The 56,687-nt window shown below is 61.6% G+C and carries 51 protein-coding genes and 4 tRNA genes (2 of these 55 only partly in view); 17 read left to right on the top strand and 38 right to left on the bottom strand.

Going from position 1 to position 56,687, the window contains the following annotated elements:
• Together ACSSVH_RS17620 and rdgC are read right to left on the bottom strand one after the other, a co-directional pair.
• Positions 1-652 carry the 5' portion of a bile acid:sodium symporter family protein gene (locus tag ACSSVH_RS17620; protein ID WP_170042667.1) on the bottom strand. It extends 305 nt beyond the left edge of the window, so only the first 652 of its 957 coding nucleotides appear in the window; it begins with the start codon at positions 650-652; its stop codon lies off the left edge, out of view.
• A 155-nt stretch (positions 653-807) separates the two neighbouring features.
• Positions 808-1,728, bottom strand: coding sequence for a recombination-associated protein RdgC (gene rdgC / locus ACSSVH_RS17615; protein ID WP_492633554.1), 921 nt, complete (start codon positions 1,726-1,728; stop codon positions 808-810).
• A gap of 159 nt (positions 1,729-1,887) precedes the next feature.
• Between rdgC and ACSSVH_RS17610 the strand changes: the two genes are divergently transcribed.
• Positions 1,888-1,963, top strand: a tRNA-Val gene (locus tag ACSSVH_RS17610).
• 19 nt (positions 1,964-1,982) lie between these two features.
• Positions 1,983-2,059, top strand: a tRNA-Asp gene (locus ACSSVH_RS17605).
• Positions 2,060-2,209: 150 nt separating this feature from the next.
• On the opposite strand, the gene ACSSVH_RS17600 is transcribed toward ACSSVH_RS17605, so the two are convergent.
• The 3 genes from ACSSVH_RS17600 to ACSSVH_RS17590 all read right to left on the bottom strand — a co-directional run bounded on the left by ACSSVH_RS17600 (position 2,210) and on the right by ACSSVH_RS17590 (position 6,236).
• Positions 2,210-4,648 carry a TonB-dependent siderophore receptor gene (locus ACSSVH_RS17600; RefSeq protein WP_492633553.1) on the bottom strand — a complete coding sequence of 813 codons (2,439 nt, stop codon included), beginning with the start codon at positions 4,646-4,648 and terminating at the stop codon, positions 2,210-2,212.
• Between the two features lie 78 nt (positions 4,649-4,726).
• Positions 4,727-5,710, bottom strand: coding sequence for a FecR family protein (locus tag ACSSVH_RS17595; protein WP_432754440.1), 984 nt, complete (start codon positions 5,708-5,710; stop codon positions 4,727-4,729).
• Between the two features lie 7 nt (positions 5,711-5,717).
• Positions 5,718-6,236 (bottom strand): sigma-70 family RNA polymerase sigma factor, encoded by a 519-nt coding sequence (locus ACSSVH_RS17590; RefSeq protein WP_170042669.1) that lies wholly within the window; start codon positions 6,234-6,236, stop codon positions 5,718-5,720.
• 200 nt (positions 6,237-6,436) lie between these two features.
• On the opposite strand from ACSSVH_RS17590, the gene ACSSVH_RS17585 reads away from it, so the two are divergent.
• Positions 6,437-6,512, top strand: a tRNA-Val gene (locus tag ACSSVH_RS17585).
• 18 nt (positions 6,513-6,530) lie between these two features.
• Positions 6,531-6,607, top strand: a tRNA-Asp gene (locus ACSSVH_RS17580).
• A gap of 87 nt (positions 6,608-6,694) precedes the next feature.
• Here the strand turns inward: ACSSVH_RS17580 and ACSSVH_RS17575 are convergent.
• From ACSSVH_RS17575 to kdpF, 6 genes are all read right to left on the bottom strand, one after another.
• Positions 6,695-7,387, bottom strand: coding sequence for a response regulator (locus ACSSVH_RS17575; protein WP_169957394.1), 693 nt, complete (start codon positions 7,385-7,387; stop codon positions 6,695-6,697).
• Positions 7,384-10,035, bottom strand: a complete 2,652-nt coding sequence (locus tag ACSSVH_RS17570) for a DUF4118 domain-containing protein (RefSeq protein WP_492633552.1) — start codon at positions 10,033-10,035, stop codon at positions 7,384-7,386. The genes ACSSVH_RS17575 and ACSSVH_RS17570 overlap by 4 nt, the downstream gene beginning before the upstream one ends.
• A 192-nt stretch (positions 10,036-10,227) precedes the next feature.
• Positions 10,228-12,297, bottom strand: a complete 2,070-nt coding sequence (kdpB, locus tag ACSSVH_RS17565) for a potassium-transporting ATPase subunit KdpB (RefSeq protein WP_492633551.1) — start codon at positions 12,295-12,297, stop codon at positions 10,228-10,230.
• Between the two features lie 12 nt (positions 12,298-12,309).
• The gene (gene kdpC / locus ACSSVH_RS17560) at positions 12,310-12,963 is read right to left on the bottom strand and encodes a K(+)-transporting ATPase subunit C (RefSeq protein WP_169957211.1); all 654 of its coding nucleotides are present in this window, start codon (positions 12,961-12,963) and stop codon (positions 12,310-12,312) included.
• A gap of 10 nt (positions 12,964-12,973) precedes the next feature.
• Entirely contained in the window at positions 12,974-14,680 is a 1,707-nt protein-coding gene (gene kdpA / locus ACSSVH_RS17555) for a potassium-transporting ATPase subunit KdpA (RefSeq protein WP_492633550.1), read from the bottom strand.
• A 107-nt stretch (positions 14,681-14,787) separates the two neighbouring features.
• A complete protein-coding gene (gene kdpF, locus ACSSVH_RS17550; protein WP_074851717.1) occupies positions 14,788-14,886 on the bottom strand; it encodes a K(+)-transporting ATPase subunit F in 99 nt (32 codons plus the stop codon).
• A gap of 638 nt (positions 14,887-15,524) precedes the next feature.
• On the opposite strand from kdpF, the gene ACSSVH_RS17545 reads away from it, so the two are divergent.
• From ACSSVH_RS17545 to ACSSVH_RS17535, 3 genes are read left to right on the top strand one after another with little or no spacing between them, the layout of a single operon-like run.
• Complete coding sequence (locus ACSSVH_RS17545) at positions 15,525-17,108, top strand: BCCT family transporter (protein ID WP_492633549.1); 1,584 nt, start codon at positions 15,525-15,527, stop codon at positions 17,106-17,108.
• A gap of 27 nt (positions 17,109-17,135) precedes the next feature.
• Positions 17,136-19,145 carry a CocE/NonD family hydrolase gene (locus tag ACSSVH_RS17540; protein WP_492633548.1) on the top strand — a complete coding sequence of 670 codons (2,010 nt, stop codon included), beginning with the start codon at positions 17,136-17,138 and terminating at the stop codon, positions 19,143-19,145.
• A 50-nt stretch (positions 19,146-19,195) separates the two neighbouring features.
• On the top strand, positions 19,196-20,164 hold the full coding sequence (locus tag ACSSVH_RS17535) for a LysR substrate-binding domain-containing protein (RefSeq protein WP_169957204.1): 969 nt from the start codon (positions 19,196-19,198) through the stop codon (positions 20,162-20,164).
• Positions 20,165-20,228: 64 nt separating this feature from the next.
• Here the strand turns inward: ACSSVH_RS17535 and ACSSVH_RS17530 are convergent, their stop codons facing one another.
• A complete protein-coding gene (locus tag ACSSVH_RS17530; RefSeq protein WP_492633547.1) occupies positions 20,229-21,362 on the bottom strand; it encodes a catalase family protein in 1,134 nt (377 codons plus the stop codon).
• Between the two features lie 29 nt (positions 21,363-21,391).
• Positions 21,392-23,200 carry a di-heme-cytochrome C peroxidase gene (locus ACSSVH_RS17525; protein WP_492633546.1) on the bottom strand — a complete coding sequence of 603 codons (1,809 nt, stop codon included), beginning with the start codon at positions 23,198-23,200 and terminating at the stop codon, positions 21,392-21,394.
• 258 nt (positions 23,201-23,458) lie between these two features.
• Between ACSSVH_RS17525 and bamJ the strand changes: the two genes are divergently transcribed.
• The 5 genes from bamJ to ACSSVH_RS17500 all read left to right on the top strand — a co-directional run bounded on the left by bamJ (position 23,459) and on the right by ACSSVH_RS17500 (position 26,161).
• Complete coding sequence (bamJ, locus tag ACSSVH_RS17520) at positions 23,459-24,187, top strand: BamJ family beta-barrel-assembly machinery protein (protein ID WP_029292800.1); 729 nt, start codon at positions 23,459-23,461, stop codon at positions 24,185-24,187.
• 327 nt (positions 24,188-24,514) lie between these two features.
• A complete protein-coding gene (locus ACSSVH_RS17515; protein WP_169957200.1) occupies positions 24,515-24,970 on the top strand; it encodes a YkvA family protein in 456 nt (151 codons plus the stop codon).
• Between the two features lie 97 nt (positions 24,971-25,067).
• Positions 25,068-25,406, top strand: coding sequence for a helix-turn-helix domain-containing protein (locus ACSSVH_RS17510; protein ID WP_169957198.1), 339 nt, complete (start codon positions 25,068-25,070; stop codon positions 25,404-25,406).
• Entirely contained in the window at positions 25,403-25,774 is a 372-nt protein-coding gene (locus tag ACSSVH_RS17505; protein ID WP_057440671.1) for a hypothetical protein, read from the top strand. The genes ACSSVH_RS17510 and ACSSVH_RS17505 overlap by 4 nt, the downstream gene beginning before the upstream one ends.
• On the top strand, positions 25,775-26,161 hold the full coding sequence (locus ACSSVH_RS17500; RefSeq protein WP_169957197.1) for an SEL1-like repeat protein: 387 nt from the start codon (positions 25,775-25,777) through the stop codon (positions 26,159-26,161).
• 17 nt (positions 26,162-26,178) lie between these two features.
• Here the strand turns inward: ACSSVH_RS17500 and ACSSVH_RS17495 are convergent, their stop codons facing one another.
• Complete coding sequence (locus ACSSVH_RS17495; RefSeq protein WP_169957195.1) at positions 26,179-27,936, bottom strand: bifunctional diguanylate cyclase/phosphodiesterase; 1,758 nt, start codon at positions 27,934-27,936, stop codon at positions 26,179-26,181.
• 117 nt (positions 27,937-28,053) lie between these two features.
• The gene (locus tag ACSSVH_RS17490) at positions 28,054-30,135 is read right to left on the bottom strand and encodes a carboxy terminal-processing peptidase (RefSeq protein ID WP_432754432.1); all 2,082 of its coding nucleotides are present in this window, start codon (positions 30,133-30,135) and stop codon (positions 28,054-28,056) included.
• A gap of 138 nt (positions 30,136-30,273) precedes the next feature.
• On the opposite strand from ACSSVH_RS17490, the gene ACSSVH_RS17485 reads away from it, so the two are divergent.
• The gene (locus tag ACSSVH_RS17485; protein ID WP_170057010.1) at positions 30,274-31,236 is read left to right on the top strand and encodes a zinc-binding dehydrogenase; all 963 of its coding nucleotides are present in this window, start codon (positions 30,274-30,276) and stop codon (positions 31,234-31,236) included.
• A gap of 162 nt (positions 31,237-31,398) precedes the next feature.
• Here ACSSVH_RS17485 and ACSSVH_RS17480 read toward each other — a convergent pair whose 3' ends face one another.
• From ACSSVH_RS17480 to ACSSVH_RS17455, 6 genes are all read right to left on the bottom strand, one after another.
• Positions 31,399-32,052, bottom strand: a complete 654-nt coding sequence (locus ACSSVH_RS17480) for an HAD family hydrolase (RefSeq protein WP_169952853.1) — start codon at positions 32,050-32,052, stop codon at positions 31,399-31,401.
• Positions 32,053-32,083: 31 nt separating this feature from the next.
• Positions 32,084-33,073, bottom strand: coding sequence for an ABC transporter ATP-binding protein (locus ACSSVH_RS17475; RefSeq protein ID WP_169952851.1), 990 nt, complete (start codon positions 33,071-33,073; stop codon positions 32,084-32,086).
• Positions 33,070-33,870, bottom strand: coding sequence for an ABC transporter permease (locus ACSSVH_RS17470; protein WP_029292823.1), 801 nt, complete (start codon positions 33,868-33,870; stop codon positions 33,070-33,072). Before ACSSVH_RS17470 ends, ACSSVH_RS17475 begins: the two co-directional genes overlap by 4 nt.
• The gene (locus tag ACSSVH_RS17465) at positions 33,857-34,702 is read right to left on the bottom strand and encodes an ABC transporter permease (RefSeq protein WP_057959030.1); all 846 of its coding nucleotides are present in this window, start codon (positions 34,700-34,702) and stop codon (positions 33,857-33,859) included. The genes ACSSVH_RS17470 and ACSSVH_RS17465 overlap by 14 nt, the downstream gene beginning before the upstream one ends.
• The gene (locus ACSSVH_RS17460; protein ID WP_492633545.1) at positions 34,699-35,505 is read right to left on the bottom strand and encodes an alkaline phosphatase family protein; all 807 of its coding nucleotides are present in this window, start codon (positions 35,503-35,505) and stop codon (positions 34,699-34,701) included. The genes ACSSVH_RS17465 and ACSSVH_RS17460 overlap by 4 nt, the downstream gene beginning before the upstream one ends.
• A gap of 151 nt (positions 35,506-35,656) precedes the next feature.
• Entirely contained in the window at positions 35,657-36,724 is a 1,068-nt protein-coding gene (locus tag ACSSVH_RS17455; RefSeq protein ID WP_169952845.1) for an ABC transporter substrate-binding protein, read from the bottom strand.
• A gap of 349 nt (positions 36,725-37,073) precedes the next feature.
• Here ACSSVH_RS17455 and ACSSVH_RS17450 point away from each other — a divergent pair, with 349 nt between their 5' ends.
• On the top strand, positions 37,074-37,787 hold the full coding sequence (locus ACSSVH_RS17450; protein WP_492633544.1) for a UTRA domain-containing protein: 714 nt from the start codon (positions 37,074-37,076) through the stop codon (positions 37,785-37,787).
• Here ACSSVH_RS17450 and ACSSVH_RS17445 read toward each other — a convergent pair.
• From ACSSVH_RS17445 to minC, 7 genes are all read right to left on the bottom strand, one after another.
• Positions 37,763-39,940 (bottom strand): mechanosensitive ion channel family protein, encoded by a 2,178-nt coding sequence (locus ACSSVH_RS17445; protein ID WP_492633543.1) that lies wholly within the window; start codon positions 39,938-39,940, stop codon positions 37,763-37,765. The two genes, ACSSVH_RS17450 and ACSSVH_RS17445, sit on opposite strands and share 25 nt — an antisense overlap.
• Before the next feature lie 72 nt (positions 39,941-40,012).
• Entirely contained in the window at positions 40,013-40,189 is a 177-nt protein-coding gene (locus ACSSVH_RS17440) for a hypothetical protein (protein ID WP_166647837.1), read from the bottom strand.
• Positions 40,190-40,482: 293 nt separating this feature from the next.
• Positions 40,483-41,772 carry a M18 family aminopeptidase gene (locus ACSSVH_RS17435; RefSeq protein WP_029300406.1) on the bottom strand — a complete coding sequence of 430 codons (1,290 nt, stop codon included), beginning with the start codon at positions 41,770-41,772 and terminating at the stop codon, positions 40,483-40,485.
• Between the two features lie 171 nt (positions 41,773-41,943).
• The gene (locus tag ACSSVH_RS17430; protein WP_169952839.1) at positions 41,944-42,579 is read right to left on the bottom strand and encodes an RluA family pseudouridine synthase; all 636 of its coding nucleotides are present in this window, start codon (positions 42,577-42,579) and stop codon (positions 41,944-41,946) included.
• Positions 42,580-42,675: 96 nt separating this feature from the next.
• Entirely contained in the window at positions 42,676-42,930 is a 255-nt protein-coding gene (minE, locus tag ACSSVH_RS17425; protein WP_169952837.1) for a cell division topological specificity factor MinE, read from the bottom strand.
• A 3-nt stretch (positions 42,931-42,933) separates the two neighbouring features.
• Positions 42,934-43,746 (bottom strand): septum site-determining protein MinD, encoded by an 813-nt coding sequence (gene minD, locus ACSSVH_RS17420; protein WP_169952835.1) that lies wholly within the window; start codon positions 43,744-43,746, stop codon positions 42,934-42,936.
• Between the two features lie 201 nt (positions 43,747-43,947).
• Complete coding sequence (gene minC / locus ACSSVH_RS17415; RefSeq protein WP_038447253.1) at positions 43,948-44,685, bottom strand: septum site-determining protein MinC; 738 nt, start codon at positions 44,683-44,685, stop codon at positions 43,948-43,950.
• A 117-nt stretch (positions 44,686-44,802) separates the two neighbouring features.
• On the opposite strand from minC, the gene ACSSVH_RS17410 reads away from it, so the two are divergent.
• Positions 44,803-45,735, top strand: a complete 933-nt coding sequence (locus ACSSVH_RS17410; protein WP_169952832.1) for a lipid A biosynthesis lauroyl acyltransferase — start codon at positions 44,803-44,805, stop codon at positions 45,733-45,735.
• A gap of 36 nt (positions 45,736-45,771) precedes the next feature.
• Positions 45,772-46,926: a patatin-like phospholipase family protein gene (locus tag ACSSVH_RS17405; RefSeq protein WP_492633542.1), complete on the top strand. Its 1,155-nt coding sequence runs from the start codon at positions 45,772-45,774 to the stop codon at positions 46,924-46,926.
• 109 nt (positions 46,927-47,035) lie between these two features.
• Here the strand turns inward: ACSSVH_RS17405 and ACSSVH_RS17400 are convergent, their stop codons facing one another.
• The 8 genes from ACSSVH_RS17400 to puuE all read right to left on the bottom strand — a co-directional run bounded on the left by ACSSVH_RS17400 (position 47,036) and on the right by puuE (position 54,276).
• Positions 47,036-47,821, bottom strand: a complete 786-nt coding sequence (locus ACSSVH_RS17400; protein WP_169952827.1) for an outer membrane protein OmpK — start codon at positions 47,819-47,821, stop codon at positions 47,036-47,038.
• Positions 47,822-47,844: 23 nt separating this feature from the next.
• Entirely contained in the window at positions 47,845-48,213 is a 369-nt protein-coding gene (locus ACSSVH_RS17395; protein WP_169952826.1) for a hypothetical protein, read from the bottom strand.
• 31 nt (positions 48,214-48,244) lie between these two features.
• The gene (locus ACSSVH_RS17390) at positions 48,245-49,588 is read right to left on the bottom strand and encodes a nucleobase:cation symporter-2 family protein (protein WP_169952825.1); all 1,344 of its coding nucleotides are present in this window, start codon (positions 49,586-49,588) and stop codon (positions 48,245-48,247) included.
• Between the two features lie 198 nt (positions 49,589-49,786).
• Positions 49,787-51,085 carry a urate hydroxylase PuuD gene (locus tag ACSSVH_RS17385; RefSeq protein ID WP_169952824.1) on the bottom strand — a complete coding sequence of 433 codons (1,299 nt, stop codon included), beginning with the start codon at positions 51,083-51,085 and terminating at the stop codon, positions 49,787-49,789.
• A 51-nt stretch (positions 51,086-51,136) separates the two neighbouring features.
• Positions 51,137-51,640 (bottom strand): ureidoglycolate lyase, encoded by a 504-nt coding sequence (locus tag ACSSVH_RS17380; protein WP_099168728.1) that lies wholly within the window; start codon positions 51,638-51,640, stop codon positions 51,137-51,139.
• 120 nt (positions 51,641-51,760) lie between these two features.
• A complete protein-coding gene (alc, locus tag ACSSVH_RS17375) occupies positions 51,761-52,756 on the bottom strand; it encodes an allantoicase (RefSeq protein ID WP_170042683.1) in 996 nt (331 codons plus the stop codon).
• Between the two features lie 81 nt (positions 52,757-52,837).
• Positions 52,838-53,353 (bottom strand): 2-oxo-4-hydroxy-4-carboxy-5-ureidoimidazoline decarboxylase, encoded by a 516-nt coding sequence (uraD, locus tag ACSSVH_RS17370; protein WP_169952822.1) that lies wholly within the window; start codon positions 53,351-53,353, stop codon positions 52,838-52,840.
• A complete protein-coding gene (gene puuE, locus ACSSVH_RS17365) occupies positions 53,350-54,276 on the bottom strand; it encodes an allantoinase PuuE (protein WP_169952820.1) in 927 nt (308 codons plus the stop codon). The genes uraD and puuE overlap by 4 nt, the downstream gene beginning before the upstream one ends.
• A gap of 407 nt (positions 54,277-54,683) precedes the next feature.
• On the opposite strand from puuE, the gene uraH reads away from it, so the two are divergent.
• The gene (gene uraH, locus ACSSVH_RS17360) at positions 54,684-55,037 is read left to right on the top strand and encodes a hydroxyisourate hydrolase (RefSeq protein ID WP_057440709.1); all 354 of its coding nucleotides are present in this window, start codon (positions 54,684-54,686) and stop codon (positions 55,035-55,037) included.
• Between the two features lie 156 nt (positions 55,038-55,193).
• Here uraH and ACSSVH_RS17355 read toward each other — a convergent pair whose 3' ends face one another.
• Both ACSSVH_RS17355 and ACSSVH_RS17350 read right to left on the bottom strand, forming a co-directional pair.
• Positions 55,194-55,820, bottom strand: a complete 627-nt coding sequence (locus ACSSVH_RS17355) for a LysE family translocator (protein WP_169952818.1) — start codon at positions 55,818-55,820, stop codon at positions 55,194-55,196.
• 63 nt (positions 55,821-55,883) lie between these two features.
• On the bottom strand, positions 55,884-56,687 hold the 3' portion of the coding sequence (locus ACSSVH_RS17350) for an NCS2 family permease (protein ID WP_187699240.1). 528 nt of this gene lie beyond the right edge of the window; 804 of the gene's 1,332 nt are visible here — the last part of the coding sequence; its start codon lies off the right edge, out of view — the gene reads right to left on this strand; it ends in the stop codon at positions 55,884-55,886.

Genomic DNA, 56,687 nt, shown 5'->3' with positions numbered 1-56,687 from the left:
TCTTCGCCTGGCTCGCTGCGACCACGGCCGCGACGATAATCACGATGCTGACCACCGACACCAGTGGCAGCACATCAACGGCATGCCGCACCCGATCACCCAGCAGGCGTTGTGCCAATACCCCAAGCACGATGGGCAGCAGTACCACTTGCAGGATCGACCAGAACAGCTCCATGAACGACACCGGTAGCCACGCCGAAGCCAGCAGCCAGATCAGCGCCGGGGTGAGCAGCGGGGCGAGGAGGGTGGTGACGGCGGCGATGGCCACCGACAGCGCCAGGTCACCCCGGGCCAGCCAAGTCATGACGTTGGACGAGGTACCGCTTGGGCAGCAGCCGACCAGGATCACGCCGACGGCGATCTCCGGTGGCAGTTGGAAGGCCTGGCACAGCAACCAGGCCACCCCGGGCATGATCACAAAGTGCGCGACCACACCCAGGGCCACGCGCCACGGATGGCGTGCGACCTCGGCGAAATCTTCAAGTTTGAGGGTCAGGCCCATGCCGAACATCACCAGGCCCAGCAGCGGCACGATGGCGCTTTTCAGGCCGATAAACCAGCTGGGCTGCAGGAACGCGACTACGGCAAAAATCAGCACCCAGTAGGCGAAGGTATTGCCGACGAAGCGGCTCAAGGCGGCGAGTGCGCGCATGGTGATGTCCTTATTATTAGAGTGCTGGAACTGGCAACCCCATCAACCGTAGGAGCTGGCTTGCCAGCGATAGCGGTATGTCAGTCAGTGACTCACTCTGTAACTGATACACCGCCATCGCAGGCAAGCCAGCTCCTACATTGAACGTGCCTGTTTTAGATGCCTTGCGGGGTCTCTTCGCCGCCCAATGCTTCCACCAGTGCCGGCAGGAAGTCGCCGAAGGTCAGCATCATCAGGGTAAAGCTTGCATCCAGTTGGCCCAGGGCCTCGTCGCCGCCATCCTGTTCGGCCTGGTCTTGCAGCAGGTCCTCGAACTTCAGGCGCTTGACGGTCATTTTGTCGTCGAGCATGAACGACAGTTTGTCCTGCCAGGCCAGGGACAGTTGGGTCACGACCTTGCCGGTGGTCAGGTGCAGCTGGATTTCTTCACCGGTCAGGTCCTGGCGCTTGCAGCGCACGATGCCGCCGTCTTCGTGGGTGTCGCGCAGTTCGCATTCGTCGAGCACGAAGAAGTCAGCGGCCGGCTTCTGGGTGGTGACCCAGTCGGTCATGATTGCGGTTGGCGCGGCTTTTACGGTCAGCGGGCGTACTGGCAGGGTGCCGATCACTTCACGCAGGGTCGACAGCAGGTCTTCGGCACGCTTGGGGCTGGCCGAGTTGACCAGGATCAGGCCCTGTTTCGGTGCGATGGCAGCAAAGGTCGACGAACGACGGATAAAGGCGCGGGGCAGGAAGGCCTGGATGATTTCATCCTTGATCTGGTCCCGTTCCTTTTTATAGACCTTGCGCATTTGCTCGGCTTCGATCTCTTCGACCTTTTCCTTGACCGCGTCACGCACCACGCTGCCGGGCAGGATACGTTCTTCCTTGCGCGCAGCGATCAGCAGGAAGTCACCGCTGACGTGCACCAGGGGCGCGTCTTCGCCTTTACCAAAAGGCGCGACGAAACCGTAAGTGGTCAACTCCTGGCTTGCACAAGGGCGCGCCGGTTTGGTGGCCATTGCAGCTTCCAACGCCTCGGCATCAACAGGCAGATCTTGGGTCAGGCGATAGATAAGCAGGTTCTTGAACCACATGGGGTGAGTCTCTCCTTTATACAAAGTGGGGCATTATTCTCTTGATAAGGCCTGAGGCCAACCCTGCCTAAGCCATTGGAAGGGCTGAAAAAAAAGATTTAAGAAAGTGCTTGCCAGACTTATGGTCGCTCCGTAGAATGCGCGCCACACCGAAACGAAGGGTGATTAGCTCAGCTGGGAGAGCATCTGCCTTACAAGCAGAGGGTCGGCGGTTCGATCCCGTCATCACCCACCATTCGCTTCATGTGTTACGCGCAGCGGTAGTTCAGTCGGTTAGAATACCGGCCTGTCACGCCGGGGGTCGCGGGTTCGAGTCCCGTCCGCTGCGCCATATTCGGTAACCTGGAACACTGAACGCCAGGTCACCACAGAAAGCCCGCTCATCGAGCGGGCTTTTTGCTGTCTGGGGTTTGCGAAAATCCCCGCTCATAAAAACGCCCCCGATCATTTCCGATGACCGGGGGCGTTTTTTATGGGGCGCTTAGAAATCCCAGCGCGTAGTGACCATGAAGTTACGTGGTTCACCGTAGGCTGCCGAGTTATAGAAGCCGATGTTGGTGTAGTAGGACTTGTCGAAGATGTTGTTGACGTTCAGTGTCGCCGACAGATTTTTGGTGACCTGGTAACGGGTCATCAGGTCCACCAGCCAGTAGGCTTGCTGGGAAAACTCCTCATACCCGTTATGCGGGGTGTTGTAGATATCCTGCCAACCCACGCTCTGCCAGCGCACGCCGCCGCCGACGGTCAACTTGTCGAGGTCGCCCTTGAGTTTGTAGGTGGTGTACAGCTTGACCTGGTCTTCAGGCTCGAACGTGGAGATCTTCACGTCCTTGTCATCGCGCACGATCTTGTGGGTGTAGCCGGCCTGGAGCTGCCAGCCGGGGGCGATCTCGCCGGACATCTCCACTTCGTAGCCCTTGGTCACGGCCTTGCTGCTCTTATAGGCATAGTTGGATGGGATCGGCGTCTGGTTGTTGTAGGCGTCATCCGACAGCGCGCGATTGGATTCATGGATTTCAAAGTACGCCGCGCTGGCGTTCACCCGGCCATCGAGGAAGTCGGCTTTCACGCCCAATTCCCAGTTCTGGCCTTCATCGGGCTCAAGCAGCTTGTTATCCCGGTCGCGGTTGTAGTTTTCCTGGGGCATGAAAATATCGGTGTAGCTGGCGTACACCGAGTAGGTGTCGTTCAAGTCATACACAGCGCCGACATACGGCACGAATCGCCCGGACTCGCGATAGTTGGGGTTATAGCCCGTGACCTGGTAGTTGACCACTCGCCCACCCAGCAACAGCTTGAGGTCATCGGCCAGGTTCAGGCGAGTGGTCACATAGGCGCCAGTCTGGCGCACGGTGTCGTCGGTCAGGGATTGGGCATTGCCCCAGTCCGGGATGGCGGCGTGGCCGTGCCAGTTATTGAAGTCGACGATGTTTGGGCTGAGGTTCCAATAGCCTTTGCCTTTCCATTCGGAGGCGCTGATGGAGCCGCCCAGCACCAGTTCATGCTCGCGCCCGCCCAGGCTGAACGGGCCACTCACGTACAGGTCGGCGGAATCGCTGACTGTTTCCCCGGTGTACTTGCCTGAGGTGAGTTGTGCGGTGCCGTCCGGCTGCGGCTGGTCGCCCTGGATCGAACCCATCAGCGCGTGGTAACCGTTGATCTTGTGGTCCAGTTGCAACTTGGTCACCCAGCCGTTGCCCAGGTCATGCTCGAGCATGGCGAACACGGTGCGGGTGTATTGCTCCCAACTGCTCCAGTCGGCGGCGTTGTTGAACGAGCGCTTGACCTTGTTGCGCTCGCCCTTGGAGTTGATCAGCGGGAAGCTGCCTGACCAGGAAGAGCCCTTGGGCAACGTATCCTGGTAATCGCCGCCGACGGTCAGCAGGGTGTCCGGCGACAGGTCGAATTCCATGATGCCGTAGTACGTCGGGCTCTTGCGCGAGTAGTGATCCATGAACGATTGCTTGTCCTGGTAGGCCGCGACCGCCCGGCCACGCACATTACCGCTCTCGGTCAGCGGGCCGCTGACGTCCAGTTCGCTGCGGTAGTTGTCCCAGGAACCGGCGCCGAGGGTGGCATGCCCCTTGAAATCGGCGGTGGGCTTCTTGCGCACCAGGTTGATCGTCGCGCCCAGGGAGCCGGCGCCGGTGAGCAGGCCGGTGGCGCCCTTGAGTACTTCGACGCGGTCGTAGATCGCCATGTCGCTCAGGGTGTTGCCCGCCGAATAGGCAACGTTGCGCGCCGTCGAAGGAATGCCGTCGTACTGGAAGTTATTGATCGAAAAACCACGGGCGTAGTAGTTGCTGCGCTCGCTGTCGAAGGCCGACACGGTGATGCCCGGGGTATGGCGCATCACATCGTCGACGTTGTTCAGGCCGAAGTCGTCCATGTGCTGGCGCGTAACGACGCTGACGGACTGCGGGGTTTCCTTGGGCGTCAGCACCAGGCGCGTGGCGGTGGCGATGCTGCCGGGGGTGTAGGACCCGCTGTCTTCGGTGACGTTACCCAACTGGTTGCCGGTGACCTGGGTCGGGCCCAGTTCCATGCTGCCGTTGCTGGCAGTCGGCGCGGGTTGCAGCGCATACACCTGGTCGCCCTTTACCGCGACGTAGCCGCTGCCCTGCAGCAGCCGGTCGAAACCGTCCTGGATCCCGTAGCTGCCTTGCAGGCCCGGGCCATCGAGGCCTTGCAGCTCGCGGGACTGGAACACAATCGCCACGCCGGCCTGCTGGGCAAAGCGGTTGAGCGAGCTGCCCAGGGGCCCGGCAGGAATGTTGTACACCTGGGCGGCGGTGCTGGCCGTATCCGCCTGGGCCAGGTTGATGTGCAGGGCGCCAACGGTGGCGGCGAGCACGGCCAGGGAAAACGGTGCACTTCTCAGCAGGCCAAAGCGCCCACGCGGGTAGGAAGGGGTGTGCATGGTGAAGGCAATCCTTTAGGTGTCGAATTACCTTGCTTGACGGGCAACTGCACAAAAACCGGAAGCAAATGCGAATAATTATTTATTGGCGGTGTTGGCCGGGTTCACCACGACCAGCCAGGGGGTATAGGTTTGCACGGTTATCGGCAGAGTTTGCGCCAGCAGTTGCAGGGCGTGGTCGCTGTCATCCAGGGGGATCACGGCCGACACGCGCAGGTTTTGCAGGGCGGCGCGATCAAACTGCAGGCGGCCGGACCGATGCCGGGAGATTTCATCCAGCACCTCGGGCAATGGCCGGTTTTCCACCACCAGTTGATGGCGGCGCCAGGCTTCGTTGATGCTGGATGGGTCGATGCTGCCGGTCAGGCGTACGCTGTCGGCATTGATCAGGGCCTGGGAGCCGGCGGCGACTTCCAGGGTCTGCCGGGCATCGGCGCTGTGGGCGGCCACGCGGGATTCGAGCATGCTCAGCACGGTGCTGTCGCCTTCGCGCTTGACCACAAACCGCGTGCCCAGTGCGCGCATGCTGCCTTGGGCGGTCTGCACGATAAACGGCCGCGCCTGATCGTGGGCTACCTCCACCAGGATCTCGCCTTGCAGCAGTTCGATGCGCCGCTGCGTGGCGTCGAAATGCAGGTTGGCCGCGCTGATGCCATTGAGGCTCAGTGCCGAGCCGTCCGCCAGGCGCAGGGTCTGCCACTGGCCGGGGCCGTTGCGCACATCGGCCATCCAGCGCTGCGGATACGGGCTGACCAACAGCGCCGCCGCAGGCACTGCCAGGCTGCACAGCAGCAACAGGGTGCGCACGGTGCGTTTGCTGCGGCGCGATTGCTGGGTGGCGAACGCCGCATTCAGCGCCGCCCGTGCCGGTGCCTTTTTCCCGCGCAGGGCCTGCATCCGCGAAATCACCGCCTCCATGCGTGCGGCAGCGGCGGCGTAGTGCGGGCCTTGTTGCTTCCAGCACTCGAATGCCAGGCGCTGCGCTTCGCTCAGCTCACCTTCATGCAGGCGCAGCATCCACTCGGCGGCTTGTTCTTCGATCTGTTGGCGGGCGTCGGGCATAGGTGGCTCAGGTGTCCATACTGTGGCCGCAATGCACCAGGGCCAGGATCAGGTATTTGCGCACGGTGCGTTCCGAGAGCTTGAGTTGCCGGGCGATCTGCTGCTGAGTCAGTTCTTCGAGGTAATACAGCACAAACGCCTGGCGCGAATACTCATGCATGCCTTCAAGGATAAACGCGATCTGTTCCAGGGCTTCCAGGGTGGTGTGGATCTGCTCCGGCGACTGGAAACCTTCGAGCGCGTCCACCGTCAGGGCCAACTCTTGCAGATAGGCTTGCTCAATCTGTTTGCGCCGGGCCTGGTCGATAATCAGCCGCCGCGCGGTAGTGCTCAAGTAGGCCCGGGGTTCGCGGATCGTCGCCACCGATTCACGGGTATTGAGGATACGTGCGAACGTGTCCTGTGCCAGGTCGGCGGCATTCTGCCGGCAGCCCAGCTTGCGCCGCAGCCAGGTGAGCAGCCAGCCATGGTGCTCGCTGTAGAGCTGGGTTATTTCCCGTTGGAATGGCGGTTCACCCACAGACATAGGCGTGGCTCAGGTGTTATTGAGAATGGTTTCTAATTGTGGCTCCGGGGCAGGGTAAACGCAATAGACTCGCGTTTACCCGCTAAAAGCGCAGGTTTGCGGGCTGTTGGCTGCCGGCGAAAAGATATTTCAAATAAATTGCATTTAAATCAACACATTGCGGATTTTTCGTATATGATGCGCCCCGCACCGAACGTAAAGGGTGATTAGCTCAGCTGGGAGAGCATCTGCCTTACAAGCAGAGGGTCGGCGGTTCGATCCCGTCATCACCCACCATTACGTCCAATGCTACGCGCAGCGGTAGTTCAGTCGGTTAGAATACCGGCCTGTCACGCCGGGGGTCGCGGGTTCGAGTCCCGTCCGCTGCGCCATATTTGGTTACCTGGAATGCTGAACGCCAGGTCACCCCGCAAAGCCCGCTCAATGAGCGGGCTTTTTTGTGCCCGGGATTTGCGGTTCTACAACCCCACCAACCGGTAGCCCACCTGCAGTTCGGTAATGAAGTACTGCGGCTGCGCCGGATCCACCTCCAGCTTTTGCCGCAGATGCGCCATATGCACCCGCAGATAGTGGGCGCGGTCGACGTAATCCAGGCCCCACACTTCCAGCAGCAGTTGCCGGTGCGTCAGTACGCGGTTCTGGCCGCGAACCATGGCGCAGAGCAGGCGGTACTCGATGGGCGTCAAGTGCACCGGTTGGCCTGAGCGCCACACTTGGTGGGTCGCCAGGTCCACTGCAATCTCGCCAAACGCCACCTTGCTGGTGGCTACCACCGTGCCGGTGTGCCCGTGCCGGCGCAGTTGGGCGCGGATACGCGCGAGCAACTCGGGCACGCCAAACGGCTTGGTCAGGTAGTCATCGGCGCCCGCGTCCAGGGCGGCGACTTTTTCTTCTTCACGGTCACGCGCCGACAGCACCAGGATCGGCACCGCCAGCCAGCCGCGCAGTTCGCTGATCAGTTGCTTGCCATCGCTGTCCGGCAAGCCAAGGTCGACAATCACCAGGTCCGGCTGACGGCTGGCGGCATGAATCAGCCCACGTTTGACGCTGTCGGCCTCGAACACCTGAAAGCCTTCGTCTTGCAGGGCAATGCGCACAAAGCGGCGGATATTGGCCTCGTCTTCAACAATCAGAATGCGTGCAGTGCTCATAAGGGTTCCATGGCAGGCGGGGTGCCTGCGGGTAGCGTGATGGTGAAATGCATGCCGCCCGTGCGGCCGGGGTTGGCCTGGATGCGCCCGCCGTGGGCCTCGACGATGCGCTTGACCAGCGCCAGGCCCAGGCCGATGCCGGCCACCGACGATTCCTGCTGGCCGCGCGTGAAGGGCTCGAACAGATTGGCCGGTGCGCGACCGGGGCCGGTGTCGCTGACCTCAAGCACAATCTGCTCGCCGGCCTGGCTGGCGGCCACGCTGATGGTGGTACCCGGCGGGGTGTACTTGGCGGCGTTGTCCAGCAGGTTGACCAGCACCCGCTCGATCAGCAGCCCATCGACTTCCACCAGCGGCAACTGTGCGTCGAGCGTGGTGTGTACGCGGTGGTGCGCCAGTGGTTCGCGCAATTGGCGCAGGGCGCTGCCGACGATTTCTTCCAGGGAGTGCCATTGGCGGTTCAGGCGCACACCGCGTTCTTGCAGGCGCGCCATGTCCAACAGGTTTTCGATCAGGCGCTGCATGGACGTGGCCTGTTCGTGAATGCCATGCAGCAGCTCGTTCAGTGGCCCCGACGGGGCGTGGGGCAGGGCGGTCTCGGCGGCGCCGATCAGGGTGGTCAGCGGCGTGCGCAGGTCATGGGAGATTGCCGCGAGCAGGGTGTTGCGCATTTTCTCGCCTTCCATCTGCACCAGGGTGCTTTGTGCCACTTCAACGAAATGCACGCGCTCCAGGGCAATCGCCAGTTGGCTCATGCAGGCTTCCAGCAGGCGGCGTTCTTGCGGGTCGTTCAAGCGATCGCGTTGGGCCAGTTCCAGCACCAGCACGCCGCGCACGCGCATCGGCGCCTTGAGTGGCCAGTAACAGCCCTTGGCCGCCGACAAAGTGTCGGTGCCGTGGCCAGCGGGGTGGCCGTGGTCGTATGCCCATTGCGCGATGCTGTCGTCGATCGGCAGCCCAGCGGCGCTAACGCTGTGGACGCCATCGGCGGCGTCGGGCAGGGCCAGGCCGACCCGTGCTTCGAAGACGCCACTGAAGGTGCGCAGCGCGACTTCACTGATTTGCTCCACCGTCAGCGCCGCCGACAGGTCGCGGGCCAGGCGCGCCAGGGAGGTCGCGCGGCGTTCCCGTGCGGCGGCGGTGCGCGCTTCGTGGCGCAGGCGCGCGGTGAGTTGGCCGGTGATCAGGGCGATGCCGAGCATCAAGGCAAAGGTGAAGAAGTACTGGGTGTCGTTGACCGTGAATGAGTAGCGTGGCTGGACGAAAAAGAAGTCAAAACACAGCACCGCGAGCATCGCGGCCCACACGCCGGGGCCGCGTCCAAAGCGCAGCGCTACCAGCACCACCGTGAGCAAAAACAGCATGACCACGTTGGCCAGGTCGAACACTTGCAACAGCAGTGCGGCCACGGCGCTGGCGGCGAAACAGGCCAGGCTGGCCCAGAGATAGGCCAATCGCGTACCGGGCAATGTTGCTGTTTTTTCGGGCACGGCAGGCGTGCCCGGCAGCAGGCCGTGGGCCATCACGATCTGGTCGATTTGCGGGTGGTGGCGGCTGATCCGATCGCTGACCGACTGATGCCAGAACTGCCACCGGCGGCGCGGATGATGGCCGAGTACCAGGCGATTGGCGTTGTGCTCACGGGCACAGGCCACCAGCGCTTCGGCGACGTCCATGCCCGGCAGCGTGGCGGTGTCCGCGCCGAACTCTTCGGCCAGGGCCAGGGTTTTCATCGCGCTCGAGTAGCGCCTGGCGCCGCGCCCCTGGGCCGAGGCCACGTGCACGACAATCCAGTCGGCCTCCAGTTTTTGCGCCAGGCGCGCCGCTTCACGCACCAGGCGCTCATCGCCGGCGTCCCCGGCTATGCCGACCAACAGCCGTTCGCGGGCCGGCCACAGGGTCTTGATCGACTGTTCGCGGCGGTACACGCGCATCTGTGTGTCGACCCGGTCGGCCGTGCGCCGCAGGGCCAGCTCGCGCAGCGCCAACAGGTTGCCCTTGCGGAAAAAATGCTCAGACGCGCGCGCCGCCGCCGGGCCCAGGTACACCTTGCCGTCCTTGAGGCGTTGCAGCAGATCGTCGGGCGGCAGGTCGATCACCACCACTTCGTGGGCGTTATCGAACACATGGTCGGGCACCGTTTCACGCACACGTATGCCGATGATCCCGCTGACCAGGTCATTCAGGCTTTCCAGGTGCTGCACGTTGAGGGTGGTCCACACGTCGATGCCGGCGCTGAGCAGTTCTTCCACGTCTTGCCAGCGTTTGGGGTGGCGTGAGCCGGGCACGTTGCTGTGGGCCAGTTCGTCCACCAGTAACACGCCAGGGTGGCGCAAGAGGGCGGCGTCGAGGTCAAATTCGCTGAGGGCGAATTCACGGTGCAGGTGCTGGGCACGGGGCAGTTGTTCGAGGCCGTGGAGCAGCTCGGCGGTGTCCTGGCGGCCGTGGGTTTCCACCACGCCGGCCAGTACGTCACGGCCACGGCCAGTTTCGCGGCGCGCCGCTTCGAGCATCGCGCAGGTCTTGCCGACCCCGGCGTTGGAGCCAAAGTAGATACGCAATTTGCCGCGCAAGGCGGCCTGTTCTTCTTGTTGGACCCGAGCGAGCAGGGCGTCGGGGTCGGGGCGTGCGTTGTTTAAGGCGGGCATGTCATTCCTGGTCAATGCGGTTCAAGTGTGGGAGCGGGCTTGCCTTAATGGCAGTCAGTCAAGCGCAGATCCCCTGTGGGAGCGGGCTTGCTCGCGAAAGCAGTGGGTCAGCCGACATCAATGTTTGCTGGACCGACGTCTTCGCGGCGATGCGGCGATCCGACAAGCCCGCTCCCACATGGGGGTGAGTCGTTACACCAAGCCCACTGCGGTCAAGAGCATGTCGATCAGCTTGATCCCGGCAAATGGCACCAACACCCCGCCCAGGCCATAGATCAGCAGGTTGCGGTTGAGCAGCGCCGCCGCGCCGATTGCGCGGTAAGTCACGCCGCGCAGGGCCAGGGGAATCAGCGCGACGATGATCAGCGCGTTGAAAATCACCGCGCTGAGAATCGCCGAGTTGGGGCTGGTCAGCTGCATCACGTTCAACGCGCCGAGCTGCGGATAGGTCGCGACAAACGCCGCCGGGATGATTGCAAAGTACTTCGCCACGTCATTCGCCACGCTGAAGGTGGTGAGGGCGCCGCGGGTCATCAGCATCTGTTTACCCACCTCGACCACTTCGATCAGCTTGGTCGGGTTGCTGTCGAGGTCGACCATGTTGCCGGCCTCCTTGGCTGCCTGGGTGCCGCTGTTCATCGCCACCGCCACGTCGGCCTGGGCCAGCGCCGGCGCGTCGTTGGTGCCGTCGCCGGTCATGGCCACGAGCTTGCCCTTGGCCTGGTAGTCGCGGATCAATTGCAGCTTGTCTTCCGGGCGGGCTTCGGCGAGGAAGTCATCCACCCCGGCCTCCACCGCAATGGCGGCGGCGGTCAGGCGGTTGTCGCCGGTGATCATCACGGTCTTGATGCCCATGCGCCGCAGCTCGGCAAAGCGCTCCTTGATGCCGCTCTTGACCACGTCCTTGAGCTCCACCACACCTAGCGCCGTGGCGCCGTCGCTGACCACCAGCGGGGTGCTGCCGCGCCGCGAGACTTCATCGACCCTGGCCTGCAAGGCTGACGGAAAACTGCCGCCCAAGGCTTCGATATGGCTGCGGATCGCGTCGGCTGCGCCCTTGCGAATCGCCCGGCCTGCGGGCAGGTCGACGCCGCTCATGCGGGTTTGCGCGGTGAAGTGCACAAAGCTTGCACCCAGTTGGTTGATGTCCCGCGCGCGGATGTCGAACTTCTGCTTGGCCAGCACCACGATACTGCGGCCTTCGGGAGTTTCGTCGGCCAGGGAGGCCAATTGCGCGGCATCCGCCAAGTCCGCTTCCTGGATGCCCGGCGCCGGCAAAAAGCTGCTGGCCTGGCGATTGCCCAGGGTGATGGTGCCGGTCTTGTCCAGCAGCAACACGTCGACGTCACCCGCCGCCTCGACCGCCCGCCCGGAGGTGGCGATGACATTGGCTGACATCATCCGGCTCATGCCCGCCACGCCGATGGCCGAGAGCAGGCCGCCGATGGTGGTGGGGATCAGGCACACCAGCAACGCCACCAGTACCGTGGCACTGACCACGCTGCCGCTGCCGCTCATGGCCACGGCGAAGATCGAGTAAGGGCTCAGCGTGGCGATCACCAGCAGGAACAACAGCGTCAGGCCCACCAGCAGGATGGTCAGGGCCACTTCGTTCGGGGTTTTCTGGCGCTTGGCCGATTCGACCATCGTGATCATGCGGTCCAGGAACGACTCGCCGGGGTTGACGCTGATGCGCACCACCAGCCAGTCCGACAGCACGCGCGTGCCGCCGGTGACCGAGGAAAAATCGCCGCCGGACTCGCGAATTACCGGCGCCGATTCGCCGGTGATCGCGCTTTCATCCACCGACGCCACGCCCTCGATCACGATGCCATCGAGCGGCACCAGGTCGCCGGCTTCGATCAGCACCACCTGGTCCTTGCGCAGCAGCGACGCTTCGGTCGGCAGCCACGCTGCGCCGTGCTTGGGCTGTTGCAGCAACTTGGCCAATGTCTGGCGTTTCATCCCGCGCAGGCTGGCGGCCTGGGCGCGGCTGCGGCCCTCGGCCAGGGCTTCGGCGAAGTTGGCGAACAGTACGGTGAACCACAGCCACAAGGTGATGCTGAGGATAAAACCGCTGGGCGCTTCACCCTGGCCGCCCAGGGACTGGAACCACAGCAGGGTGGTGAGGATGCTGCCCAGGTAGACCACGAACATCACCGGGTTTTTCCATTGCGCCTGGGGGAGCAGTTTCTTCAGCGCATCCCCACACGCGGTGAGCACGATGGCGCGATCAAACAGAGGTAAACGAGCATTTTTCATGAGGGCAATCTCTTACTCACTGGTCGCAATAGGCGGCGATGGCTGGCGGGCATCCAGCGCAAGGTTGAGTTGCAGCACATTGACCCGTGGCTCGCCGAGCAGGCCGAGGGTGCGTGCGCTGGTGTGCTGGCTGACCAGTTGCAGCAGTTCGGCTTCGGGGATCTGCCGCAGGCGCGCGACCCGTGGCAGTTGCAGGCGCGCATTGGCCACCGAAATATGCGGGTCGAGGCCCGAGGCGGAAGCGGTGACCGCGTCCACCGGCACCTGGGCGTCGGCGGCCAGGCCGTTGGCCAGGCGATAGGCCTGCACGCGGGCGGCCACCTGATCCACCAGTTTCTGGCTGGTTGGGCCCAGGTTGCTGGCGCCGCTGGAACCGGCGTTATAAGGCTGCGATACGCTTTTGCCTGGGTCTTGCGGGTCGGCGCCCAGGGTCATGCTCGGGCGGCCATGGAAGTATTGCGCCCGGGTGAAGTGCTGGCCGATCAGGGTCGAGCCCATGACCAGGCCATCGCGTTCAATCAGCGAGCCGCGGGCCTGGAACGGGAACATCAGCTGTGCGGCCACGGTGGTGAACGCCGGGTAGGCGAGCCCCGTCAACAGCATGAAAAACACCGCCGAAACCAGCACCGGGCGCAACAGCCCCTTGAATATCGATTGGGTTGTCATCTACGTGTCCTCAGTTGTACGTCTGGCCGGACAGCAACTGCAGTTGCTCCACCAGCGGGCCGAGCGCGAGCGCCGGCAAAAAGGTCAGGCCGCCGACCACCAGCACCACGAACGCCACCAGCAGCATGAACAGCGGGGTCGCGGTGGGAATGGTCCCGGCACCGGCCGGCACGGTTTTTTTCATCGCCAGGGAACCGGCCACGGCCAGCATCGGCAGCATGGTGAAGAAGCGCCCGATCAACATCGCCAGGCCAATGGTGGTGTTGAAAAACGGCGTGTTGGCGTTCAAGCCGGCAAAGGCCGAGCCGTTGTTGGCGGTGCCTGAGGTGTAGGCGTACAACACCTCGCTGAACCCATGGGGGCCGATGTTGTTGAGGCTGGCCATGGTGTCGGGCCACAGGGCGGCGAGGGCGGTAAAACCGAGGATGCTGATGGGGTGCGCGAGCACCGAGAGCATCACCAGCTTGATCTCCCGCGCCTCGATTTTCTTGCCGAGGAACTCCGGGCTGCGGCCGATCATCATGCCCACCAGGAACACCGTCAGCAGGGCGTACTGGATCAGGTTGATAAAGCCCACGCCGTCGCCGCCGAACACGCAGTTGAGCATCATCTGCGCCAGGGGCACGAAGCCGCCCATGGGGGTCAGCGAGTCGTGCATGGTGTTGACTGAACCGGTGGTTGCCGCCGTGGTGGTGGCAATGAACAGGCTGCTGTCGGCGATGCCGAAGCGCAGTTCCTTGCCTTCCATGTTGCCGCCACTGTGCTCCTGCGACAGGGTCTGGTTGGCGCCGGCCTGGGTCAGCAGCGGGTTGCCGCTTTGCTCGGCGCCGTAGACCAGGGCGAGGAAGCCGATGAACATCACCAGGAAGGTGCCGAAAAACACCCAGCCCTGGCGACGTTGCATCAGCATGCTGCCGAAGGTGTAGGTCAGTGCCGAGGGGATCAGCAACATGCTGAGGATATGCAGGATGTTGGTCAGCGGCGTCGGGTTTTCGAACGGGTGCGCGGCGTTCATGCTGAAGAACCCGCCGCCGTTGGTGCCGATGTGCTTGATCGATTCAAAGCTGGCCACCGCACCGACAATCAACTGTTGCTGCGCTCCTTCCAGGGTGGTGACCAGGGCCTGGGAGGCGAAGGTCTGCGGCATGCCCTGCCAGACGTACACCAGCGCCATGCCCACGCACAGCGGCAGCATCACGCGGTACAGCGTGCGGGTGAAGTCGACCCAGAAGTTACCGAGATCGCCCGAACTGGAGCGGCTCAAGCCGCGAATGAAACCGGCCGCCGCGACCACGCCGGAGGTGGCGCCGACGCACATCAGAAAGGTGATGACCGCCATCTGGCTGAAGTTCGACAGGCTGGTCTCGCCCGAGTACGCCTGCCAGTTGGTATTGGTAATAAAGGACGCGGCGGTGTTGAACGCCAGGTCCGGCGATTGCGCGGTGAGCCCCAGCGGGTTGATCGGCATGACCGCCTGCAGGCGCAGGACCAGGTAGCCCAGCAGCATCATCGCTGCGTTCGACAACAACAGCGCCGTACCGAAGCGGGCCCAGCCCATGGTTTCTTGTGGGTCGATGCCCAGCAGGCGATAGGTATAGCGTTCCGGCAAGGCATGGTGGGTCCCGGTGAAGACCCGGGTCAGCCATTTACCCATCAGTACGGCGAGCCCCGTCATTACCCCCAGGACCAGCGTAAATTCCAGCAGCGTGCTTAACATGTCGTGGCTCCGTTCAAATCTTGCCCATGGCGACAATGGCCATGGCAGTCGCAGCAAAAAACACCAGGGAAAGGCTGATAAACATCAGGTCGTACATGGCCAGCTCCCTAGAATTTTTCTGCGCGAATAAGGGCGTAGCCCAAGTAAGCGAACAGCCCCACGGCACATAAGCCGCTGGCGATATAAATGAACGTGAGTGTGAGCACGGTGTAACTCCCCTGATTGAATAAGCCGCAACTGCGGACGCGGGGAGGTTAATCTTTGGGGTATCAAGTTCGGGCACTGATTAGCGTTAGCGGTATTAAGACGGTATATAGAAAAAGTTCGGCCGGGCGCACGAAAAAAAGGGATCGCCCGCCGCCCGGGTATCCCTTTAAACACTGGGGTTCTGCTGATGCTAACGACCCGCTTATTTGGTTTTGTTTTTCTTCTCGCTGCGGGTAGCGAGGTGTTCGAAGCAAAACGCGGCAGTGCCGAAGAGCGCAATCATTGACAGGACGAGCATGCCTAAAGTTGAACTTTCCACGATGACTTCCTACGGGTGTTTGGGTAGGAAGTGACGGTAGGGCGTTTGCACTTGGTTACTCAATAGCGGCGACGTAAACGTTATGGCGAATGGGCGAACTATATGAACTCTTTACGCGGTGGTGGTCTCGACGATCCCGGCTGTCCCCCGGATTGGCCATGACCTGGCGGAATACCCTCATACCCATTGGTCGATTGCACCGCAGCCGGCACCCACGCTTATCTATAGCCACGCGAAGACTTCAAGGCGGCACAGTGCCCGCTTCTAACAATGGCCTGCAAAGGCAATAAAAATAGTCTGTCTGGGGAAGCGCACGAGATGAAATACCCATTGCGTCCTTTGGTCTTCTGGCCAACTTTTCTGATTCTGTTGGCGGCGGTAATCGCCAGCTACGTCGACCTCACCGCATTCCTTGCCGTGAGCAAACAGCTCAACACCGTGATCCTGCAAAACTTCTCCTGGCTGTTCAGTGCCGGCTCTTTCGCCATGGTGGTGCTCACGGCCATTGTGTATTTTTCGCCCCTGGGCAACCTGCGTATCGGCGGGGAGGGTGCTACGCCGCTGTTGAGCAAATGGCGCTGGTTCATGGTCGCGCTGTGTACCACCCTGGCGGTGGGCGTGCTGTTCTGGACCACGGCCGAGCCGCTCTACCACCTGTACTCGCCACCCTCCAGCCTGCCGATCGAGGCGGGCAGCGCGGCGGCCAAGAGCTTTGCCCTGTCGACGATGTTCCTGCACTGGACCCTCACGCCCTACGCGATTTACCTGGTGCCCTCCCTGGTCTTTGCCCTAGTGTTCTACAACCTGCGCAGCAACTTCTCGATTGGCGCCATGTTGCAACCCTTGCTCGGCGCCCAGCGGGTCAAGCGGTATGCCGGGTTGATCGACACCCTGGCGATGTTCGCCCTGGTGGCGGGCATGGCGTCGTCCCTGGGCACCGGCGCACTGACCCTGTCCGGTGGCCTGAGCCAGTACATTGGCGGCGAGACCACGCCCTTGCGCCTGGCCCTGATCATCGCGGTGATCGTGTTCACCTTTGTCGCCTCGGCCGCCAGTGGCTTGCAGCGCGGCATCGTCATGCTGTCGTCGTTCAACACCTGGATCATGTTGGCCCTGGGCGCGTTTGTATGGTTGTGCGGGCCAACCCTGTACATCTTCAGCCTGGGCGTCGAGTCCCTGGGGGTCTACCTCGACACCTTCTTCAGCCGCAGCCTCTCCACCGGCGCCGCCAGTGGCGACAGCTGGCCGCAGAGCTGGACGGTGTTCTACTGGTCGGTATGGTTCGCCTGGGCGCCGGTGAGTGCGTTGTTCCTCGGCAAGATCGGCCGGGGCTACCGGGTGCGCGAATTTATCCAGATCAACATGCTGTACCCGGCGCTGTTTACCGCGTTGTGGATTTGCATCTTCTCCGGCAGCAGCCTGTATTTCGATGCCCTCGGCGATGGCAGTTTGAACCGCGTGCTCAACGAGCAAGGCGTGGAGCATGTGCTGTACCAGATGTTCCAGCAGTTGCCGGCCAGCGGCCTGATGATCGCGTTTTTGTTGTTTGTCGCGTTTATCTCGTTCGTCACCGCCGCCGACTCCAGTACCGACGTGATCGCCAACCTGTGCAGCAAGGGCGTCACCGCCGATTCGGACCTGGATGGCAACCCGCTGCTGAAGATTGTCTGGGGCGTGATCATCGGCACGGTGTCCTGGGTCATGGTGGCCTTTGTCGGCATCGACGGGGTGAAGATGCTCTCCAACCTCGGCGGCCTGCCGGGAATGATTCTGGTGCTGCTGGCCAGCACATCGTTGCTCTACTGGTTGAAAAACCCCGCGCTGCTGGACGTCAAGATCCCTGCGGTGCATGTCGAAACTGGCCTGCGTGGTGCCAGCCCGGTGACGGATTTTGCCCGCTGACCTGCCTCTTTGTTGTTGGAGTTACCCATGGAAATCGTCACCGAATTTGCCTACAAGGTTCGCGAGATCGAGCACTGCCTGATCCCCATGAGCGATGGCACACAACTGGCAGCGCGTATCTGGCTGCCTGACACCGCCGGCGCGCAGGCCTTCCCGGCGATCCTCGAATACCTGCCCTATCGCAAGCGTGATGGCACGGCGGTGCGCGATGCCCTGACCCACGCATGGATGGCGGGGCAGGGCTATGCCTGCGTGCGGGTCGATATGCGCGGCAATGGCGAATCCCAAGGCTTGATGGCCGATGAGTACCTGTTGCAGGAGCAGGATGACGCCCTCGAAGTGATCGACTGGCTGTGCCAGCAGCCCTGGTGCGACGGCAATGTGGGGATGATGGGCATCTCCTGGGGCGGCTTCAACAGCCTGCAAGTCGCCGCGCGCCAGCCCGAAGCATTGAAGGCGATCATCACCCTGTGCTCCACCGATGACCGCTTTGCCGATGACATCCATTACAAGGGCGGCAACCTGCTGCTGGAGAACTTCGGCTGGGCCGCGACCATGCTCAACTTCAGCGCGGCAGTGCCCGACCCGCTGCTGGTTGGCGATGCCTGGAAAACCCTGTGGCAGCAACGCCTCGACGCCATGCCGCTGCTGGCCGAGACCTGGCTGCAACACCAGACCCGCGATGCCTACTGGCGTCACGGCTCGGTCTGCGAGGACTACTCGGCGATCAAGGCGGCGGTGTACGCCGTCGGCGGTTGGGGCGATGCCTACAAGAATGCGGTGCCACGCCTGATGGAAAACCTGCCGGGGCCGAAAAAAGCCGTGATCGGCCCGTGGATTCACAAGTACCCGCATTTCGCCGTGCCCAACCCGGCCATTGGCTTCCTGCAGGAGGCCAAACGCTGGTGGGACCACTGGCTTAAAGGTATCGACAATCGGGTGATGGACGACGCGGCCTGCACCTTTTACCTACAGGATGTGTTGGCGCCCAAGGGCAGTTATGCCGAACGCCCAGGCATCTGGGTGCAGACCTCGGGCTGGCCCGATCCCCAGGTGCAATGGACCGACTACAGCCTGACCGACCATGGCCTGCGCCCGGGCCAGCAGGCGCTGGGCGGCCCGCGCAGTATCTGTTCGCCACTGACCACCGGCCTGCACCAGGGCGAGTACTGCGCCATCTGGTTTGGCCCCGACGGCCCGACCGATCAGCGCCGCGACGATGCGCAGTCTTTGTGCTTCGACTCTCAGCCACTGGCCGAACCCCTGGCGCTGCTGGGGGATGTGCGCTTGCAACTGCGCCTGGCCAGCGATACCTCTTGCGGGCAACTGGTGGCGCGCCTGAATGCGGTGGCGCCCGACGGGCAAGTCACGCAGATCACCTACGGCGTACTCAACCTTGCCTTACGTGAAGACTTCTCCCGTCTGACACCACCTGTGCCAGGCGAACCGCTGGATGTGCAACTGAGCCTGGATCATGTCGGCACGCGGGTGCCGGCCGGCTACCGCCTGCGGCTGGCCCTGAGCACCGCGAGCTTCCCGCTACTGTGGCCCAGCCGCGAACTGACCACCCTGACCGTGCTGCCCGCCGTGCAACGTGTGCAATTGCCGATTTTCAGCGGCGCGGCCGTGCCATGCCCGTTCGAGGCCCCGCAAGCGGCTACCCCGGCGGCGCTGGAGGTGCTGCGGGCGGCTGCGCCGAAACGTACCTTGATCGAGGACGTAGGCAGTGGCGAAGTGTGCGTAAACGTCGAGGACGACCTGGGCGCCGTGCGCTTCACCGACCATGGCCTGGCGGTGGACCAGCGGTGCACCGAGCAATATCGCACCATGCCCTGGGACCCGTTGTCGGCCCAGGCCGATATCCACTGGCAGTACCGTGTCGAGCGCGCGCAGTGGTCGGTGGCGGTCGACAGCCACTTGCAGGTGCACGCCGACGCCCAGTGGTTCTACATCGAGGCGCACCAGCAGGCGTGGGAAAACGGGGTGCAGGTGCATCAGCGAAGCTGGAGCAGACGGGTCGCGCGGGTCGCGTTGTGAGCGGGCAAGTGGCAGGATGCTTGCTCATCTGATCAGCCACGGATCCCTGCATGTCGCGCCGAAACGTCGACCTTCCACCGCTCAATTGTTTGCAGACGTTTGAGGCCGCCGCCCGGCATTTGAGCTTTACCCAGGCGGCCCACGAACTGAACCTGACCCAAAGCGCAGTGAGCCGGCAGATCAAGCGCCTGGAGGAAGACCTGGCGCGACCGCTGTTTTATCGGTTGGCGTTGGGGCTGAGTCTGACCCCGGCCGGCGTGCGTTACTTTCGCACCATCCAGCGCCTGCTGCGCGAGCTTGATCGCGAATCGGCGGAGCTGCGTCGACGCGGTGCCGATCGCCAGCTGACCCTGGCCAGCACGCCGACCATCAGTTCCATCTGGCTCGCCGCGCTGCTGCCGGCCTTCCAGGATGAGCACCCGGAGCTGGATATCCGCATCCTGTGCAGTGAAAGCCCGAGCCACCTGGATGTCAGCGAATATGACCTGGGCCTGTTCTATCACCTCGACGAACTGCCAGCGCCCCTTGGCCTGGAACTGACCCCGGTGTTTGCCAGTGAGCAGGTCATCGCCGTATGCAGCCCCGGCTACATCGAGCGCCATGGCGCGATCCGCGACGCCGAGCACCTGCTGCGCAGCCATACCCTGTTGATCGTAGAAGACCACTATCACGACTGGTTGACCTGGACCGACTGGTTCGCCGACATCGGTGCGCAGTACCACACGCCTCGTCACGCCTTGCGCACCAACAGCTATCAGTTGCTGATGCAGTCGGCAGTGATGGGGCATGGCGTAGCCCTGGGCTGGAAGTGCCTGCTTGAAGGCGAGCTGGCTGCCGGACGCCTGCAATTGGCCTTGCCCCATCACATGCACAGTCGTGGCCGCCTGCAACTGATGCAACCGCAGCATCGCAACCCACCCTCGGCGGCGCGCAGTTTTCAGCAATGGTTGCTGACGGCATCCGATACAACGCCGCAGGGGCTTTTCTGTGGGAGCGGGCTTGCCCGCGATGATCGTTAACGATGACGCGGTGAGGCGTTCTTGCTGACGTCAGCGCGAGCAAGCCCGCTCCCACAGGCATTATTCAGGGGGCGTTGCGGCTATGCCGATAATCACTCACCGCCTCATACACCGCCTTGCGCAGCCGATTGATCCCCCCAATCGGCCGGTGTTCCTCCACGCCAAACCATGGGTTGAACGACTGGTTGTCACAGGCCAGGTTCAAGGCCTGTGTATCGAAGTCCTGCGCCGGAATGCGAATTTTCGCCACGTTCTCGTAGGGCGCGTCGCTTTCCTTCCATTCGATGCTGGTGTCTTCGATGGGCATGTATTTCTGCGGGTTCTGGCGCTGGATCTGCAACACAAAACAAGCGTCGATGCGGTCGGTGGACAACTGCTGGCTCAAGGCGCTGCGCAGGAAGTTCGGCAAGTCCTGGTTCTGCTTGGGCAGATGGTATTGCGGGCAGCTTTGCGGGTCTGGGGCGACGCGAAACTTGGCGTTGGCGCTGCCGAACTTGTAGGGCGATACCGAAAAGTACGTGGTCTCGGTCGGGCTGGCCGGTGCCGGCGCCAATGTCGCCAGGGCAATAAACAGATGGCGCACCTGCCAACTGCGCGGGTCGAGGCTGGGGAAAAATGCCATGACTTTCTTGCCATCGGCCTGGGCCCCGACGTTCTGCGCATATTCCGCCACATCGCTGACAAAGAAGTTGGGGTGGCTGAACATCACGAAGTCCTGCTCGCCGCGTGCCTGCTGGTCGGCCAGCAGTTGCTTGCCCGGCACGTCCAGCAGCTTGATCGCCATGCCGCGGGCGTCGCGGATGCTGTCGAACTGTGGATAAGCGTTGCCGTTGGACAGGCGCATCATCGCCTGCCAGGTCTTGCCCGGCTCGGCGAACACGCCCTGGCGCAGCGCCGGGTCAAGGTTTGGCAACACGCTGACTTCGGCTTTTACGCAGCCGTGGGCCTTGGCATGGGCATCGCGCAGGTAACGGGTGCCTTCGCGATGCTGGTCGACAATGCGCACCGCCGTCTGAATGATGCCTTGGGTCATGGCCGCTTCGCCGGGCGGAATCTGTTCCTCGGCCGACACCGGGCCGCTGTGGTGCCAGGCGAACCACAGGGTCGACAACAACCAGCCGAGCAGGCCCAGGCCTACCAGCCATAACAGCGTCTTGCCGAGAAACGCGCCGAGGCGCAGCCACAGTCGAGCGAGCATGGAACGGCCCTTGTATCGAAATGGGGAAGTCATGGCAGTTGTTGCTCCAGGGGGCCGCCCAGTACTTTCAGGTATTCCAGCAGCGCCCAGCGCTCCTCAGGCTCAAGGCCGCGGCCGATCACCCCATTGCCACGCTTGCCCGCGCGAAACTCGTGGCCACTGTTGTGGTTGCCAGTGATGTTGGTGTCGAACAGGAATGCATTTTTAAACGCCTCGGTGCGATAACCCAGGTGACGCGGGTTGTAGTCGAAGGTGCCTTTATAGAAGGTGCGGCTGCGCTCGTACTGGGGCGAAAGCAACTGGTAGATCGTCGGCACCGAACCGTTGTGCAGGAACGGCGGCGTGGCCCACACACCCGCCAGTGGGCGGGCCTTGTAGGCGCGCAGTTCGCGCACGCCGATGGGCAGGCCGTAGCCGTCCAGGCGCGGGCGTTCGGCCGCTGTGATGCCGGCGGCGCGGTAGGCGTGCTCTTCGACAAACGCGGTGACATAGGCCAGGCCCTTGGCCACGGACAGGCTGCGCAGGTCCAGCGGTTCGGTCGGCGTGGGGTGCAGTTCGACATTCAACTGCGCCAATTCGGCCGGGTCCCATTGCAGGGCGCTGAGGTCGTAGCGCTGGTCGGCAATGTTGCTGGCGGTGCCCGGGTCGGTGCCGATGTAGTCCACTGGCAGCATCTTCAACTGCTGCACCGGGCGCCCGTTGACTTCGCTCACGCTGGGCACATGGCAGGCCGCGCAGTTTTCCGCGAACAGCGCACGTCCTCGGGCGGCCAGGGGTTTGTCGATGGCGCCGAACAGCGCTTCAGGCCAAACCGGTGGCTTGAGCCGTTGCAGGGTTTCTTCGATCAGGTTCAGGTCACGCACGCGCACGCTGGACGGGTAGCGCGCATCGCCCTTGAGGGGCTGGCCAGCGCTGTCGAAGAACGCCAGGGTCGCGCCCACGCCCAACGCCTCGCCGATGTTGCGCGCCATGGGTTGCTGGGCCGAGCCGTTCCATTGCACCCAGTCGAAGGTCCACATGTCCCACAGCTGCGGGTAGTCCACTGGCGCGTTGGCGATACGGTAGTTGTCCGGGGAAATGGCGTCGCCAAAGCTGGCATTGGCGATGCGGCCGAAGGCGTCGGTGCGCCCCGGGCCTTCTTCGGTGGGGTAGAGGCCGCGGTGGGTATCGTTCCAGGCCACCTTGAGGAAGTTGTCCAGGGACTTTTTGAAGTCCTGGCGCAACTGATCGTACTGGGCGTCGTATTGATCCCCCAGCACGCTGTGGGCAAAGCGCCTGAACTTCAACGGGTTGTAATAGGTAGAGGCGAGGCTGGCCACCAGGGCCTGGCCAAAGCTGCCGCCGCGCAAGGTTGGCACGCTGGAGGGCAGCACATGTTGTGCAGAGCCGCCATCGATGCGCAGGGCCTGGCCATTGAAATGCAACTCGCCGGTATGGCAGGCGGCGCAGGTGATATCGAGAAATTCGTCGTTGCTGCCGGCATTCTTGTGCCGGGCGAAGCCTACGGGCAGGTTGCCGGGGTTCTGGGGTGTGGCCTGTTGTCGCGGGTCCACCAGGAAACCGAAGCGCGCGAGGTTGGCCGGCTCGGCAAAACGCTGCTCGGAAAACGGCAGCTCCAGCGCAGTGAACCAGTTATAGCGCAGGCCTTTTACCTGGGTGCCCTGGGGCGTGAAGTAGTAGGCCTGGCGGTCGGCGGCGCTCCATTGGTCCTGGTAGTGCACCTGCTGCACCGCCACGTAATCCGGGAGCCTGGGGTTGATCACGTAATAAAGGACCACCGCCAGCAGCAGTCCCATAAATGACAGGATCAGGAGTAAAACACGGGAAAAAATGCGCAAGATAACTATCCTTGTCGAGTTGTTGTGCCCTTATGCCACTGAGCGCGGTAGGCGGCAAGTAGCCATGATCCGTCTACGCAGGCGGTTTTCGCTACGCCGGCTGTCCTTCGCCGGGCTTTGGGGCAGATGAAAATGCTTTTAAACACGTGAACTTATCAGAAGTTTCCTGCTCACATGCCGGTAGCCATTGGTCGTGGCCGCCTGATAAGCTCGCGACTTTATTCGAATGCCCTTTTGGCGCATGAACAAGGAAATAGCATGAAACAGCATCGGTTGGCGGCGGCGGTGGCCCTGGTTAGCCTGGTACTTGCGGGTTGTGATTCGCAAACCAGCGTAGAGCTGAAAACCCCGGCGCAGAAAGCTTCCTACGGTATCGGCCTGAACATGGGCAAAAGCCTGGCTCAGGAAGGTATGGATGACCTGGACTCCAAGGCAGTTGCCCAAGGCATCGAAGATGCCGTCGGCAAGAAAGAACAGAAGCTGAAGGACGAAGAACTGGTCGAAGCGTTTTCCGCACTGCAAAAGCGTGCTGAAGAGCGCATGACCAAGATGAGTGAAGAGTCGGCAGCCGCCGGCAAGAAATACCTTGAGGACAACGCCAAGAAAGACGGCGTAGTCACCACCGCTTCCGGCCTGCAGTACAAGATCGTGAAGAAAGCCGAAGGCGCCCAGCCCAAGCCTACCGACGTAGTGACTGTGCACTACACCGGCAAGTTGACCAACGGCACCACCTTTGACAGCTCCGTGGATCGCGGCAGCCCGATTGACCTGCCGGTCAGCGGCGTGATCCCAGGTTGGGTCGAAGGCCTGCAACTGATGCACGTGGGCGAGAAGGTCGAGTTGTACATCCCGTCCGACCTTGCCTACGGCGCCCAGAGCCCGAGCCCGGCGATTCCAGCCAACTCCGTACTGGTCTTCGACCTGGAGCTGCTGGCAATCAAGGACCCGGCCAAGGCCGACGCTCCTGAGGCACCGGCTGCCAAGTAAGCCGCTGCTGAACACACAACGCCCCGTTTATACGGGGCGTTGTTGTTTCTGGTGTGGGAGCTGCTGACCGAGGTCGTGGAGGGGTGTGGGAAAATCAGAACGAACACCTGCGACTTAGAGCAGTCTGATGCTATACCTCGGCACGGGTAGCCGCAGATGCCCCCCAAGTCAATGAAATCTTGGGATTTTTTTATGTGCGCAAAAAACGCCCGATCTGACTGTAGGCCTTGTATTACGTGGCTTTCAGCCGCAAAAATGGGCTCTGTTCACAAGGTTATCCACAAGTTGTGTGGATAACCTTTTATCTCGCCTGGAACTGGAGTGACGATGAAAGCACCCTGGAATTTCACCCGCTTCCTGCCGTTGGCCGCACGGCTGATCGGGCGTGGACGCCTGCCGACGCTGTTGTTCGCGGTCGCTGCCAAAGGCTCCAGCCAGGGCAATCGCCTGGGCAAGCTCAAGGACGACCTCAAGCTGCTCCAGGCGCTGTGCCTGGCCTATTGGCGCGGCGAGTACCGGGCTATCAGCCCCAAGGCGCTGATCTCGGTGGTGGCGGGGCTGATGTACTTCCTCAGCCCGATTGACGCGATCCCGGACTTCCTGCCGATGTTCGGCATGCTCGATGACATCGCGGTACTGGCCTGGGTCATGAAGAGCCTGGACGGTGAGTTGAGTGCCTTCCGCGCCTGGCGTGACCGCCAGCGCCCGGAGAAGTTGGTGGTGGTTGAACGCCTGCCCGCCACGCCGCAACTACTGGAGCAGGAAAACCCGAAAAAAAACTGAACACGCGGATTATCCCCCTGCGCTCTTTGTGGCTGTTAGGATTACACTCCTAAGGAAAGTACTTACTTCGTAAGTGTTGTGATCCTACGGGGCAGTCATGGATATACAAATCATTTCACGGGATGGCGAACCCGAGTACGCGGTTCTGCCATGGGCTCAGTACCAGGCGCTGTTAACAGCCGCCGGCCTGCAGCAACCAGTCACTCCTGCTGCACAGATCCCTCCCGTCGCTACCGAGCAGGATCTACGCCCCCTGGCGCAATTGCGCAGCCTGCGCGAAGCCAAGGGCCTGGCGATCGAGACATTGGCCCGCACCGTCGGCATCAGCCCGTCCTACCTGGGGTTGATTGAAAGTGGCGAGCGCCAGCCGGATGCCGCGATCCGTCGCAGCCTGGCCTGGGAATTGGGGATTGCCGGTTGGAGGGATGAAATGTGAGTGTGCGCATCAGCCGTCAACATTGGGATGGGTTGCTCAATGAGCTCGACCAGGCCCGTCGCCAGCGACATTTATTGACCTACCGTGCGTTGCTCGAGCGTCTGCAGTTCCCGACGCCGGCGATGCAAACCCTGACCGCCGCGTTGGAACACCTGGCGGCCCTGGATGCCAAGGCGGATCAGCCACTGCGCAGCTCCCTGGTAATCAGCCAGGGCGCGAGCCGCTTGCCGCGCACCGGTTTTTTTGAATGTGTCGAACGCCTCGGGCGCTTTTGCGGACCGTCCGATGGCGTTGCTGCAGCATCGTGGCATGCCTCGGAAGTGGTCCGTGTGTTCGAGTACGAATATCCTGAGTCAGCGGAGGCCTGAGTGTTCTGGAAGCTCAAAGCGTATGCCAGTTATTGGCTGGCACGCAGATTGTTTCATTGGTCATGGTTTGTGCGTCAGCCCCGCGGCTGGCACTGGCTGGAGGGTCAGTTTGCACGCATGGCCAACCTGGGCAATGTCGAGGCCCAAAGTTTCTATGGGCATATCCTGACCTTTCGCGGCCTGGGCATTGGCGCGCGGGAGGAGGGCGTGCGCTTGCTGCGCCTGGCGGGTCAGGCGGGGGATGGCAAGGCGGCCTATCAAGTGGGCGTGCTGAGCCTGGCAGGCAGCCTGGGCAAGGCTCCGGACCCTGTAGAAGCGGCACGCTGGTGGACCATCGCCGCCAAGGCTGGGCATCCGCTGGCGCAGATACGCCTGGAGCAGTTGTAAGGACCGGCTTGTCGGCCTTACAGGATTTCGCGGCTATCGATGAGGTGGATGCTGTAGCCGGCCACGTCCTTGGCGTGATGCTTGGCCTGGGAGGCCAGTTCCGCCAACTGGCTGGCATCCAGGTGCCCACAGCTCAATGGATGCAGATGCACCACGCCGATGGACAGCGACAGCAAGGCAAACTCCTGGCGCACCCCCTGACGATTCAGGGCGATAAAACAGCCCGCATCCAAGTGTTCACTGCGGTAGAAGCGCCGGCACTGGGTCTGGAAATCATCCACCAATTGGTTGAGACGCTTGCGCCAGTCCTGGGCGCCCAGCACCAGTAAAAAATCATCGCCGCCAATATGCCCGACAAAATCACGGCTGGGGTCTACCCGGTCGTTCAAGCATTGCGCCAGGCACAGCAATACTTCATCGCCACGGCCATAGCCGTAGATATCGTTGAATGGCTTGAAGCTGTCGATATCCACATAGCAAATCACCGATTCGCGCTGCTGCTGCAACAGCCGTGTCAGGCACTGCTGGATCGGCACATTGCCTGGCAGCAGGGTCAGCGGGTTGGCGTAGCGCGCCTGTTGGATTTTCAGTTCGGTAATCAGCTTGAGCACGTCGATCACCCGGCCCAATCCCAGGTAGTTGCCATTTTGGGTGATGATGAAATCTTCTTCGATACGCTGCCGCGCGCGGCTGGTCAGCAGGCGGCTGACCTGTTGCAACGACTGGCTCAATTCCACGGCCAGGAAGTCATCGCTCATCAGGCGGCTGATAGGCTTGCGCGCAAACAGATCGGTGGCAAACGGCTTGAGCAGGACGTCGGACAACGAGTGCCGATGCACGATACCAATCGGCTGGCCGCGCCCATCCAGGACCGCCAGGGAGTTGAGATTGGCCTGGCTGCGAAACGCTTCCAGCACTTTGGCCGTGGCGGTGTCCTGGGCCACGGCCGGTTGTTCGTTGAGCAGGGCGCTGAGGTCACTGGCGTCCTCGTTGAGCGAAACGCTGGTGCTGTCGGGCTTGGCCAGCATCAACCGGGCTTCGGTCGGTGGGTGCTCCTGGGGACGGCACAGCAGGTAGCCCTGGATCAGGTCCACGCCCATTTCCGTGAGCACCGCCAACTCTTCCGGCAGCTCGATGCCTTCGGCAATCACCTGGGCGCGCGAAGCCCTGGCGATCTGCAGGATCGAACCGACAAACTCGCGCTTGAGCGCATCCTGGTGAATGCCATCGATAAAATGCCGGTCGATCTTCACGTAGTCCGGGCGCAATTCTGACCACAGGCGCAAGCTGGAATAACCGGCGCCCAAGTCATCCAGGGCAATCGAAAAACCCATGTCACGGTAATGGTGCAGGGCGGTTTGCAACAGCTGGAAGTCGTCGGTCGGCGCTTGCTCCGTGAGCTCGATCACGATCTGGCTGGGCGCAATCCCGTACTCGCGCAGCATATGCAGGGTGCGCCCCGGTTGGTGGGTGGTTTCCAGCAGGGACTCGGGCGAGACGTTGAGAAACAGCTTGCCCGGCAGCTTCTGCTCGCTGAAGCGCCTACAGGCACTTTGTCGGCAGGCCATCTCCAGCTCATTCAGGCGCCCGGCCTGGCGCGCCACGCCAAACAAGGCGAGGGGCGAGTGCAGCGGGCTGTTGGAGGGGCCGCGACTGAGAGCTTCATAGCCGAGGATGCGACGTTCGCAGAGGCTGACGATGGGTTGGAACAGGCTGTGCAAACTGCCCTGGGCCAGGATGGAGGCCAGGGCATTCAGCTGTTCGGTCATGGTCATGATGATCTCGGTCGAAAAAAAGGACCGGGTGCCTGGGGCGCCCGGTCCTTCATTTCACGACAGAATGATGTCTGTTTGATGACGCTCAGTGGAGCGACAACATTAAATCGCCATCATTTACTGCTTGGCCACCGTCTTACTGATTTTCAGGTAGTCCAGCAGAATCCGCCCGGTTTCGCTCAGGTAGGCATCATCTTCCGGCTTGGTCTTTTCAGGTTCGGTCGGCAGTGCATCTTCGTCTTCTTTCTTCAGCTCCTTGAGCGGGTCTTCACCCTTGGCCTTGCGGCGGATGTTTTCCAGGGCAAGTTGCTGGTTCTCGATATCGGTGTGCTGCGCGCGGCGGTCCACTTCATTGAGGCTGACGGTCTTCTCGGCCATCAGCTTCTTGGCCAGGGCCAGCTTGTCGCGGATAAACACGAACTCGGCGTCCTTGGCGGAGCGCAGGTCATGTTCGGCCTTGAGCTGGGCCAGGTAGGGCTTGAACGGGTCCGATGCAGGCTTGATGGCCGGGCGGATGGTGTCCCACGGCATGGCTTCTGGCAGGGCGCTTTCGCCGATTTCCTTGGTGTCGATGAGCGACGGGAAATCGATGTCCGGGAGTACGCCCTGGTGCTGGGTGCTCTGCCCGGAAACCCGGTAGAACTTGGCCAGGGTCAGCTTCAGCTCGCCATGGTTGAGTGGCTGGATCGTCTGCACCGTGCCTTTGCCGAAGGTCTGGCCACCGATGATCAACGCGCGGTGGTAGTCCTGCATCGCACCGGCAAAAATCTCCGAGGCCGAAGCCGAGAGACGGTTGACCAGCAATGCCATCGGGCCTTTGTAGAAGGCGCCCGGGTTTTCGTCTTCCAGCACATCCACGCGGCCGTCAGCGTTGCGCACCAACACGGTCGGGCCCTTGTCGATAAACAGGCTGGTCAGCTCGGTGGCCTCCTGCAACGAGCCGCCACCGTTGTTGCGCAGGTCGATGACCACGCCGTCGACTTTCTCTTTGGTCAGCTCGGTGAGGATTTTCTTCACGTCGCGGGTGGTGCTCTTGTAGTCCGGATCGCCAGCACGGAAGGCCTTGAAGTCCAGGTAGAACGCCGGGATCTCAATGACGCCCAGCTTGTAGTCCTTGCCATCCTGCTTGAGGTTGAGGACTTTCTTCTGCACGGCCTGGTCTTCGAGCTTCACCGCTTCGCGGGTGATCGACACGATCTTGCTGGTCTGGTCGTTCGGCGCGTTGGTGTGCGGAATCACTTCCAGGCGCACCACGCTGCCCTTGGGCCCACGGATCAGCTTGACCACTTCGTCCAGGCGCCAGCCGACCACGTCGACCATCTCTTTGTCGGCCTGGGCCACGCCAATGATCTTGTCGGCCGGAGCGACCTGCTTGGTCTTGTCCGCAGGACCCGCTGGCACCAGGCGTACGATCTTGACCTGGTCGTTGTCGCTCTGCAGCACGGCACCGATCCCTTCGAGGGACAGACTCATGTTGATATCAAAATTTTCCGCGTTATCTGGCGACAGATAATTGGTGTGCGGATCGTAGGACATCGCGAAGGTGTTGATGTAGGCCTGGAAGATATCTTCGGCGCGGGTCTGTTCCAGGCGGCTCAATTGGTTCTTGTAGCGCTTGGTCAGCAGTTCCTGGATCGCCTTGGGCTCTTTGCCGGCGATCTTCAGGCGCAGGACTTCATCCTTGACGCGTTTGCGCCACAGGTCATCCAGGGCGGCGGTGCTGGTCAGCCACGGGGCCTCCTTGCGATCCACCAGCAGGGTTTCCTTCTGGGTGAAGTCGAGCTTGTCGACGCCTTTGTTCAACTCACCGAGGGCGAAGTCCAGACGCGCTTTGACACGGTCCAGGTAACGCTTGTAGATGGTGAAGCCAGGCTGCAGGTCGCCGCTCTTGAGAAAGTCGTCGAACTGGGTCTTCCATTTGTCGAACTCAGCGATATCGCTGGCCAGGAAGTAGCTGCGCGAGGGATCCAGCAGCTTGAGATAGCTGTCATAGATGATCACCGAGCGCGCATCGTCCAGCGGCGGCTTGCTGTAATGGTGGCGCTTGAGCAACTCAACGACGTTAAGGCTGGCAATCACCTCATCGCGATCAGGCTGAAGTTTGTCCCAGCTGTTGGCTGCGAACGTATTGGTCGACAGCGGCAACAGGCCGAGACCAATGAAAAGAGCGAGGGCGGTGCTGGGGAACAAATGCTTCATGCTGATTCGACGCGGGGGCAATTGATAACGCATATTAGGCCGTCTTTGAAGTCGCCGGTTCCATTTGGGCCGGTCGCATAATGCAAAAAGCCCGGCGCTACAGCAACGGGCTCAGTCCAGACTCACTATGGAGGCACTGTGAAAGCATTGCAAGGCGTTGAAGGTCATGTGGAGTGGGTTGAGACCCCAAGTCCTACGTGCGATGTAGGGCAAGTTCGCATTCGGGTGGCAGCAGCCGGCCTCAATCGAGCGGATTTATTACAGCGTGCAGGGCTCTATCCTCCACCGCCCGGGGCCAGCGAAGTGCTGGGCCTGGAGTGTTCCGGGGTGATCAGCGAAGTCGGCGCTGGCTCGTCCTGGCAAGTGGGGGATCGGGTCTGTGCGCTGTTGGCGGGCGGTGGCATGGCGCAGGAAGTGGTGGTGGACGCGCGCCACGTGCTGCCGGTGCCAGAGGGTTTGTCCCTGGCCGAAGCCGCTGCGTTGCCCGAGGTGTACAGCACTGCCTGGCTCAACCTGTTCCAACTGGCGGCGCTCAAGCCCGGGGAAAAGGTGCTGTTGCATGCGGGCGCCAGTGGCGTCGGTTCGGCAGCGATCCAGCTGTGTAAAGCCTTTGGCAGCCCGTGCTGGGTCAGCGTCGGCTCGGCGGACCGCCTGGCCTACTGCGAAGACCTCGGCGCCCAGGGCGGTGTGGTACGTACCGACGGCATCGAGAGCCTGGGGGATTTTGGCCCGTTCGACGTGATTCTCGACCCGGTGGGTGGCAACTATGCAGCCATTAACCTCAAGCTGCTGGCCCGCGACGGTCGTTGGGTATTGATCGGCTTGATGGGCGGGCGTGAAGCCCAGTTGGACCTGGCGCAGGTGCTGGCCAAGCGTGTGCAAGTGCTGGGCTCGACCTTGCGCAGCCGCGATGACCAGTTCAAGGCAGACCTTTTGAGCGACCTGGGCCAGCAGGTGTGGCCGTTGTTTGGCGAAGGGCGACTGAGCCCGCAGTTGGCCAAGACCTTCCCGATCACGGACGCGGAAGCGGCGTTTGCGCAGCTTTCGACCAACCAGATCTCCGGAAAGCTGGTGCTGGTGATCGACGAAAGCCTGGCTTGAGGCCAATCCAGGGTTGAAATGCAGCCCAAGGTGGGAGCGGGGCTTGCTTGCGATAGCGGTGTGTTAGTAACAGACCTTAACCTGATACTCCGCTATCGCAGGCAAGCCAGCTCCCACATTAGCTCCCCCATTGGACTGGGTTTCAACGCCAAAAGTGGGCCTTCAGGTCCACTGGTGGATCGGCCAGCCGGCCTGTTCGGCATGGGCGCGCAACACCGGATCGGGGTTTACCACCTGCGGGAAATCGACCTTGCTCAGCAGCGGCAGGTCATTACGCGAATCCGAGTAGAAGTACGCCCCTTCCAGGCTTTCACCTTCCTGCTCAAGCCATTGCATCAAGCGGGTGATCTTGCCTTCGCGGTACGTCAGTACACCCACGGTCTTGCCGCTGTACACCCCGTGGGCCACGTCCAGTTCAATCCCCAGTACTTCATCGATGCCAATGCGCGCCGCAATCGGCGTGACCAGGTGCGTGCCCGAGGCCGAGATCACCAGGATCCGGTCACCGTTCTGGCGGTGGCGGGCGATGGTCTTGGTCGCGTCGCTGTAGATCAGCGGCTCGATAACATCTTCCACCCACGGCTCCACCAGGTGCGCGACTTCTTCCGGAGTGCGCCCGATCATCGGTTCCAGGCTGAAGTCCATGAACTCTTCCATGGCCAACTCGCCGCGGCTGTAGGCGGACATCAGTTCGTGGTTCTTGCCCATGAACGATTCGCGGTCCACCCAGCCCAGGCGGCCCATCTGCTCGCTCCACAAGGTGGCGCAATCGCCGTGGATCAGGGTGTCGTCCAGATCAAAAATTACCAAAGCCATCAGTCATGCTTCCTTAATAAACACTGCATCCTCAGGCTACCTCACACAGCGCACTGGGATCGATGGAAAGTGCCAGGCGTTGCCCGTCTGGGTGCAGATCCTGGGCCGAGCGGTTGAGTACGTCCACCACCAATTCGATGCCCCGGGCTTCGACGCGATAGCGAATCACATTGCCCAACAGGCTGTGGCTGCGTACCAGCGCATCAAGCTCGCCGCTGTGGTTCAGTTCGATGGACTCAGGACGGATCGCAATACGGCTGCTGACCGGACGTTGCAACAGCGTGCTGGCCTGCTCGGCGTCCAGCAGGTTGTAGTTGCCGATAAAACCGGCAGCGAAGGCGTCCACGGGGGCGGTGTAGAGGGTTTCGGCGTCGCCGCTCTGCACGATCTTGCCCTGGTTCATCAGGAAGATGCGGTCGGACATGACCAGGGCTTCCTCCTGGTCATGGGTCACAAAAATCGTGGTCAGCCCCAATTCCCGCTGGATCTGGCGGATCTGTTCGCGCAGGTGTTTGCGAATCCGCGCATCCAGTGCCGACAGCGGCTCATCGAGCAGCAGCAGGCGCGGCCGGGTGACCAGGGAGCGGGCGAGGGCGACGCGCTGGCACTGGCCGCCAGACATCTGGTGCGGATAGCGCCCGGCCAGGTCCTTGAGCTCGACCAGTTGCAGCACTTCCTGGACGCGCTTGTGGCTGTCATCGGCGTTGACCTTCTGCATGCGTAGGCCGAAGGCGACGTTCTGTTCCACAGTCATGTTGGGGAACAGCGCGTAGCTCTGGAACACCATGCCGATGTGACGCTTCTGCGGGCTCAGCGGCACGATATCCTGGCCGTCCAGCAGGATCTGCCCGCTGTCCACCGGCGTCAGGCCGGCGATGCAGCGCAGCAGGGTGGACTTGCCGCAACCGGACGGGCCCAGAAGGGTGACGAATTCGCCCTTGGCGATCTGGCAATTGATATCACTGAACACCGGGGTGGCGGCGTAGCTTTTTTGCAGGTGCTGGACGCTGACGAAGCTCATTGGCTTTTGTCCTTGTTCAAGAGGTTGGCGGCCCAGGTGAGCAGCAGCACAAAAAGGAAATAGGAAATGACCACGGCGCTGGTGAAATGCCCGCTGCTGTTGCGCATGTTGTTGAGGTACACCTGCAAGGTCTCGTAGCGCGTACCGACGAGGATATTGGCGAACACAAACTCGCCGAACAGGAACGAGAACGACAGCAGCAACGCGACCATCAGGCCCTTGCGCAGGTTGGGCAGCACCACCAGGATTGCCGCCTGCCAGGTGCTGGCGCCGAGCAACTGGGCGGCGTCCATCAGGTCACGCAGGTTGATCGCCTGCAGGTTGTTGGTGATCGCGCGGTACATGAACGGCAGCGCCACGGTGAAGTAGCAGCCGATCAGGATCCACGGCGTGCCGACCATCGCCAGCGGCCCCGAGCCATACAATTGCAACAGGCCTACCGATGACACCACTGGCGGCACCGCGAAGGGCAGCAGGATCAGGATGTTCATCAGCGCATCGAGCCTGGGGAAGTGGTAATGCACCACGAACAGCAGCGGTAGGATCAGCACCACCGACAGGATCAGCGCGCCGACGCATACCAGCAGCGATTGGCCAAAGGCATGCAAAAAGCGCGGGTCGCTCCACAACTGCACATACCACTTGAAGGTAAAGCCGGCGGGCAGGATGGTGGCCGACCAACTGCTGGCGAGGGAGTACACCAGGGTGCCAATCAGCGGCAGCACGAGGATCGCGAACAGCAGGTACACCACCACGCGATGATAGAGGGCGACGGGGCTGGCTTCAGCGCGAGACATGGTAGCTCCTCTTGAGCAGCAGTTGATGGACCACGGTGACCACGGTCATCAGCGCCACCAGGATCACGGCCAGGGCGCTGGCCATGTTCGGGTCCAGGGAAATATCACCGGAAACCATCGCTGCGATGCGGATCGGCAGTACGTTGAAGTTGCCGGTGGTCAACGCATACACCGTGGCATAGGCGCCCAGGGCATTGGCCACCAGGATCACGAAGGTGCCCAGCAGCGCCGGCGTCAGCACCGGCAGGCCGATGTGCCGCCAGTACTGCCAGCCATTGGCCCCCAGCAGTGCTGCGGACTCGCGCCAGTCTTCACGCAGGGCATCGAAGGCCGGGTACAGCAGCAACACGCCCAGGGGGATCTGGAAATAGGTGTACAGGATGATCAGGCCGGTCTTGGAGTACAGGTTGAAGTCCTGAATGATCCCGGCCTGCTTGAGCATGATGGTGATGCTGCCGTTGAACCCCAGCAGGATGATGAAGGCAAAGGCCAGGGGCACACCGGAGAAGTTGCTGGTCATGTTGGCGAAGGCGGTGACGAAGTTGCGCAGCGGCGAATCCACCTTGCGCAACGAGTAGCTGCCCAGCACGGCGATGATGATGCCGAAGACGCTGGAATAGAAACTCAGCTCCAGGCTGTACTGGATTGCCTGCAGGTAGAACTTCGAACTGAAGATCTTGCTGAAGTTGGCCAGGCCCCAGCCGAACTCTTCCGATTGCAGGCTGTTGACCATCACCCAGAACAGCGGCGCGATCTGGAACACGATAAAAAACAGGGCGAAAGGCACCAGGCACAAGGCGGCCAGCCATTTACCACGGATCACTGAACTCACTTCAACAGCTCCTGGCAGACAGGTTTGTCGTGGGCAACGCCAAGCAGGGCGCAGACGGTGCCGCAGATATCGGTTTGCCTAGGCTGGGCCTCGGGCTCGAGGCTGAAGGCATCCCCGAAAACGAACAGCGGTACTTCGCGCTCCTCCGGCAGCAGGCCGTTGTGGGAGCGGTCGTTGTTCATGCCGTGGTCGGCGGTGACCAGCACCTGGTAGCCGGTGTCGAGCCAGCCTTGCAGATAGTCGGCGAGGATAATGTCCGCCGAGCGGGCGCTGTTACGGTATTGCGCGGTGTCGAGGCCGTACTTGTGGCCGGCGTCGTCGATATTCATCGGGTGTACCAGCAAAAAGTTCGGCGCGTGCTTGAGGCGCAGGCTTTCGGCATCGGCAAACAGGTGGGCGTCGGGGTAATGATCGCTCCAGTAGAAGTGCCCGTGCTGGATCGCCAGTGCCGGGTCGTCGGTATGCCGGTCGCGGGCGGCGATGAACGGCGAGCGGTTGTACAGCTCGCTGACCCAATGGTAGGCCGCCGCCGCGGTGGTCAAGCCAGCGTCGGTGGCGTAATGGAAAATGCTGCGCTGGTTGGACAGGCGCGAGACATGGTTGTGCACGATACCGCTGTCGATCGGCGGCACGCCAGTGAGGATGCATTCGTACAGCGGGCGCGAGAGGGCGGGCAATTCGCATTCCAGCTTGTACAGCGCCGCGCGCCCGGCGCCGACGTAGGCCTGGAGATGCCCCATGGCATGCCGGGCAACCTCGTAGTTGAGGCCGTCGAGCACCACAAGGATGACGTTGTGCTTCATAGGGACAGGGGCTCCTCGGTGGTTCTGCTGGAACCAGATCAACTGTGGGAGCTGGCTTGCCTGCGATAACGGTGTATCAGCCGATGCAAGTGCTGAATGTCATACCGCTATCGCAGGCAAGCCAGCTCCCACCCTGGTCGTATTCCAGGGCTTATTGCATGTTGATGATGACTTCTTCCTGCCACTTCTGCGGCAAGCCCTTGGAGGTCTTCTCCCAGGCATCGGCGTCTTTGATCGGGGTCACGCCTTTGTACTGTTCGTTAGGCAGCAGCTTGGCCTGTACTTCGGCGGGTAGGGTCAGGTGCTCGGCACGAATCGGCCGTGCATTGCCCTTGGCCAGGTTGATCTGCCCGGCATCGCTGAAGATGTACTCGCGGGTCAGCTTGGCGGCGTTGGGGTGCTTGGCGTATTTGTTGATGATGGTGGTGTAGCCGGAAATCACCGAGCCATCCGATGGGATCAGCACCACGTAGTCATCCGGGTTGGCCATCTTGGCCTTGTAGCTCAGGCCGTTGAAGTCCCAGACCACGCCCACTTCCACTTCGCCTTTTTCCATGGTGGCAATGGTCGGGTTGGCCAGGGAGATACGCCCCTGCTTGGCGATCTCGGCGAACATCAGCAACGCCGGCTGGATGTTCCTCTCGTCGCCACCATTGGCCAGGGCTGCCGCCAGCACGCCGTTGGCGGCCTGGGCGGCGGTGCTCACGTCACCAATCGAGACCTTGTACTTGCCGGTTTTCAGGTCAGACCACTTGGTCGGGACTTCGGAGCCGTGCAGCAGCTTTTTGTTGACGATAAACGCGATGGTGCCGGTGTAGGCCAGTGCCCAGTTGCCATCCTTGTCCTTGGCCCAATCCGGGATCTGCTCCCAGGTGCTGGGCTTGTAGGGTTGGGTCACGCCCTGCTTGACCGCAATCGGCCCGAAGGCGGCGCCCACGTCACCGATATCGGCGCTGGCGTTGTCTTTTTCTGCGGCGAACTTGGCGATTTCCTGGGCCGAGCTCATGTCGGTGTCGATGTGCTTGAGGCCGTACTTGGCCGCCAGGTCTTCCCAGGTGCCTCTCCAGTTGGCCCAGTCATCGGGCATGCCGACGCTGTTCACAGCGCCTTCTGCCTTGGCGGCAGCTTCCAGGGTTTTCAAATCGGTGTCAGCGGCCATGGCGGCGGTGCACATGGCAATGGTCGAGCCTAACAGTGATGCCAGGAAAAGCTGTTTCATCCGAAGCTCCTTTGGGCGTTTTCAACGCTGCGATTTTTTGATGGCGCGGTTGGTTTGGTCTAGGTCAGCAATACACGAGCCAATTTAGGCGCGCTGGATGACAGTTTCATGTCGATGTCGTTTTCAAGGCACCTGGGCAGGCGCCTGCCGGGTAAGCGTAGACCAAGGCCTGGCCCCCGTAATACCTGGACTTGGCCGGCGTATTGCAGGGTGTGTGAGGCAGCGGCGCAAGGCGCTGTCATCTGTCGGTCATGTGTGATGCCTAGGCTTGCACGCTATAGCCGCCGCCCATTCCAGGGGCATTTGGCGCACCCAAACAGTGCTGGCCTAGTCCAGATAGGTAACGTTGATGCGTGATGAGGCAACCAAAGCGGTGACAGCCATCGGCCTGGCGCTGCAAGAGCAGATCAGCCACGGTTTACTCAGCCCGGCGAGCAAACTGCCGGCCGAGCGCAAACTCAGTGAGTTGTTTGGTACCACCCGCATTACCGTGCGCGAAGCCTTGCTGAAACTGGAGGCCCAGGGTCAGATCTACCGCGAGGAACGCCGTGGCTGGTTCGTCTCGCCGCCCCGGCTGGCCTACAACCTGATGCAGCGCAGCCACTTCCACGCCATGGTCAGCGCCCAGGGGCGGGAGCCTTCTACCGAAGTTATTTCCGCGCGCCTGCAACCGGCTTCGGCCGCCGTTTGCGCATGGCTACAACTGCCGGCGCTGTCCAGTGTGATCCAGATCTGCCGGCGGCGGCGTATCGATGGGCGGTTGGTGTTGTATGTCGAGCACTACCTCAACCCCCAGTATTTTCCAGGGATCCTGGCGTGTGACCTGAACGAGTCGATGACCGAGTTGTACGCCCGCAAATACGACCTGCATTACGGGCGCGTACGCTTCGAAATTGTGCCGACCTCATTGCAGGTGGAAGCGGCAGCGGCCCTGAAGGTCTCGGCAGGCAGCCCCGGGCTGCGGATCGCCCGGGTCAATTACGATCAGCATCAGCGCCTGATCGATTGCGACCTGGAGTTCTGGCGCCATGATGCGATTCACGTCGGGGTCGATGTGACCTGAGCGTCCTGCGGCCCACTCGCCGCCGTCACCACCTGCACACTCAAGCGCGGCATCGCCAGGTCCATTCCGGCCTCATCCAGGTGGCGCTTGAGCGACAGGTTGAACGCCCGTGACACTTCCCACTGTTTGATCGGCGCAGTCTTGAAGCGCGCGCGCAGGATGGCGTTGCCAGATTCGAAGCTCTCCACACCCTGGAACTCCAGGGGCGACCAGATATTGCGGCGTTGCAGCGGGTCGGCGCGCATCTTTTGACCGACGTCGCGCATCAGCTTGATCGCGGTGTCGATGTCCATGCTGGCGGGCACCGCGACGCGGAAAATCGCATAGCCGAATTCCCGCGAGTAGTTCTTGATGCTCTTGATCTCGCTGAACGGGATGGTGTGCACGATGCCGTCGATATCGCGCAGGCGCACGGTGCGGATGGTCAGGCCTTCGACGGTACCGAGGTGGCCGCCGACGTCCACGTAGTCATCGATGGCCAGGGAGTCTTCGATGATGATGAACAGGCCGGTGATCAAGTCCGCCACCAGCGACTGCGCGCCAAAACCGATAGCCAGGCCGATCACACCGGCACCGGCCAGCAGCGGCGTGACGTTCATGCCCATGTTCGCCAGGGCGACGATGGCGGCGATGATAAAGATCGTCACGAACAGCACGTTGCGGATCAACGGCATCATGGTTTGCGCCCGCGCATTGGCCAGGCCTTTGCGCGAGCGGGTGAGGGCGTGGTGGATCGCGGTATCGCTAAGGATCCAGATCAGCCAGGCGAACAGCAGGGTGCCCGCGAGGCCGAACAGCTTGACGCTGATTTCATGCCCGTCGCCTTCGGTAAAGCGGATCAGCGACCAGCCCCAGACCCGCAGGCCCAGTTCGATGAACACCAGCCACACCACCAGGTGGGCGAGGGTATAGACGAAGCTTTTCAGGCGTTCGGAATACAGCGCATGGCGCTTGTGCCCGCGTTGGGGCTTGAGGGCATGGCGGCGTACCAGGCCGTTGATCACCATGCACAGCACCAGCAACACCGTGCACAGCAGTGACTGGCGCAAGGCGGTACTGGTATCGCCGGCCGACACGAAGGTGGCAAACAGCGAGATACCCACGAGCAGCAGCGCAGGCAGGTACCAGAAGGTGCCGATGATCTCGATGGTGTCGCTCAACGCGCGGCGGGTCAGGCGCCGGGACAGCGGCTGGTTGCGGATCAGATGTGCGATGGGCCGGCGAAAGCGCAGGATAAACACGCCGGTAGACAGCGCAGCCAGCACATTGGCGATGGTCGCGGCGCTGTGCGCCAGGTGGGTGCCCAGGGCTTCGGTCAGGCGCGGATCGCTCAAGGCCTCGCCGAAGGCGGCGAAGCTGCCGATCAGCCACAGCGGCCGAAATGCCTGGTGGCGCAGGATATATAGCGCCCGATGGCGGTGGGGGCCGTCGAGCACGGAAAAGGCAATGACGCAGATCGCCGAAAAGCACGTGCCGACCACCAGCGCGTACGCCAGCACCATCGCCAGGGACTTGCCCAGGGACGAGGGCAGGGCGTAACTGAGGTAGACGGTGATCACCAGGGCGATCAGCCAGGGCCCAAGTTTGCGCAGGGCAAAACGCAGCATGTCCCAGGTCTTGGGGTGTTGCGGCAATTCTTCACTGAGGCCAAAGCGCAGGCGCACCCGGTGGCTGAGCCAGATCAGCGCGGCGGCCAACAGGCTCCAGAGCATCAGCACTACGGCAAAGCCAAAGATGATCGGCAGCCATTCGCTGGCGGGCAGCATCAGTGCGCCCAGCTCGGTCTTGGCCTGGTCGAACTCGATGGACCAGCGGTTGAGCGGGCTGTCGGCGCCGGACAGTTGTTGTTCGAGGCTGGCCAGGGTGCCACCGATCAAGCCCAGCACCCCTTGCTCGGCCGCCGGCTGGGCTTTTTTCGTGGCTTCGCGCAGTTTTTTCAGGTCGGCCAGCAGCTTGGCGCGCTGCTGGTCGTTTTCCAGGTTCTTGATCACCTCGTCCAGGGACTGCCCCAGCGGTACGTCGGCTTGTGGCTGGGTTTTGCTGGTGCTGCCCAGGATGCCTGGCAGGCCGACCGCCTGGACAGGGGCGATGGGCAACAGGATCAGCAGGCAAAGGAGCAGGCAGTGTGGCAGGGCAAACAGACGGGCAAGCACGAGGCGGTCAACCTTGGAAACGACAGATCGACCGAGTGTACGAGGGCGCTATGCCCAATGCGAGTGCATTTGTTATTCGGCCAGTTTCGCGAGGATCCGGTAGACGATGGTGCCGAGGATCAGCAGCATGCCGACCCACATGCCAAACACACCAAGGTTCTTGTCGCGGAAGTTGAAGCCAACGGCCAGCAGGATCATGCCCGTGAGGATGGGGATAAGCATGGCGTGGAAGGCGGACATCGGGATCATGGTGGGGACGGCCTTGTCGTTGAGGGATGATGGTCAGTCTAGGCTGGATTGGCGCGGGGTGCCTTGATGTGTGTCAGATAGCGCCGCAGTGCGCTGGGAATCGCCATCGCGGGCAAGCCCTAATGCCGTTCAGTTAAGCGCAGATCCCCGGTGGGAGCGGGCTTGCTCGCGAAAGCGGTGGGTCAGTCAACATCAATGTTTGCTGGGCGGACGTCTTCGCGAGCAAGCCCGCTCCCACATTTGATCTTCGCTGCTTTGAGAACTGATCGGCATTAGGGCAAGCGCCGCCCTGCTCAGGGCAGGTCGCGGCTCGCATAAAACGCACTCAGCACCTTCACCAGATGCGCCAAATCGTGGCTGCCGCACAGTTCACGAATCGAATGCATGGCGAATGTCGGCAGGCCGATATCTACGGTGCGCACGCCCAGGTGGCTGGCGGTGATCGGGCCGATGGTCGAGCCACAGCCCATGTCACTGCGCACCACGAAGCTCTGTACCGGCACTTCTTCGGCCATGCACAGGTGGCGGAAGAATCCGGCGGTTTCGCTGTTGGTGGCGTAGCGCTGGTTGCTGTTGACCTTGATCACCGGGCCGGCATTGAGTTTCGGGCCATGGTTGGCGTCGTGCTTGTCGGCGTAGTTGGGGTGGATGCCGTGGGCATTGTCGGCAGACACCAGCAGCGACTTCTGAATGGCCCGTACGAACTCGTCACCTTCAGGCAGCAGACGACGCAGGGTCTGCTCCAGCATCGGCCCGTCGGCACCACAGGCCGAACAGGAGCCGACTTCTTCGTGGTCGGTACACACCAGCACGCAGGTTTCGTCGGTTTCACTGGTGAGCAGGGCTTGCAGGCCGGCGTAGCAAGACAGCAGGTTGTCCAGGCGGGCGCCGGCGATAAAGTCGCCATGCAGGCCAATCACCGCTGCGCCTTGGGTGTCGTAGAAACTCAGCTCGTAGTCGAGCACCACATCAGCGTTCAACCCATGTTCGCGGGCCAGTTGGTCGGTGAGTACGGCGCGGAAGTCCACGCGCTCATCGCCGGCAAACTGCGCGAGAATCGGCGGCAGCTCGGTCTGGGCATTGATCGCCCAGCCCTGATTGGCTTCACGGTTCAGGTGGATGGCCAGGTTGGGGATGATGGCAATCGGCAGCTTGAAATCGATCAACTGACTTTCGACCTTGCCGTCACGCCGGAACGTCACGCGGCCGGCCAGGGACAGGTCACGGTCGAACCACGGTGCCAGCAGTGCGCCGCCGTAGACTTCCACGCCCAGTTGCCAGAAGCCCTGGCGTTGCAGCTCAGGTTGCGGCTTGACCCGCAGGCACGGGCTGTCGGTATGGGCGCCGACCAGGCGGATGCCGTCGTGCAGGGGCGACTGGCGGCCCATCTTGAAGGCGATGATCGAGGAGTCGTTGCGGGTCACGTAGTAGCGACCGTTGGCCTCGGTGGTCCAGGTCTCGCGTTCGTCGAGGCGCTGGAAACCGGCGGCTTCCAGGCGTTGGGCCAGGGCCGCAGTGGCATGAAAGGGGGTGGGAGAGGCCTTGAGGAAGTCGATCAGGCCTTGGTTCAACGCTTCGCGCATAAGTAGCTCCAGACAGCAATGGCGCGAGTTTACCGTCCGATGTGATAAGTGCACAGAACAAATGTGGGAGCGGGCTTGCTCGCGAATGCGGTGTGTCAGTCGCGCAATAAGCTAACTGATCCACCCCATTCGCGAGCAAGCCCGCTCCCACATTTTAATTGCGTTTACCGATTAGAACGGCGCAGGGCACTCGAACCGCAGGCGCTCGCCGCTTTGCGGGTGGGTGAAGCTCAACATGCTCGCGTGCAGGCACAGCCGTGGCCAGGCGGCGAGGGCCTGTTCGTGGGCATACAGGCCATCACCGAGCAGCGGGTGGCCGATGGACAGCATATGCACCCGCAGTTGGTGCGAGCGCCCGGTAATCGGCGTCAGTTCCACCCGGCACCAATCCCCGCAACGCTCCAAGACTTTCCAGAAAGTCAGCGCATGCTTGCCGAACTCGTGGTCCACCACATGCCGCGGCTTGGTCGGTGGGTCATAGCGCAGCGGCAGGTCGATGCTGCCGCTGTCCAGTTCCGGCTGGCCCCAGCACAAGGCGGTGTAGGCCTTTTCGGTTTCGCGGTCGTGAAACTGGCGCGACAGTTCGCGGTGGCTGTCGGCATCCCTGGCCAGCAGGATGATCCCCGAGGTTTCCCAGTCCAGGCGATGAACGATACGCGCCTCTGGGTAACCGTTTTCCTGCAGGCGGGTGATCAGGCAGTCCTTGTTGTCGTCGGCGCGACCTGGCACCGACAGCAACAGGGTAGGCTTGTTCACCACCAGGACAGCGTCATCCTGGTGAAGGATATGGATATTGGACAACGGCATTAAACAGCCTCGTAACAAACGCCAACGGCGGCTCGGCCACCCGGTTCCCCAAAGGGGATCAAGGTGACGGAGCCGCCGTGGCGACCGCCTGTTCGATCAACGATCAGGCAGGGTGATATTGAGTTCCAGAATCGAGCAGCTGCCGTCGTTTTCCAGGGCGACATGCACGTCATCGTTGCCGATATTGACGTACTTGCGGATCACCTCCACCAGTTCCTTCTGCAAGGCTGGCAGGTAGTCCGGGGTGCTGCGTTGGCCGCGTTCGTGCGCCACGATGATCTGTAGACGCTCTTTCGCTACCGACGCCGTGCTAGGTTTTTTGGTTGAGCGAAAGAAGTCAAAAATACTCATTGTTCAATTGCCTCCAAACAGGCGTGCCAAGAATCCTTTCTTCTCGACAGCAAGGAACCGATGGGCAACTTCTTTGCCCAGCAAGCGATCGACTGCATCGCTATAGGCTTGGCCGGCATCACTTTGGTCATCAAGAATGACCGGTACGCCTTGGTTTGAAGCTTTCAGTACCGCTTGAGACTCAGGAATCACCCCCAGCAAGCGAATGGCGAGGATTTCCTCGACGTCCTCAACGCCAAGCATTTCGCCGCTCTGGACGCGCTCGGGGTTGTAGCGGGTCAGGAGCAGGTGTTCCTTGATTGCGTCTTCGCCTTTTTCGGCGCGGCGAGACTTGCTCGACAGCAGGCCGATCATGCGGTCGGAGTCGCGTACCGACGACACCTCGGGGTTGGTCACCACAATCGCTTCATCGGCGAAGTGCATGGCCAGTTGGGCGCCTTTCTCGATACCTGCTGGAGAGTCGCAGATAACAAACTCAAATTGCTCTTTGAGGTCCATCAGGACTTTTTCAACGCCTTCCAGGGTCAAGGCGTCCTTGTCCCGGGTTTGGCTAGCGGCGAGAACATAAAGGTTCTCCAGGCGCTTGTCCTTGATCAGTGCTTGTTGCAGGGTTGCTTCGCCGTTGACCACGTTGACGAAGTCGTACACCACGCGGCGTTCGCAGCCCATGATCAGGTCGAGGTTACGCAAACCGACGTCGAAGTCGACGATGACTGTCTTGTGGCCGCGCAGAGCGAGGCCGGTACCGATAGCGGCGCTGGTGGTGGTCTTACCCACACCACCCTTGCCGGATGTAACCACGAGAATCTTGGCCAAGGTGTTTCACCCCTAAGGAAAAAGGACCTCTCAGTCCCTGAAAAACATCTCTTGAAACTCGCTGCAGGCGGACAGCCTTCGTAGGAAAAAGATGTGCTTCCCGTAGGGGAAACGCCAACTTTCAATTATTCCTACGCAAGTCTTGCCGGTTTCGCTGTGCTATCAGAGTCCAGAGATGCTTGGAAAATGCGGCAGTATCCGTTAAAGACGGATGATGTTCAACACATCGCCCGACAGGCTGACTTGTACCCCGGCCCCCCACAGCGGATCACGGCGCAAATCTTCCGAAACCTTGTACTGGCCGGCGATGGATACCAGCTCAGCGCTCAATTGTTGGCAGAAAATCCTTGCCTTGGTATCGCCCTTGACCCCAGCCAGTGCCCGACCGCGCATGGGGCCGTATACATGGATGTTGCCATCGGCGAGAAGTTCCGCGCCGGGACTGACCGGGGCGACCACTACCAAGTCGCCGCCCTGGGCGTAAATCTGCTGCCCGCCGCGTACGGGGGAGGTGATGATCCTTGTAGGCTTGATCGTCGGCTCTGGCGGTTTTTCCGGTTTTTTCTTCACTTCGCCTTCCACCGGGTCGAGCACACGCTCGCGGGCGCCGGACGGTGGCAGTACTGGCAGTTCAATGGCGATGGCTGCCGCAATGTCTTCGATACGGCTGGCGCGAATGGCCAGGGTGCGCAGGCCATGCTGGCGGCAAACACGCATCAGCCCGGGCAGGTCAACCGCGCCCTGGCCGGCCGGCAATTTGTCCAGGGCCAGCACCAGCGGCGCGTTGTTGAAGAAATTCGGGGCCAGGGCAACCTTGGCAGCGAGCTGGCGGTCCAGGGCATCAAGGTCGTTACGGGCCAGTTCCAGCACAGTAATGGCGAGCATGCTGCCTTTGAGCTGGAAGACGGGATCTTGGTCTAGCGATTCGGTTTGGCTCATGGTCGGCAAAGCGGCTTGTCACGAAAAGTGTCGAGACTTATAACGAGAACAACCGCTAGCCGCAAGCCGGGTCGAACCGTTGTAGAATGCGCGGCCCTGTCTTTACCGGAATCTGTAATGGATCGCCCGCGTTTTCGAGCTGTATTTTTTCACCCGCGTTTCTGGCTCCTGTGGCTGGGGCTCGGCCTGCTATGGCTAATCACTCAGTTGCCATACCGGGTGCTGCTGGGAATTGGTCGTGTGCTGGGTGCGTTTATGTACCGGGTGGCCGGTGAGCGCCGGCGCATTGCTGCGCGAAACCTGGAACTGTGCTTCCCGCATCTGTCTGCCCAGGAGCGTAAACATTTGCTCAAGGAAAACTTTGCCTCCACTGGCATCGCCTTCTTTGAGATGGCCATGAGCTGGTGGTGGTCCAAACAGCGCCTGGCACGCCTGGCCCACGTCGAAGGGCTGGAGCACCTCAAGCAGGCGCAACTGGAAGGCAAGGGCGTGATCCTCATGGCCCTGCATTTCACCACCCTGGAGATCGGCGCGGCCTTGCTGGGCCAAAAGCACACCATCGATGGCATGTACCGTGAGCACGGCAACCCGTTGTTCGACTTTATCCAGCGCCGGGGCCGCGAGCGCCACAACCTTGATTCCCTGGCGGTCGAGCGCGAAGACGTGCGCGGCATGCTCAAGCTGCTGCGCGCCGGCCGGGCGATCTGGTACGCGCCGGACCAGGACTATGGCGCCAAGCAGAGCATTTTCGTGCCGTTGTTCGGCATCCAGGCCGCTACCGTTACCGCCACCAGCAAGTTCGCGCGCCTGGGCAAGGCGTTGGTGGTGCCATTTACCCAGCAGCGCCTGGCCGATGGCAGCGGCTACCGCATGGTGATTCATCCGCCGTTGCGCGACTTCCCCGGCGAATCCGACGAAGTCGATTGCCTGCGCATCAACCAATGGGTGGAAACCGCGGTACGCGAGTGCCCCGAGCAATACCTGTGGGCCCATCGCCGCTTCAAGAGCCGGCCACCGGGCGAACCCAAGTTGTACGAAAAACGCCGCTGAACAAACGGATTTCCCCGCAGCCCATGGAGTTATGCAATGCGCCCAACTGGACCGGTCACAGGCTTGATTCTTTCCGGCGGTGGGGCGCGTGCGGCGTATCAGGTGGGGGTACTGGCGGCGATTGCCGAATTGTTGCCGCCGGGGGCTGCCAATCCTTTTCCGGTGATTGTCGGCACCTCGGCCGGGGCGATCAATGCGGTGAGCCTGGCCAGTGGCGCCATGGATTTTGGCGCCTCCATCGCCCGCCTTACGGCGTTCTGGCAGGGCTTTCGCAGCCACTTGGTGTTGCGCAGCGATTGGCCGGGGGTGATTCACCAGGCCACTCGCTTCCTGGCCCGCAGCCTGCTGGGGCTGGGGGCACCGGTGCCGGTGGCGCTGCTCGACAGTTCGCCTTTGCGCGAATTGCTGCAAGAGAAGCTGCACTTCGAAGGCATCAACGAGGCCATCCGCAACAAACACCTGCATGCCGTCGCGGTAACGGCGTTTGGCTATGAGTCGGGGCAAGCGGTGACGTTCTATCAGGGCGGCGGCACCATCGACGCCTGGCTGCGCCACCGGCGCATTGGCCTGCCCACGCAGTTGACCGTGGAGCACCTGCTGGCCAGCTCGGCGATCCCGTTGCTGTTCGCACCGGTCAAACTCGACCAGGAATATTTTGGCGATGGCGCCGTCCGGCAATCGGCACCCATCAGCCCGGCGTTGCACCTGGGGGCCAGCCGGGTGCTGGTGGTGGGGGTCAGTGGCAACCCGCGCTCCATCGACCCTTCGGCGCCGCAGCAACGCACCTATACCGGCCAGGAGCCGACCCTGGCGCAGATCGGTGGGCATATGCTCAACAGCACGTTCATTGACAGCCTTGAGAGTGATATCGAGTTGCTGGAGCGCCTCAACCAGTTCGCCCATCTGCAACCGGCCGACAGCGCCGCGCGCGGGCTTTCGCCGGTCGAAGTGTTGGTGATTGCACCGAGCCAGCCCATCGACGAGATCGCCGCCCGCCATCGCCAGGAGCTGCCGGCGGCACTGCGTTTGTTTTTGCGTGGGCCAGGGGCGACCAAGACCAGCGGGGCGGGGGTGCTCAGCTATCTGTTGTTCGAGGCGGGGTATTGCAGCGAGTTGATCGAGTTGGGGCGGCGGGATGCGTTGGCCAAGCGCGAGGAGTTGCAACGGTTCCTGGGCCTGACCCCGAACTGAATCTGGGAGCGGGCTTGCCCGCGATGGCGGTGATTGAGCCGATAATTAGGCTGGCTGACACTTCGCTATCGCGGGCAAGCCCGCTCCCACAGGGGGGGCGTGTTGGGCCTTAGAAGTGGTACTTGACCAACAGGCTGGCCGTATCCTGGTTGGTCTCGAACGCGCCGCTGTCCTGGATCCCGTACTTGTTCTTCCAGTAGTCGTATTCAAAACCGACATACAACTGCTTGGCGCCCCAGTTCATGGCCTTGCCCAAGTCATATTTGACCTGCGGGTTGAAGTGCAAGTTGGCGTGATAAGTGCCACGGGCGTTTTTGTCGTTATCCACCACCCAGTCCATGAAGCCGTCGATCAGCACGTCGGAGTTGCCCACGGGAATGGTGTACGACCATACCGGCGTGATCTGCCATACACCGTCACCGGGGCGATTGCCTTCGGTCTGGCGCTGGTAGAAGTTCAACTGGAAGTAGTCGAAGCCCGGGATGTTCAGGTCGAATGCCGGGCCTACCAGGTAGGACTCGTTGTCGCCTTCGCCGAACTCGTAGGTGAACGCCAGTAATACATCTTTGATCGGTCCGAAGGACAAGTCTTTATCGAAGATCTTGCCAAACGACAGCCGTGGGCTGAACTCGCCGTAGTAAGTATTAGGGCCGACATTGCCGTCTTCCTTGCCGTTGTAAAAGATACGGTCGAGGAAGAAGAAGTTGTCGCCGTACTTCCACGCATCGGCATGTTCAAAGGTGACGGTTTGCTGGATCTCTGGGTTGACTTTGAAGTTCTTGCCCCACAGGTAAGTCAGGCTGTTGTTCTGCCACTGCAGCAGGTCACCCGCCATTGCCTGGCCCCCGGCCAGCAGGGATCCGGCCAACATCAGGCTGTTCACGGTACGTTTCATTCGGTTGCTCCCGAGCTAAAGTTTTATGGTTTTTCTTCTACGCAGGCGCTCTGGTGTGGCGCCTTTTGGTTCGCTGCAAAAATCGTCTGTTCGGTCAGCTTTAATGCTTTTAGCAAGAGCTGCGCCAAAGTGTTTGAAAAGCCAAAAAATCCCCGTCGGCTACATGGTATGCAGTCGGGTTCAGAGGACTTTTGCGCACTTTGGCAGCAGACATAAGGCCGGGATAAGTTGGCCTTTAAGTCAGCTTTTACATTCGCTGTTTTTTTTTGAGTCGATTCGAGCGGGCGCGGAGAATACTGGCTCCAGAGCCTGTGCTCAAGTGCGCTGTAAAAGAGCGCAGGGGGCGAGAATGGGGCACAGCGTGTGGCCGGCCCCAAGTCTGTGGTGTGCATGTTGATATTCCCTGTTCGAGTAACGAAGGAATCAATGCGTATGGGCGACTGCGGGGCGTTCCGAGCCGCCCAGAATGTTGAACAACACATTCAGCGACAACGCACTAAGCGTGGCCATGGCGATGCCGCTATGGGTAATCGGGCTCATCCACAGGGGCAGCTGGGCGAAGAACTCCGGGCGTACCACCGGGATCAGGCCCATGCCGATGCTGACCGCCACCAGCAACTGGTTACGACGATCGGCAATGTCGGCTTCCTGCAGGATCTTGATCCCGGTCGCTGCCACCATGCCGAACATCGCGATGGCCGCGCCGCCCAGCACCGCAGGAGGAATCGAGGCCACCAGAAACGCCGCCTTGGGCAGCAAGCTCAGGACAATCAAAAAGGCCCCGGCCATGATCGTCACCGAACGGCAGCGCACACCGGTCATTTGCACCAGGCCGATGTTCTGGGCGAACGAGGAGTGGGTGAAGGTATTGAAGAACCCGGCAAAGAACGACGCGCCGGCATCGCACAGCAGGCCGCGACGCAGCATCTTCGGGGTGACTTCCTGGCCGGTGATCTTGCCCAGCGCGAGGAACATGCCGGTGGACTCGACAAAGATAATCACCACCACCAGGCACATCGACAGGATTGGCGCCAATTCGAACGTGGGCATGCCGAAGTGCAAAGGCGTGACCACTTGCAGCCACGGCGCCTGTTCCAGGCCGCCGAGGTCGACCATGCCGAGCAATCCACACAAGGCGTAGCCCAGGGCCATGCCGATCAATACCGAGATATTGACCCAGAAGCCGCGCATGAACCGGTTGATCAGCAAGATGGTGGCGAGTACCAGGCCGGCGATGGCCAGGTAGATCGGCGAGCCGAACTGCACGGCAGTGGCGCCGCCGCCTGCCCAGTTCACGGCTACTGGAAACAACGAAAGACCGATGGCCGTGATCACGGTACCGGTCACCAACGGTGGGAAGAAGCGCACCACCTTGGACATGAAGGGCGCGATGAGCATGCCAAAGAACCCTGCGGCGATGGTCGCGCCGAAGATCCCTTGCAGGCCGATACCCGGCATGCCCGCCATGGCGACCATGCTGCCGACGGCGGCAAAACTGGCGCCCATCATCACCGGCATGCGGATGCCCAGCGGGCCGATGCCAAAGGACTGGACCATGGTGGCGATCCCCGCCACCAGCAGGTCGGCGTTGATCAGAAAGGCGATTTCTTCACGGCTCAAGCCTGCGGCTTGCCCGATGATCAGAGGCACGGCCACGGCGCCGCCGTACATCAGTAGTACATGTTGCAGGCCTACCAGGATCAGTTGCAAAAGGGGCAGCCGCACCATGGCGGGTACGGCAGGAATCTGCGGTTCTAACTGGGACATGCAACACCTCGGATCTTTTTTATTTTTGTGTTGTTTGGCAGTCAATTGCCAGGTGAAACCCAATCTTCAAAACACTGCACATTGCAAATGTGGGAGCTGGCTTGCCTGCGATAGCGGTGGTTCATTCACCCCTTCCGGTGCGTGATACACCGCTATCGCAGGCAAGCCAGCTCCTACAGTTTGATCTGCGCTAATCAGTTAATTGGTACGGGCTCCTTGATTGATCCAACTACCAATCAACTCCCGCTCCTGCTGGGTCATCTGGGTGATGTTGCCCAGCGGCATGATCTGGCTGGCAACCGCCTGCGCCTGGATGCGCGCCGCCTGCTGCTGGATCTGCGCCGGGGTATCGAACATCACCCCGGCCGGCGCGGCACTGAACAGCGGGCTGGTGGGCTTGGCCGAATGGCATACGGTGCAACGTTGTTCAATCACGCTGTGGACCTTGCCGAAATCCGTCGAGGCCTGGGCCGGCGCCGCTTCTGCCGCCGGTGCTGGCGCGGCGGGGGCTGCTGGCTTGAGGCCGCCACCCAGCGCCGTTTCCGGCAATGGCTGGTACTCGATGGCCGCTGGCGCCTTGGCCACGTCCGGTGCGGTAGCCACGGGTTTTGGACCTGTGACATAGGCCAGGCAGATCATCGCCAGGGCGCCGACCGGCAGGGTCCACGCGTATTTCTGGCTGTCGTGACGGGTGTTGAAGTAGTGCCGCACCAACACCGCCGCCACCGCGATCCCGGCCAGGATCAACCAGTTGTACTGGCTGCCGTAGGTGCTGGGGAAGTGGTTGCTGATCATGATGAACAGCACGGGCAGGGTGAAGTAGTTGTTGTGTCGTGAACGCAGCAGGCCCTTGGCCGGCAGTGCCGGGTCTGGCGTGCGGTTTTCTGCAATTGCTGCCACCAGCGCGCGCTGGGCCGGCATGATGATGCGGAACACGTTACCGACCATGATGGTGCCGATGATCGCCCCCACATGCAGGTACGCACCGCGCCCGCTGAACACCTTGCTGAAGCCGTAGGCCGCGCCGATCAGCAGGACGAACAGGATAAAACCGAGCAGGGCAGGGCGTTTGCCCAGGGCCGAGTCGCAGAGAAAGGAGTAGATGAACCAGCCAGCGAACAGTGAGCCAATGCCCAGCAACACGCCTTCGGTGCCGCTCAGGCTGCTGCCGGGAGCCAGCAGGTAGAGCGTCGGGTTGAGATAGAACACCACGCAGAGCAGCGCGACGCCTGACATCCAGGTGAAATAGGCTTCCCATTTGAACCAGTGCAGGTTGTCCGGCATGGTCGGCGGGGCCAGTTTGTATTTTTCCAGGTGGTAGATGCCGCCACCGTGGATCGCCCATAAATCGCCAGCCAGGCCGTTTTTGGGGTTGACGCGGTTGAGGTTGTTTTCCAGCCATACAAAATAGAAAGACGCACCGATCCAGGCCACGCCAGTGATCATATGAACCCAGCGCACGCTAAGGTTCAGCCATTCCAACAGATGTGCTTCCACAGTCTTTACCTCTCGCCCGTCACCCTTGTTGTCGGGTGATCGGACCTTCTCTTATTGGTGGGGGGCGAGGATCAACCGCTCATCCTCTTTGAAAAAATGCTCATCGCAGTTATTGCCTGTGCCACTGCGATCAACCACCAGGAAGTCATCCCGCTTTTCGATCGTCAGCACCGGGTGGTGCCAGACGCCGCGATGGTAATTAATGCCCTGCCTGCCGTTGGTGACGAAGGCGCGGACCAAGCCTGATACAGGTGCATCGCCAACGGGCGCGACCACGATCAGAAAGGGGTTGCCGAGCAGCGGGATAAAGGCCTGGCTGCCCAGCGGGTGTCTCTCCAGCATGCACACGGTCAGCGGCATGTCCTGCGCGTCGGCGCGGAAGATGCTGATGATGGCGTGGTCTTCTGGCGTGGCGGTTTCTACCGTCGCCAGTTTATGAAAGCGCATGGTCGAGCCGTTGTTGATCATGAAGTGATCGCTGCCGTCGGTTTCGATAACGTCTCCGAAGGGGGCGAAGGCTTCTTTGGTCAAGGGTTCGATCATCAGTGTGCGCATGGCTGTCTTCTTATCCGAGTTCTGTGTTGTCTGGTCTATTGCTATCGCGGGCGAGCCCGCTCCCACAGGGGAATGCATTGCAAATGTGGGAGCGGGTTTGCCCGCGATTGGGTTCACCGCTTACTTAGCGACCTTGCCGAACACCCGCAGGCGGCTCACACCACCATCCGGGAATACGTTGAGGCGGATGTGGGTGATCGGGCCCAGTGCCTTGATCTGCTCGGCAAAGGTGTGTTCGGCGTGCATTTCCAGCTTCTGTGCTGGCAGCAATTCACGCCAGAACAGCGACTGGGTCTCGATCTGGCTGTCGGTACCGCCCTTGACGAACGCGCCCTGGATCGAGCAGGTGTCCGGGTAGTTGCCTTTGAAGTGCAGGGTGTCGACCACCACTTTGTCGATCTCGCCGGCATGCCCCAGCGCGACGATCACCCAATCGTTGCCTGGCGTGCGACGACGGGCGGTTTCCCAGCCATCGCCCATGTTGATGCCACGGCCCGGGTTGAGGATGTTGCCCATGCGTCCGAAGTGCTCGTCGGAACAGGCCAGCGCACGCCCGCCATTGAGGGAGGAGGCCAGGTCCACTTGTTCGTTGTCGCCCACGGCCGACCAGTCGCGGAACGGAATGCCGTACACGCGCAGACGGGCCACGCCACCATCCGGGTAGATGTTGAAGCGCAGGTGGCTGAACGCCTGGTCGTTATTGATCTCGTGGAAGTGATGGCTATTGCCCTGCAACTCAACGGCAGACAGCACTTCAACCCACTGAGTGTTGGCATCGGGTTCGCCCGCAGCCAAGAAGCAGCCTTCCAGGGACGCCGATGGCGGGAAGTTGCCGGTGAAGAATGAAGTGTCGATGTCCACGCCCTTGATCGAGCCCGGTACGCCCAGGCGGATCACCGCGCTGTCGAAGCCTTCGAAGCGCTTGCGGCGTGACTCCCAGCCGTCCATCCACTTGCCGTTATCATCGAAAACGCCCTCCTTCCATACGGCCGGGGTCGGCTGGAACAGTCGGTTGGCGTCGGCGAACCAGTCATCGGTCACTGAGATGATCTTGGTGCCCAGGCGGGCGTCGGCCAGGTTGACGAACTTTTCGAAAGGTACGGCGTAAGCTTTCATTCTTCTTGTCTGCCTTAGATAGAGTGGCTTGGGATGCTTGCCAGGCCCTGGGCGTTGATCGATTCGCTCGGGCCGGGTTTGCTAAAGGGTCAGTAATCGGAACAACGCGATCTTGTTGATCTCTGCCAGCGCGCACTTGAACTCGGTGTCGACCGGGTGGTGGATGCGCGTTTCAAACGCTTTGAGGATCTGATGCCGGTTGCTGCCTTTTACCGCCATGATGAAGGGAAACTTGAACTTGGCCTTGTAGGCATCGTTCAGCTCGGTGAAGCGTGAGAACTCTTCGGCCGTGCATTGGTGAATCCCCGCGCCAGCTTGCTCATCGGTGCTGGCTTGGGTGAGTTGGCCCTGGACGGCCGCACGGCCTGCCAGGTCCGGGTGAGCGTTGATCAGGGCCAGTTGGCTTGGATGATCAGCACTCAACAGGATGTCGCTCATGCGCTGGTGCAGGGTTTCGATCTGGTCGATCGAGGCATCCTGGCCCAGGTCGAAGGCCTTTTCGGCCACCCATGGCGAATGTTCGTAGATGTCGGCGAAGGCTGCGACGAATTCGTCGCGGCTCAGGGTCGATGGTTTCAAGGTCTGGAAAGCAGTCATTTGGCGGCTCCCTGGAAAGGGTGGACGTCGTGCCAGTGGCGGGCAATGTCGACACGGCGGGCGAACCACACCTGGTCATGACCCTTGGCGTATTCGATAAAGCGCTTGAGGGCAGCCAGGCGCGCCGGGCGGCCGATCAAGCGGCAATGCAGGCCGATGGAGAGCATCTTCGGCGCCTCGGCCCCTTCGGCATACAACACGTCGAACGCGTCTTTGAGGTACTGGAAAAAGTCGTCGCCCTTGTTGAAACCCTGGACCTGGGTGAAGCGCATGTCGTTGGTGTCCAGGGTGTAGGGGATCACCAGGTGCGGCTTGCCGGTCGGGTTGTTCGGTTCCCAGTAGGGCAGGTCGTCGTCATAGGTGTCGCAGTCGTAGAGGAAGCCACCTTCCTCCATTACCAGCCGCCGCGTATTGGGGCCGGTGCGCCCGGTGTACCAGCCCAGTGGGCGCTCGCCGGTCAGCTCGGTGAGGATGCGGATGGCTTCGAGCATATGCTCGCGCTCCTGGGCCTCGTCCATGTATTGGTAGTCGATCCAGCGGTAGCCGTGGCTGCAGATCTCGTGGCCGGCGGCGACCATCGCACGGATCACGTCGGGGTGGCGCTGGGCGGCCATGGCCACGGCGAAGATGGTCAGCGGAATGTCGAATTCCTTGAACAGCTTGAGGATGCGCCACACGCCCGCACGGCTGCCGTATTCGTACAGCGACTCCATGCTCATGTTGCGTGCGCCTTGCAGCGGCTGGGCCGAGACCATTTCCGAGAGGAAGGCTTCCGACTCTTTGTCGCCGTGCAGGATATTGCGCTCACCGCCTTCTTCGTAATTGAGTACGAACGACAGGGCGATACGCGCCTTGCCTGGCCAGTGTGGATGCACAGGGTTACTGCCGTAACCGATCAGGTCGCGTGGGTAGTCAGCGCTCACTGCAGTCTTCCTTCTTGTTCGTGATCGATGGTGTGGCGGCTGTTGCGTCACAGCGATGGGCTGATTGTATACAACTTAATGGGCACTTTGTAAGCCTGTATTTCTGCATTTTTTCCAGACGGTCGCACCGGCCTATCCTTGCAAGAAACTTGCCCGACTGGTCAACTAAAATATGCGAACTCACCTGTAGGATGCGTCTTACCAGCGATTGCATTCTTGCTGCTGCCCTATCTGCGGCTGATATACCGTCATCGTCGGCAAGCCGGCTCCGGCAGGGGGAGAGGGTGGTTGTTGAATTTATTGTGTACAATTTTTTTGGAAAGTGTCTTAATCAGCCATCGCCGGCTTTTTCAGTGCCCCACAAAGGTGCGGCCTCTTATTAATCGATGACACGGGAGCTCCGATCCATGGGACGACTGACCACACACGTACTGGACGCCGCGCACGGCTGCCCAGGCAGCGCCATCAAGGTTGAACTGTACCGCGTCGAAGGCGCGCAGCTGGAACTGGTTGCCAGCACCTTGACCAACAGCGATGGCCGTTGCGACGCGCCGCTGCTGCAAGGTGATGACTACCGCAGTGGCGTCTATCAGCTGCAATTCAGCGCCGGGGATTACTACCGCGCCCGTGGCGTGCAATTGCCCCAGCCTGCGTTCCTGGATGTGGTGGTGCTGCGTTTTGGCATCAGCGCCGAACAGGATCACTACCACGTGCCTTTGCTGATTTCGCCCTACAGCTATTCCACCTATCGCGGTAGCTGAGTCGTCACCTGGCTTCACACCCCCAAATGCTCTTCGTTGGTTTCGCCCGCTCACACTGCGGGCTTTTTTTTGCCCGCAAAAAGGCGGGTCATGAGCCAATGCCAGCGAACAAGAGGAGCCATTGTGGGAGCTCGACAGCTCCCACAGGGTTGTGTGTTAGCCCTTGAGCAGCGACGCTGCCCCGGCGCTGCCAAACAGCCCGGCACTGAAGCGATTGAACCAGCTCTGGCCCTTACCGGTGCGCAGGTAGCGCGCGGCACCATGGGCACCCAGGCCATAGGCCAGCTTGCACAGCAGGTCCAGCACGGTCCAGGTGGCGATCATGATCAGCAGTTGTGGCAGGAACGGCTGCTGGCTGCTGAGAAACTGCGGCAGGAAGGCCGCAAAAAACAGAATGTCCTTGGGATTGCTGGCGCCCAGCACAAACGCCCGGCCAAACAGTGCACGAAAACGTGGCACGGGCGCTGCCTCCGGCACCACGGCGCCCTGGGACGGCAGGCGCGATTGCTGCCAGCTCTGCCAGGCAAGGTAGAACAGGTACAGCGCACCGACGATCTTCAGCGCGCTGAACAACTGCTCCGACGCCAGCAACAGTGCGCCCAGGCCCAGGGCCGAGGCGCTCAACAGGCAGATCGAGGCAAACACCCCGCCCAGAAACGCCGGATACGAACGGCGCAGGCCGTAGTTCAGGCTGTTGCTGATCATCAGCAGCGACAGCGGCCCCGGAATCAGGATCACGATCAAAGCAGCGCCGCTGAACAGCAGCCAGGTTTCCACGCTCATTACATTCCTCCATACATGCAAAAGCCCCACCCGCAGGTGAGGCGGTTTTCGCCAGCTTGCGCGTTACAGGAACACAAACTTGGCGATAAAAATCGCGCACAGCACCCACAGGCTGATAGAAATCTGCTGGTACTTGCCCGTGCCGGCCTTGAGCGCCACGTAGGTGATAAAGCCCAGGGCGATGCCGTCGGCAACCGAGAAGGTCAGAGGCATCATGATTGCCGTGACAATCGCCGGAATGCTGTCGGTGGCGTCGTCCCACTCGATATGGGCCATGCCGCTCATCATCAGCATCGCCACATAAATCAACGCACCGGCCGTGGCATACGCAGGAATCATGCCCGCCAGCGGGGCGAAAAACATCGCCGCCACAAACAGCACGCCCACGGTCACGGCCGTCAACCCGGTGCGCCCTCCGGCCGCCACGCCGGCGGCGCTTTCCACATAACTGGTGACGGGGGGCACACCGACCACTGCGCCAAACACACTGGAGGCACTGTCGGCTTTCAAGGCCCGGGAGAGGTTTTCGATCTTGCCGTCGGCATTCACCAGGCCTGCGCGCTGGGCGACGCCCATCAGGGTGCCGGCGGTGTCGAACATGTGCACAAACAGGAAGGCGAACACCACGCTGATCATGCTGACGTTGAACACACCCATCACGTCCATCGCCATCCAGGTCGGCGCCAGGCTCGGCGGGGCGGCAACGATGCCCTGGTAATGCACCAGGCCCAGGCCCCAGCCGGCCAGGGTGACGGCGATGATGCTGATCAGGATGGCGCCGAACACCCGGTGATAGCTGAGGATCGCAATCAGCAGGAAGCACACGGCCGCCAACAGCGGGGCCGGTTCATGCAGGGAGCCGAGCTT

This window comes from Pseudomonas sp. HC1(2025) (assembly GCF_058742075.1).
This window is presented reverse-complemented; position numbering and strand designations above follow the sequence as displayed.

Bases quoted from the DNA above. Each gene is read 5' to 3' on its own strand.
- rdgC (WP_492633554.1), bottom strand. From the start codon at position 1,728: ATGTGGTTCAAGAACCTGCTTATCTATCGCCTGACCCAAGATCTGCCT.
- ACSSVH_RS17600 (WP_492633553.1), bottom strand. From the start codon at position 4,648: ATGCACACCCCTTCCTACCCGCGTGGGCGCTTTGGCCTGCTGAGAAGT.
- ACSSVH_RS17595 (WP_432754440.1), bottom strand. From the start codon at position 5,710: ATGCCCGACGCCCGCCAACAGATCGAAGAACAAGCCGCCGAGTGGATG.
- ACSSVH_RS17590 (WP_170042669.1), bottom strand. From the start codon at position 6,236: ATGTCTGTGGGTGAACCGCCATTCCAACGGGAAATAACCCAGCTCTAC.
- ACSSVH_RS17575 (WP_169957394.1), bottom strand. From the start codon at position 7,387: ATGAGCACTGCACGCATTCTGATTGTTGAAGACGAGGCCAATATCCGC.
- ACSSVH_RS17570 (WP_492633552.1), bottom strand. From the start codon at position 10,035: ATGCCCGCCTTAAACAACGCACGCCCCGACCCCGACGCCCTGCTCGCT.
- kdpB (WP_492633551.1), bottom strand. From the start codon at position 12,297: ATGAAAAATGCTCGTTTACCTCTGTTTGATCGCGCCATCGTGCTCACC.
- kdpC (WP_169957211.1), bottom strand. From the start codon at position 12,963: ATGACAACCCAATCGATATTCAAGGGGCTGTTGCGCCCGGTGCTGGTT.
- kdpA (WP_492633550.1), bottom strand. From the start codon at position 14,680: ATGTTAAGCACGCTGCTGGAATTTACGCTGGTCCTGGGGGTAATGACG.
- ACSSVH_RS17545 (WP_492633549.1), top strand. From the start codon at position 15,525: ATGAAATACCCATTGCGTCCTTTGGTCTTCTGGCCAACTTTTCTGATT.
- ACSSVH_RS17540 (WP_492633548.1), top strand. From the start codon at position 17,136: ATGGAAATCGTCACCGAATTTGCCTACAAGGTTCGCGAGATCGAGCAC.
- ACSSVH_RS17535 (WP_169957204.1), top strand. From the start codon at position 19,196: ATGTCGCGCCGAAACGTCGACCTTCCACCGCTCAATTGTTTGCAGACG.
- ACSSVH_RS17530 (WP_492633547.1), bottom strand. From the start codon at position 21,362: ATGCTCGCTCGACTGTGGCTGCGCCTCGGCGCGTTTCTCGGCAAGACG.
- bamJ (WP_029292800.1), top strand. From the start codon at position 23,459: ATGAAACAGCATCGGTTGGCGGCGGCGGTGGCCCTGGTTAGCCTGGTA.
- ACSSVH_RS17515 (WP_169957200.1), top strand. From the start codon at position 24,515: ATGAAAGCACCCTGGAATTTCACCCGCTTCCTGCCGTTGGCCGCACGG.
- ACSSVH_RS17510 (WP_169957198.1), top strand. From the start codon at position 25,068: ATGGATATACAAATCATTTCACGGGATGGCGAACCCGAGTACGCGGTT.
- ACSSVH_RS17495 (WP_169957195.1), bottom strand. From the start codon at position 27,936: ATGACCATGACCGAACAGCTGAATGCCCTGGCCTCCATCCTGGCCCAG.
- ACSSVH_RS17490 (WP_432754432.1), bottom strand. From the start codon at position 30,135: ATGAAGCATTTGTTCCCCAGCACCGCCCTCGCTCTTTTCATTGGTCTC.
- ACSSVH_RS17480 (WP_169952853.1), bottom strand. From the start codon at position 32,052: ATGGCTTTGGTAATTTTTGATCTGGACGACACCCTGATCCACGGCGAT.
- ACSSVH_RS17475 (WP_169952851.1), bottom strand. From the start codon at position 33,073: ATGAGCTTCGTCAGCGTCCAGCACCTGCAAAAAAGCTACGCCGCCACC.
- ACSSVH_RS17470 (WP_029292823.1), bottom strand. From the start codon at position 33,870: ATGTCTCGCGCTGAAGCCAGCCCCGTCGCCCTCTATCATCGCGTGGTG.
- ACSSVH_RS17460 (WP_492633545.1), bottom strand. From the start codon at position 35,505: ATGAAGCACAACGTCATCCTTGTGGTGCTCGACGGCCTCAACTACGAG.
- ACSSVH_RS17455 (WP_169952845.1), bottom strand. From the start codon at position 36,724: ATGAAACAGCTTTTCCTGGCATCACTGTTAGGCTCGACCATTGCCATG.
- ACSSVH_RS17450 (WP_492633544.1), top strand. From the start codon at position 37,074: ATGCGTGATGAGGCAACCAAAGCGGTGACAGCCATCGGCCTGGCGCTG.
- ACSSVH_RS17440 (WP_166647837.1), bottom strand. From the start codon at position 40,189: ATGATCCCGATGTCCGCCTTCCACGCCATGCTTATCCCCATCCTCACG.
- ACSSVH_RS17435 (WP_029300406.1), bottom strand. From the start codon at position 41,772: ATGCGCGAAGCGTTGAACCAAGGCCTGATCGACTTCCTCAAGGCCTCT.
- ACSSVH_RS17430 (WP_169952839.1), bottom strand. From the start codon at position 42,579: ATGCCGTTGTCCAATATCCATATCCTTCACCAGGATGACGCTGTCCTG.
- minE (WP_169952837.1), bottom strand. From the start codon at position 42,930: ATGAGTATTTTTGACTTCTTTCGCTCAACCAAAAAACCTAGCACGGCG.
- minC (WP_038447253.1), bottom strand. From the start codon at position 44,685: ATGAGCCAAACCGAATCGCTAGACCAAGATCCCGTCTTCCAGCTCAAA.
- ACSSVH_RS17410 (WP_169952832.1), top strand. From the start codon at position 44,803: ATGGATCGCCCGCGTTTTCGAGCTGTATTTTTTCACCCGCGTTTCTGG.
- ACSSVH_RS17405 (WP_492633542.1), top strand. From the start codon at position 45,772: ATGCGCCCAACTGGACCGGTCACAGGCTTGATTCTTTCCGGCGGTGGG.
- ACSSVH_RS17400 (WP_169952827.1), bottom strand. From the start codon at position 47,821: ATGAAACGTACCGTGAACAGCCTGATGTTGGCCGGATCCCTGCTGGCC.
- ACSSVH_RS17395 (WP_169952826.1), bottom strand. From the start codon at position 48,213: ATGCACACCACAGACTTGGGGCCGGCCACACGCTGTGCCCCATTCTCG.
- ACSSVH_RS17390 (WP_169952825.1), bottom strand. From the start codon at position 49,588: ATGTCCCAGTTAGAACCGCAGATTCCTGCCGTACCCGCCATGGTGCGG.
- ACSSVH_RS17380 (WP_099168728.1), bottom strand. From the start codon at position 51,640: ATGCGCACACTGATGATCGAACCCTTGACCAAAGAAGCCTTCGCCCCC.
- alc (WP_170042683.1), bottom strand. From the start codon at position 52,756: ATGAAAGCTTACGCCGTACCTTTCGAAAAGTTCGTCAACCTGGCCGAC.
- uraD (WP_169952822.1), bottom strand. From the start codon at position 53,353: ATGACTGCTTTCCAGACCTTGAAACCATCGACCCTGAGCCGCGACGAA.
- uraH (WP_057440709.1), top strand. From the start codon at position 54,684: ATGGGACGACTGACCACACACGTACTGGACGCCGCGCACGGCTGCCCA.
- ACSSVH_RS17355 (WP_169952818.1), bottom strand. From the start codon at position 55,820: ATGAGCGTGGAAACCTGGCTGCTGTTCAGCGGCGCTGCTTTGATCGTG.